Raw genomic sequence first — 56,414 nt, 5'->3', positions numbered from 1 at the left:
GAAGAAGTCGCGAAAGAATGGCTTGGCGGCTTGAAGGCCAATCTGGCGCGCAAACCGCAAGGCAATGACCGCGCACAGGTCAAGGCGATCTGGGCCGGCGAATGCGATATCGCCATCGGCAACACCTATTACATGGGCAAGATGCTGGCAGATCCCGAACAGGCGGAATGGGCCAACTCGGTCAACGTGCTGTTCCCGGAATTCGAAGACAGCGGCACCCATGTGAACATCTCGGGTGTGGCGCTGACGAAATCCGCGCCCAACAAGGAAAACGCCATCAAGATGATGGAATTCCTGACCTCGCCCAAGGCGCAGGAAATCTACGCCCACGCCAACTTTGAATATCCCATCGCCGAGGGCACAGAGGCCGATGAGGTGGTGCAAAGCTGGGGTGAGTTCACACCGGACGAAACCAACCTGATGGCGTTGGCCGCCCACCGCGCCGCCGCCTTGCGGATCATCGAAGAGGTCGATTTCGACGGCTGATCCTATTTACATCGAGCAGCCCAAGGCCCCGTCCATCAATGGCGGGGCCTTTTGGTTTTCTGGGCAAGGTCGGCTTCGAGCCCAATATCCTAAGTTGCAGCGCTCGTAAGTTCGCCTTATGTTCTCGCTGATCATTTATCGCAGAAGAAGCCGCAACCAGTATGAGAGCAATTTTAAGAAACAAGGCAGTCGCGGTCTGTAATGACAAGATCGCCAAAAAGGGAGAGACCGTAGGTCTTTCTTTCTATGCGTTTTTTGCCAACAGAAATAATGATCCAGCGTTGCTTATGGAAGCAGCCGAATGGTGGATCAAAACGCACGAACTGGATCACTTTGAGAAAGCAGTGAAAATTCGAGATATGATCATTTCCGGTGTTTGACCAACGGCAAATTTGTCCTGCATAGCTTCTGCTGCGCGCTCCTTGGGTCGCGCACTCCATCGTCGGCGATGTCCTGCTTTGATACAGCCATTTCGCTTGCGACGTTGGCAGGGCTCTGTCACATGCAAGAGCCATAAATGCCTCGCGTCACAGGCAGACAAACAGACAGTCAGGGAGAACGGCAATGACAGCACGCAAGATCATCATCGACACTGATCCCGGTCAGGACGATGCGGTGGCCATTCTGCTGGCGCTTGCCTCTCCCGAAGAGATCGAGGTGCTGGGCATCACAGCGGTGGCCGGAAACGTACCGCTGGCGCTGACCCAAAAGAACGCGCGCATCATTTGCGAATTGGCGAACCGCACCGATATTCCCGTTTTTGCGGGCTGCGATGCACCGCTGAAAAGACCGCTGGTCACGGCCGAGCATGTGCATGGCAAGACCGGGCTTGACGGGCCTACCCTTCCCGATCCGACAATGCCGCTGCAAGATGCCCATGCGGTCGATTTCATCATCGAAACCCTGCGCGCACATCCTGCCGGGACGGTCACGCTTTGCCCGCTGGGGCCGCTGACCAATATCGCCACCGCGCTGGAAAAGGCACCGGATATTGCCGCGCGCATTGCCGAGATCGTGCTGATGGGCGGTGCCTATTTCGAGGTGGGCAACATCACCCCCGCCGCAGAGTTCAACATCTATGTCGATCCGGAAGCCGCTGATATCGTGTTCAGATCCAGCGCACCGATTACGGTCATGCCGCTGGACGTGACGCATAAGGCACTGGTCACGAAGCCGCGCAACGATGCGTTCCGCGCCTTGGGCACGCCCGTGGGCGAGGCCGTGGCTCTGATGACCGACTTTTTCGAACGGTTCGACAAGGAGAAATACGGCAGCGCAGGCGCGCCACTGCACGACCCTTGCGTCACCGCTTATCTGATCCGGTCGGACCTGTTCACCGGCCGTCACATCAATGTCGAGATCGAAACGACCTCGGAACTGACATTGGGGATGACCGTCGCCGATTGGTGGGGCGTCACCGACCGCCCGGCCAATGCGACCTTCATGGGCGATCTGGACGCGGACGGCTTCTTTGCGCTGCTGACGGAAAGACTGGCCCGGCTATGAAGACCCTGCATCTGGCAGGCCCCGACGATCTGCCCCGGCTGTTGCCCTTGGTCGCCGCCTTTCACACGCATCAGGCGTTCGACACCGATACCGACCATCAGACAGCCGCGATCCTGCCCCTGCTGGAAGGCTCGCCGCATGGCGCGATCTGGCTGATCGGTCCGCGCAAGGCACCCGTGGGCTATGTCGTCGTCACCTTCGGCTGGTCGGTCGAATATGGCGGGTTGGACGGGATCGTTGACGAGTTGTATATCCGCCCCGCCGTGCGTGGCCGCGGCATGGGGTTCGAGGCGGTCAATTCGCTGGCTCACGCCCTGCGCGACAATGGCGTTCGGGCGCTGCATCTTGAGGCCGACCGCAGTGATGAAACGCTATCCCGGTTTTACAGGCGCAGCGGGTTTCGCCCGCGCGAAGGGTATCTGTTCATGTCGCGGGTGCTGTAGCGCCCTGACATTAACGCACTGGCATTCCCGGCCCGAATGCCTATTTGTGGGGTATGACCCTGCATATCCCCTTCGACAATTCCTACGCCGCCCTGCCCGATGGCTTCTACACCCGGCAAGTTCCGACACCGGTCCCGGCCCCGCAGTTGATCGTGTTCAACCACGCGCTTGCGGCGCAGATGGGCATGGAAGGCACGGATGACCCCCGTCTTGCGTCGATCTTCGCGGGCAATGAGGTGCCGCAGGGCGCGGCCCCCTTGGCGCAGCTTTATGCAGGCCACCAGTTTGGCCAGTTCAATCCGCAGCTTGGCGATGGTCGCGCAGTTCTACTGGGCGAGACCGTGGGCCGCGACGGGCGACGCCGCGACATCCAGCTCAAGGGCTCCGGTCCCACGCCATATTCCCGAAGCGGCGATGGTCGCGCTTGGCTGGGGCCAGTGCTGCGCGAATATCTTGTCTCCGAGGCAATGCATGCGCTTGGCGTGCCCACCACGCGCGCGCTGGCTGCCGTCCGCACCGGAGAGCTCGTCTACCGCGAGGCCGCCCTGCCCGGTGCCGTGCTAACCCGCGTGGCCGCCAGCCACATCCGTGTCGGCACGTTTCAGGTCTTTGCCGCACGCCGCGACACGAAGGCGCTTCGCGAATTGATGGACCATGCCATCGCGCGTCATTACCCGGACGCCGATGGCCCGCGCGGGTTCTTGCAGGCGATGATTGCCGCGCAGGCGAAGCTGGTGGCGCAATGGATGTCGGTCGGCTTTATCCACGGGGTGATGAACACGGACAATTGCGCAATCTCGGGCGAGACGATCGATTACGGCCCCTGTGCCTTCATGGATGTCTACAATCCCGATACGGTTTTTTCGTCCATCGACCGTCGTGGCCGTTACGCCTATGCCAATCAGGCCGATATCGTCATCTGGAACATAGCACAGTTGGCGACATCTCTGGTGCCGCTGATGCCCGATACGGATGAGGCCGTGAAGGGCTTTACCGATGATGTGCAAGGCATGGCCGAGCAGATCCGCGCACAGTGGTTGACGCGGTTCGCCGCGAAGATCGGCATCACGGAACCTCAGCCCGAAGATGCCGCGCTGATCGGCGACCTGCTGACCACGATGGATGAGAACCAGGCGGATTTCACCAACACGTTCCGCGCACTTGTCTCTGGCGATGCCCGCGACCAGTTCACCGATCCTGCGGCGTTTGAGCTTTGGGCCGAGGGTTGGAAGCAACGGTTGGACGGCGAGGCAGATCCGCAGGCGGTGATGACTTCTGCCAACCCCGCCTACATCCCGCGCAATCACCGCGTGGAGCAGATGATCGAGGCTGCGGTTGCAGGCGATGACGCGCCGTTCCACCGGATGCTGGACATTCTGTCTCGTCCTTACGAGAACCAACCGGGTGCCGAGGACCTGACCCGCCCGCCCCTGCCCGCCGAGGTTGTGCCCGCGACATTCTGCGGAACCTGACCGTCAAGCCAAGCGGCACTGGCGTCAATTCTTGTGCGCGGCATCCATGCGTGACGACGCAAAGCCAGCCAGGCGAAGCGGTCGTATGTCCTGAACGGGACCCCTGCGAACATGTTTCAGGTCGCGTCATGGCTGATCGTGCTGGCCGGGGCAGTTCGGTGCCGCGAATTTCGTGACACCGAACGACTTACCGGCTGGTCAATCGGCTGGGCCGCGACCCGGATCTGGTCTGAGCCGGACCACAGTTTTTCGGTTACAGAACGGTCCCGACGTGTCATGTTGGCGTTCAGGTTTAAGCAATTAACCAGGGAGATTAGCAAATGAGCCTCATGGGAACGCTGGCCAAGATCGCCATCGGATATGCCTCGGCGCGCGGCATCGACAAACTGACAAGTGGTCAGGGTATGGGCGGCGGCGCTCAGGTCAAAAGCACCGAAACTGGCGGGCTTGGCGATATGATGTCGCAGATGACCGGCGGCACCGAAGGGCAGACCAACCCATTGCAGGGGCTGATGGAACAGATGCAGAAAGGCGGGCTGGATCTGTCGGCATTGATGGGCGGCGGACAATCCGGCGAGAGCGGAGACAAGGGCGGATTGCTGTCCTCTGCGCCCGGCGGTGGCACCGGATTGGCGGGCATGCTTGCCGGTGTCGGTGCGATGGCTCAGGCGCAAGGCAAAGGACTTGGCGGGTTGATCGACCAGTTCAACACCGCCGAAACCGCACCGGATGCCGAGGCCGCCGCAGCGCTGATGCTGCGCGCGATGATCCAGGCGGCCAAGGCCGATGGCGGGATCGACGATGCCGAGAAGGCGAAGATCCTGGAAACCGTCGGCGATGATGCCAATGCCGAAGACATGGCCTTTATCAAGGACCAGCTTGCGGCGGATGTGGATATCAAGGGGCTGGCGGCTGACACGCCTGCCGCGCAAAAGATGCAGGTTTATTCTGCCTCCCTGACCACGATCCGTGTGGATACGCAGGCAGAAGCGCAGTATCTTCATCAACTGGCACAGGCATTGGGCATTCCCGAAGCCGGGGTCAATGCGATGCATGTACAACTGGGCCTGAGACCGCTTTACGCCTGAACCGCACCGCACAGACCCAAGTAAAAAAACGGCTGCGCACCCATCGGATCGCGCAGCCGTTTTGTTTCGAATGCCTTAAGTCGGTCAAGGCGGGGTGCAGCAGCCCTGCCGTTTGGCCAGCCGCTGCACCGAGCCGGCTCAGCCGTAAACCAGCCTTGGCAGCCATGTGATGATCTGCGGGAAGACCATGCAGAGCACCAGGCCGACAATCTGTAGGAACAGGAAGGGCAGCGCGGATTTGAAGATATCGGTCATCGGGATGTAATCAGGGGCGACGCCACGCAGGTAGAACAGCGCATAGCCAAAGGGCGGCGACAGAAAGCTCATCTGCATGTTCACCAGGTACAGCACACCGAACCACAGCACCAGATCGTCCGGACTGTCGAGGCCGAAGGCCTGCGCCCCCAGCACCTTGATGATCGGCACGAAGATCGGCACGCACAGCAACAAGATACCGACCCAGTCAAGGAACATCCCCAGAGCCACCAGCAGGATCTGCATCAGGATCAGGATGCCCCACGGGCCAAGCCCGGTCGCGGCAAGCGATTCCTGAACGAATTGCTGCCCGCCTTCCAGCACATACAGCCCGACAAAGATCGTCGCGCCGAACATGATCCAGATCACCATGGCCGACGCCTTAAGCGTGGTGGTGCAGGCTTCTCTGATCGTCGGCCAATCCAGTTTGCGGTGGATCGCCGCCACGATGAAGGCGCCGAATGTGCCGATGCCTGCGGCCTCCACCGGGGTGGCCACGCCCGTGAAGATGATCCCCAGCACGACAACAACGAGCGTGATCGGCGCAGCCATCTTGCCGACAAGCTGCACCTTTTCCGCATTGGACACCCGTTCCTCTACCGGGATGGCCGGGCCAAGCGCGGGATTGATATAGGACCGTATCACCACATAAGCGATATACATCCCCGACAGAAGCAGGCCCGGAATCACCGCGCCGATGAACAGCTCGCCCACCGATTGTTCAGCCACCACGGCGTAGATGATGGCAAGGATCGAGGGCGGGATCAGAATGCCCAACGTGCCCCCCGCCATGATCGAGCCCATGGCGATCTTCGGATCGTAGTGGCGCTTCAGCATCGCGGGCAAGGCAATGATGCCCATCGTCACCACCGCTGCCCCGATCACGCCGACCATCGCGGCCAGGATGGTAGAGGCGATGATCGTGGCCGCCGCCAGACCGCCTTTCAGCCCGCCCATGACCTTGTAGATCACGTCGAACATGTCGTTGATGATGCCTGCCCTTTCCAGCATCGCCGCCATGAAAATGAACAGCGGAATGGCCGAAAGCTGATAATTCGTCATCAGCGGGAAGATGCGGCTTGGCACGATGTTCAGCGCCCGAGCGTCACCCAGGATAAACAGGAACACGCAGGCCAGACCACCCGTCACGAAGGCCAGCGGCAAGCCGGCCATGAGAAGCGCCAGAAGGCTGCCGAACATGATCAGCGTCAGCCAGGCGATGTCGATTTCTATACCCATGCCTCAGTTCCCCCGCGCGATTTCACGGATGTCTTTGGACAGCTTGGAGACACCTTGCAGCACCAGCAGCAGGCCCCCGATCACCATCACCCATTTCATTGGCCAAAGTGGCACTTCCCATTCGTTGAAGCTGATCTCGCCCCAGCGGATGTTTGGGTCGCTCCACTGGTTCGCACCGAACCCGCTCAGCATCTCGCCAAAGCCGATCTGCCCACGCGCCCAGTCCGACAACACGGAATTGCCCGACGGCACAGCGATTGCGTCCATGGCAAAGATCCACGACGTCACCAACAACGTGCCTGCGAAGATAAAGAAGAAGATCGAGGTCAGCAGATCGACCCAGGCCTTTTTCGGGCGCGTGAGCGGTGCGTAGAAAATATCGACGCGCACATGGCTTTCGGTCAGCATCGCATATGACCCTGCAATCAGGTATTGCATGCCGAACATCAGGTACATTGCCTCATGCGCCCAGTTGGTGGGGCTGTTGAAAACGTAGCGGGCAATCACCTCGTAATAGTAGACAAAAACCGCGATCACCGCCCAGTAGGCGACAAATTCACCGCAGAACAGCGACAACCGGTCAATCCAGTTCTCGGCGTATTCGGCGTCTTTCTTCGGGGCCTCGGCAGCCTCTGCCGCAGCGAGGGCGGCTTCGGTTTCGCTCATCTCTTCATGCGCGGGCAGCTTGTCATTTGCGTTTCGCACCAAAGAGGGCATCAAAATCATGTCAATCAGCAACAACGCCAGGATCAGATACAGCGCGTAACCTCCCGCATCGTCCCAAAAAGCGCGCGTCCTTGCCGCCTCGTCCCGCTGGGGCGCTTTCTCTTCCAAGGTATTGCGAGCGGCTTCAAGCCGCGCTTCGCCCTTGGAAATCGTATCCTGCGCACGGGTCAGGCGACGCTCGGCAGATTTCTGCGTGAAAGACCCGGCTTCGGCAGCATCATAGGTGGCCTGAAGCTCTTCCAGATTGGCGCGCGCTTCATCGACGCGGGATTCTTCGCGATCCAATGTCCGTTCGGCCACACGCAATTCATTGGCAAAACCCGACAGGATGGTGCGGGCGTCCTGCGTCTGGCCATTGGCATACAGCACAAAAAGGAAGATCGGCAGATAGACCAACCCCCACATGTTCTTGAGATAAAACCGGTGCAGACCGATAATGCCGCCGGTGACGGCGATCATGTAGCCCAACGGCAATGTATAGCGTTTTTCTTGCGGCTGCGGTCGGCGCGACAAGATCATCGCGACAATGGGAAAGACGATAAGCCCGACCCAGTACAACCAATGCGGCAGCGTGAAGCTGAGCCCCGGCATTAAATTCTCCATGGCTGTCAGAGACAAAAAGTGCCGTCCGGAATGGTCCGGACGGCGACAAAGACATGTTCAAACGGTCAGAGCTTCAGCTCTAGCCCCTCGGTCAGCGCCGGATCCACATAGCCAAGCGATCCGGACTGCATGTACTTTAGCTGGATGTCGAATATCCGTGCCGCCTGCGGATCACGGTTGGCGTAGTCGAACCAGATTGGCACGGCGACTTCGGTCATCAACTCCACATCGTCCTGAGACAGGCGGGTCACTTCGGTACCATCGGCCTCGAATTTGGCCCATGCTTCCTGATCGGCAGCCTGGATGGCGGCGTGATGCATGTCTGAATAGACGTGGGTTTCCATTTCGACGAATTGCTTCATCTCTGGCGACAGCGCCTCCCACGCGGCCTGCCCCACGGTGATGTCCATGATGTCGACGGGCTGGTAGAGCGACATGAAACCGGGCGGTCCCATGACGATGTAATCGGTGACCTGGCTGAAGCCGAGCGCGTAGTTCACCGCGGGCCCCACATAATCGGCCACGTCGATCGTGCCTTTTTCCAGCGCCGGGAAAATCTCGGACCCCGGCAGAACCGTGGTCTCGGCGCCGATGGCGGTGAAGATCTCGGCGACCATGCCGCCCGGCAGGCGCATCTTGCGGCCCGCGAAATCGTCAATCGACCGGATCGGCACCTTGGAGTGGATGATGTTTGGGCCGTGATGCACGGGACCGACGAAATGCATGCCCTGCGCCGCGTAAAGTTCGCGCGCAATGTCGATGCCACCGAGGCCATAGTAAAACACATCAAATTCATGCGGGTTGCGCAGGCCCAGAGGGATGGAGGTCAGAAACGTCGCGGCCGGAATGATGCCTTGCGCGTAGATGGTGAAAGGATTCACCGCATCCAGAACACCGTTCTTGACCGCATCGAAAAGCTGAAAATCGCCGACCACGTCGTTTGCACCGAAGGGTTGAAACGCCAATTCGCCACCGGTCTTGTCGGCGATAGAGGCGCACCAGTCCTTGAATATCTGAAGACCAGCGCCACCGGGCCAGCTTGTCTGGATTTTCCAGGTCGTGCCATGAGACGCTGCCGTGGCAATATGCGGAGCGGCGAGCACCGTCGCACCTGCGCCCGCAAAAGCCCGCAACGCATTGCGCCGAGTGGTGATCTTGTTCATGTTTTTGTCCTCCCTTACATGCGCCGAGGGCCATTTTTTACAGATGGCTCATCCCGACATGCCCTAGGTTAGCGGCAACGGTCTAAATTGGTAAAGTTATTTCTCCACCTCATTGCAAGTTTATCCGCACCCGCATTCAAGAACATTCATCTTCCATTCTCTCGGCCACGACATGTCAGTGAGGGTCAAGCGTTTGACAAAAAATGTATTTTTAATCGATCATTTCCCGGTCGCCCGACACCGGGTAACTGACAGCGTCGATCTAGCAAACCGTCGGGCCAGCGCGCCTTGGCACTATTGCCGACACCGGACATATGAACTGAATCCTATCGCTGTCAAAGCAGGGAATGATCCTTCGGCAAATTACCGGCGTGCAAAAGAAATGCGCTGCCGGGAGTTCATCCCCGGCAGCGCAGCATTTTTAGGTCAGGCAGCCTACAGGTTCAGGCAGCGCGACGGCGTTGACGACCGCCACCATTGCCACCGTTCCCCCCACCGCCACCGCCGGAACGGCGACGACGCTGGTTGGAATTTGGCTTGGGTTTCTCACCGCGGACAGGCTCCCACGGGCGGCCAGACGCCACGGGAATTGTCAGCTTCATAATTTTCTGGATCGCCTTCAATTCGCCCATCTCGTCCGGGGCGCAGAAGGCCACCGCGCGGCCTGAGGCCCCGGCCCGCGCAGTCCGGCCAATACGGTGGACATAATTGTCGGGCACGTTCGGCAGATCGAAGTTGTAGACATGGCGCACAGCCGGAATATCCAAACCACGAGCCGCAACATCAGTGGCCACAAGCACCTTGATCTTGCCATCGCGGAACGATTGAAGCGCGCGATCGCGCTGTCCCTGGCTTTTGTTGCCGTGGATCGCAGCCGCCGAATAGCCTGCCTTGTCCAGCGTCTTCAGCAGCCGGTCGGCACCGTGTTTGGTGCGGGTAAAGACCAGCGCCAGTTCTTCGCGGTGGACATCCAACTGTTCCACAAGGAAAGACGGCTTTTCGGCCTTTGCAACGAAGTGAATGCACTGTTCGATCTTGTCAGCAGCCTTGCCCGGAGGCGAAACCTGCACCTTGACCGGATTGGTCAGGTAGCCCGCTGACAGCTCTTCCATCTGTTTCGGCATCGTGGCCGAAAACAACATGGATTGACGCTGTTTGGACAGGTGGGGCGTAATCCGGCGCAAAGCATGGATAAAGCCCATGTCCAGCATCTGGTCAGCCTCGTCCAGCACCAGAAAACGTGCCTTGGACAGATCCAACGCGCGGCGGTCCAAAAGGTCGATCAGGCGGCCCGGCGTGGCAATCAGCAGGTCGGTGCCGCGCGCCAGACGGTTGATCTGCGCGTTGATTGACGCACCACCGACAACGATGTTCACCTTGATGGGTGTACCATCTGTCAGGGTTTTCAGGGTGGCGGCGATCTGGTTGACCAGTTCGCGGGTCGGGGCCAACACCAGTCCGCGCACGGTTTTGGGTGCAGGCTTGCCCGGCTCTGCCAACATTGCGGTGACCAGCGGCAGGCCGAAAGCGGCGGTCTTGCCGGTGCCTGTCTGGGCAAGGCCCATCACGTCGCGGCCTTTCAGCGCCTCGGGGATCGCGCCGGCCTGGATCGGCGTAGGCGTATCCAGCCCAAGATCGGAAAGTCGTTTCAGCAGTTGGGCCGGCAGGCCCATTGATTCAAAAGTCGTCAAGGAAAATCCTTCTCTGGCCACGCGACATGCGCAGCCGTGGTCGGGCACGCATTGGCACCCTCATGGTGGTCGGAGAAAAAACCGGCGGCCGGGCCGATTGCCCGCCTGCCCTTCAACTCCGCTGCCCCATGCGTGATCGTGGAAGCATTCCCGTTACTCCGATCAGGGGCACCAACAAGGGGCGCGGCCCGTCCTGCTCACGCGGCAGGGAGTAGCGTTGGCATGCATATGCGCTGGCAGGCCCCTAAAGTCAACCCGGCCTCCCACGTCACGTCCTGACCGTGACCTGCCTTCCACCCGGCCCGCCTTTACCCCGACAGGCCGACGAAAGGTCGCGCCGCAATGTCAAATTTAGGCTTGGCCCATGGCGGAGGTATTCGTTAAACGTCGAGGCCACGAAACCGGAGACCGCGGATGGCCGACACGATCATCGAACGCTGCGAGGCCAAGGGCCTGCGCATGACCGACCAGCGCAGGACCATTGCGCAGGTGCTGGAAGAAGCGACCGATCATCCGGACGTCGAGGAACTGTACGCGCGCGCCAGCGCACGCGACGCCGCAATCTCGATCGCGACGGTCTATCGCACGGTGAAGCTGTTCGAAGAGGCCGGCATTCTGGAGCGGCTGGAATTCGGCGATGGTCGCGCCCGGTACGAAGACGCAGAGCGCGAACACCATGACCATCTGATCGACATGCAGTCCGGCGAAGTGATCGAATTCGTCGACCCCGAGATCGAGGCGCTTCAGGAAAAGATCGCGGAAAAGCTGGGCTACCGGCTGAAAGGCCACCGGATGGAGCTTTATGGCGTGCCCATCACCCCGCGCCCCCGCCGCTGACCCTGTGCTCTGACGCAGGTTGGTCTGTGCGCTCAACAACACTGGTCATTCGCGGGACGCTGAATTAGGTCCAAACCAGCCGCACCCATAAACCAACAGGAAAAGAGCCCGCCATGCCTCTGCGCGCGATCATGCTGATGGTTCTGGGGATGGCCTTCCTAGCGCTCAGCGACATGTTCATCAAGCTGGCAGCCGCACGGATACCGGTGGGTCAGGTCATGGTGATGCTCAGCCTCGGCGGCACGACGGTCTTTTATATTGTCGCGCGCATACAACGCGTCCCGATCTTCACCAAAACAGCGCTGCAAAAGCTTGTTATGATGCGCAACGGAATGGAGATGATGGGCGGTCTGGGCATGGTGCTGGGTATTGCACTGGTGCCGCTTTCGCTGGTCGCGGTCATCATGCAGGCCACGCCTTTGCTGGTCACGTTGGGCGCGGCGCTGCTGCTGCATGAGCCGGTAGGCTGGCGGCGTTGGGCGGCCATTTTCGTGGGTCTGCTGGGCATGTTGCTGGTCGTGCGGCCGGGTTTTGAGGGCTTCGCGCCTGCGACGCTTTTCGTTGTTATGGGCGTCGTGGGACTGGCGATGCGCGATCTGGTAACGCGCATGGCACCTGTCCACATCCCCTCCATCGCGCTGTCCACATGGGGGTTCGGCGCGACCATTCCCGTGGGTGCCTTGCTGTTGCTGATCCAGGGCGATGTCCCGGTAATTGACGTCATGGCGCTGGCACAGGTTGGCGGTGCGGTGCTGGTCACGACCTCCGGATACTACGCCGTGACGGCGGCAATGCGTCTGGCACCTGCCTCGACCGTTGCGCCGTTCCGCTATTCGCGGCTGGTCTTCACCATGAGCGTCGGCATCCTGATTTTCGGCGATATGCCCGACACCCTGACCCTGATCGGGGCTGCGATCATCATTACATCGGGGCTTTACTCTTTCCTGCGCGAACGGCGGCTGGCCAGAGATGCCTTGATCGAGGCGCGGATAACCTCGCAAATGCCCTGACTGCCTGTGAAGGCTGTTCCGGCACACATGCAAGCAAGAGGTTAGCGCTAACGGTCGCAGTTTACTTTCCCCAACGAGATGCTATGACTGCCCCGAAGTTCCATTCAGGCCGAGGACGCCCCAATGAGCACCATTATCGACATTCACGCCCGCGAAATCCTTGACAGCCGGGGCAATCCGACCGTCGAGGTCGACGTCATCCTTGAGGACGGCACACTTGGCCGCGCCGCCGTGCCATCAGGTGCCTCGACCGGCGTACACGAAGCGGTGGAGCGCCGTGACGGCGACAAGGCCCGCTACATGGGCAAAGGCGTGCTGGAGGCCGTGGCCGCCGTCAATGGCGAGATTGCCGATGCGCTGGTCGGCATTGACGCGACCGAGCAGGTTGCCATCGACTCCGCGATGATCGAGCTGGACGGCACCGATAACAAAGGTCGTCTGGGCGCGAATGCGATCCTCGGCGTCAGCCTCGCCGCAGCCCATGCCGCAGCCGATTTCACCGGCCAGCCGCTGTTCCGCTATATCGGCGGCACCTCGGCCCGCGTCCTGCCCGTTCCGATGATGAACATCATCAATGGCGGCGAACATGCCGACAACCCGATCGACATTCAGGAATTCATGATCATGCCGGTCTCGGCCAGCAACATCCGCGAAGCGGTGCGCATGGGGTCCGAAGTGTTCCACACTCTGAAAAAAGAGCTGTCCGCCGCTGGTCACAACACCGGGATCGGCGACGAGGGCGGCTTTGCGCCGGGCCTCAACTCCACCCGCGATGCGCTTGATTTCATTCTCAAAGCCATCGAGAAAGCGGGCTTCAAGGCGGGCGAGGACATGTATCTTGCCCTCGATTGCGCGGCGACCGAATATTACAAGGACGGCGCCTATCACATGAAGGGCGAAAACGCGGTTCTGTCATCCGATGAAAACGTCGCCTACCTTCAGGCGCTGGTCAACGACTACCCGATCATCTCGATCGAGGATGGCATGGCAGAGGATGACTGGGACGGCTGGCGCGCCCTGACAGAAGTGCTGGGCGAGAAAGTGCAATTGGTCGGCGACGATCTGTTCGTGACCAACCCTGCCCGGCTGGCCATGGGGATCGAGCAAGGCTGCGCCAACTCCATGCTGGTCAAGGTCAACCAGATCGGCACCCTGACAGAAACGCTGAAAGCCGTCGAAATGGCCCATCGCGCACGGTTTACCAACGTGATGAGCCACCGTTCCGGCGAGACCGAAGATGCCACCATCGCCGACCTCGCTGTCGCGACCAATTGCGGCCAGATCAAGACCGGCTCTCTTTCGCGTTCCGACCGTCTTGCGAAATACAACCAGCTGATCCGTATCGAGGAAATGCTGGGCGTAACCGCCGAATTTGCAGGCCGTTCTGTCCTGAAATAACCGGCGTTGCGTCGGCGCATGACAAAGGCCCCGTCCCGATCGGGGAGCCATTCCGAAGTTTAGAACACGGGCGACAGGAAACTGTCGCCCGCTTTCCGTTTCAGCCCGCCACGGGTCTTGACGTTTTGTCCATATCTGCGTGCCGTGAAACAGCCACAGTTGGTAGATCAGGCAGGTGAGGACGGTCGTCCCGCCGACGGTCTCGCTTCTTCCGGGTGGCTGTGTCGGGGGCATTCTCCCGTCCCGGCGATTGCTTCTTTTGCCCGTCATCGCCCGCTTGGGTCATGGGGGTCGGCATGGCACACTTGCACCGATGGCGATGGGCGTGTCGCCAAGCATATGCAGCGGCGATTTCGATTCCGTCCGCCTGCTGCAGGCCTTGCATGATTTTCGCAGCACCAACCTCACCGCTGTGGCAACGCAATACCGGATGACGCGTAATTCCGGCGAGGCCAGGAATTTCACCTACGTCTTTGACAAGACGCCCGTCACCGACGAGCCGATCTGCTCGGAAATCGCGACCTATGTTGATCAAGTTTTTGGCACCGAGATGCGTTTGATTTACGGCACGACGGAAATTGGCGTCACTATCGCCAACCGTCCCGGATTCTTGGGAAGAACGATCGCCAGACTCTACGCCGTCTTTGCCGCGCGATCACGCGCTCTCTGCCAGCGCCCGCGCCAGCCGGGTCTGCTGAGTGATGACGTCTTGCAGGTCAATCGTCACCACATGACCGTCCCGCACCACTTGTCGTCCTTCGACGAAGAGATCGCGCACCTGCATTGGACCCGCCAATAACAGCGCGGCCCTGTCCCAGCTTCCTGCGCTTTCGATGCCGCCAATATCCCAAAGTGCTAGGTCCGCACGCTTGCCCACGGCCACCTGACCGCAATCGTCTCGGCCCAGAACTTCGGCCCCGCCTCGGGTGGCAATATAGAGCGCCTCGCGCGCGCTCATTGCATCTGCGCCGCGCGACACCCGTTGGAGCAACATCACCTGTCGCGCCTCTGCCACAAGGTTCCCCGCATCATTGGAGGCGGATCCGTCCACGCCAAGCCCGACACGCACCCCGGCATCGCGCATCGCGCGCACGGGTGCGATGCCCGACCCCAATCGGCAATTGGAGCAAGGGCAGTGCGCAACACCGGTGCGGCTGCGCGCGAAGAGATCAATCTCTTGTGCGTCCAGCTTCACGCAATGGGCGTGCCACACATCCGCGCCGGTCCACCCCAGCTCTTCGGCATATTGCCCCGGTCGGCAGCCGAACTGCGCTTGCGAATAGGCAATGTCCTCGTCGTTCTCGGCCAGATGAGTGTGCAGCATCACCCCCTTGTCGCGGGCCAGAAGCGCCGCGTCGCGCATCAACTCACGGCTCACCGAGAAAGGCGAGCAAGGTGCCACGCCAACGCGGATCATCGCCCCTTCGGCCGGATCGTGGAACGCATCAATCACACGGACCGCGTCGCGCAGGATTTCGTCTTCGCGTTCCACCAGACTGTCGGGGGGAAGGCCGCCCGCGCTTTCGCCGATGCTCATCGCGCCGCGCGTCGGATGAAACCGCAGGCCGATTTCTCTGGCTGCATCAATCGTATCATCCAGCCGCGACCCGTTCGGATAGAGGTAAAGGTGGTCCGAGGTCATCGTGCAGCCCGACAAGGCCAGTTCCGCCAGCCCCGTCAGAGCCGAGACGCGCATATGGTCCGGCGTGAACCCTGCCCAGATCGGGTAGAGCGTCTTCAGCCACCCGAACAGCAGCGCATCTTGCGCACCGGGGACAGCACGGGTCAGCGTCTGGTAAAGATGGTGATGCGTGTTGACGAGACCGGGGGTGACCAGCGCACCGGTAGCGTCCACGATCTCGCCAGTCGTTTGCAAGCCCTGGCCAATGGCCGCGATTACCCCATCGCGCAGCAGGATGTCGCAGCCGCTCAATTCGCGGGCCTCGTCATCCATGGTCAGCACATGGGCACAATTGCGGATCAGTATTTCTGTCATCTGTTACAGTCCTCCTGAAGTGTCAGTCCCTTTCGGAGAACGCATTGGACCGACGACAGAAAGGGCAAGGACTCGACCGGTGCGCCTCAGCTTACCCCGGTCCAGCCGATGTGGGAAGGCCCCGCGACCTATCCGATCTCGATCACGACCTTTCCGGTGGAGCGCCTGTAGCGCAGCAGATCCATTCCCTCAGCCGCGCTGGAAAGTGGCAGCAAATGGCTGACATGCGGATGAATGCGCCCCTCCTCATACCAGCGCAGCAGTTCCGCCAGACTGTCGGTGATCACCTCGGGGCGGAATGCCATATACCCTCCCCAATAGAGCCCCATCACCGAAATATTCTTGACCAGCAGATGATTGGCCGGGATCTGGGGAACATCGCCGCTGGCAAAGCCGATGGGCAGGATCCGCGCCTCGGGGTTGCAGGCCCTGAAGGCGGCCTTGAACAGATCCCCGCCGACCGGATCATAGACCACATCCGCACCGCCAAGCGCCTTGACCTCGGCGCGCAGATCCGCCGTTTCGGTGTCGATCAGGTGATCAGTCCCCATATCGCGGGCGATCTGCAACTTGTCGGCTCCGCGCGCGCAGGCAATGACCTTGGCCCCCATCAGCTTGCCGATCTCAACCGCCGTCAGGCCAACGCCGCCGGCAGCGCCCAGCACCAGCAGTGTCTCCCCCGCTTGCAGACGCGCCCGGTGCGACAGCGCAACATGGCTTGTGCCATAGGCAATCTGAAAGGCCGCAGCTTCGGCAAATGGCATAGCGTCGGGCAAATTCACCGCACGGGCAGCCGGGAAGCAGCCGTATTCAGCCAGCCCGCCATGACCGCCAAATACCGCGACGCGGGTGCCCGGCTGGAACCCGTCCACCCCCGCGCCCACGGCATCCACCTCGCCCGCGACCTCCATTCCTGGCACGAAGGGCAGCGCGGGCGTGTCCTGATAAGTCCCCTTCTGCATCAGAAGGTCTGCAAAATTCAGCCCGCAAGCCGCAATCCTGACCCGAATCTCGCTCGGCCCCGGCTCTGGCAGGGGCAGATCTGCCATCTGGGCGGGCGTTTGATGTGATGTAACCTGATATCCAAGCATGCAAACTCCTTTGTTGGGGCAATTACGCGACAAAAATACTTAATTTGTCAAACTGTTGTGCTGCCTACATGAATCCAAAAGATGACTTTACGTCACGCAAGTCTAGATTGCGTAAGATTAACCTGTTATACCTGTGATGGATCAAAATGCCTTGCTACTTAACATTTTCGAAGATAAGTAATGACATGCTGTAGGGGTGCGCGGCTGTTGCAATAGAAAGAGCCGTTTCGCGGCTTCTCTCAATATGTTGTGACATTGGTAATAGTGACGAAGGAAAATCGTATGACGCACCCTGTAGATGTTCATGTTGGCAAGCGTATCCGACACCGCCGCTGGCTTGTCGGCATGACGCAGCAGCAGCTTGCCGAACGTGTGGGAATCAAATTCCAGCAAATCCAGAAATATGAAACCGGTGCCAACCGGGTCAGTGCCTCCCGGCTTTGGGACATCGCCGATGCGCTTGAGGTTCCAGTCAGCTTTTTCTTCGAAGGGCTGGAAACCACCGAAACCGAGTCGAACGAGTCCGCACCTGCCGACATCCTCGGCGACAAGGAGGCTTTGGATCTGGTACGCAGCTACTACGCGATCCCGGAAAACCAACGCCGTCGCTTGTTCGAGTTGGCGCGGGTTCTGTCCGACGTCGCTTGAGCCATCGACCGGGCTGAGGTAGCTAAAGGCGGATCACATCTGCCGGAGGGACCATGGCCGGATATTCCGACGAAGCGATACAAGAATTCAGACGGGTGGCTTTCGCGTTGGCGGATGCCGCCCGTTCCGCGATTCTGCCGCATTTCCGCAGCGCATCACTGAGCGCCGACAACAAACTTGCCGCAGGTTTCGACCCTGTGACCATCGCTGATCAGGCGGCCGAGGATGCAATGCGCGATGTGCTGTCCAAGATGCGGCCAGACGATGCCGTTCTGGGCGAAGAATTCGGCGAGATGCCCGGCACGTCCGGCCTGACATGGGTGCTAGATCCTATTGACGGCACACGCGGGTTTCTGTCGGGCACCCCCACCTGGGGCGTTCTGATCGCTCTGGCAGACGAAACCGGCCCGATCCTGGGCGTCATCGACCAGCCCTATATCGGCGAAAGGTTTCATGGCGGGTTCGGCGCGGCGGAATGCATCGGGCCACAGGGCACACGCCGTCTGGCCTGCCGCGCCGCCCGTGACCTGTCCGAAGCCATCGTTTTCACCACATTTCCCGAGATTGGCACTGATGCGGAACGCGGGGCGTTCCAGCGGGTGGCCTCCACCGCCCGGCTGACGCGCTACGGCATGGATTGCTATGCCTATGCGCTGGTCGCCGCCGGCCAGGTGGATCTGGTGATCGAGGCCGGGCTGAACCCCTATGACATTCAGGCACCGATCGCCGTGATCGAAGCCGCAGGCGGCATTGTCACCGACTGGCAAGGCAACCCTGCCCATAATGGCGGTTGCGCGCTGGCGGCCGCCAATCCGGAAATTCACGCCGCGGCACTGGCGCTGTTGGGTTAACCTCTTTGCTGACCGATATTGGGCAAAGCGTCTCATTGGCCTTGAAAAAAGTTGCTTCTGCTCCGATATTAACGGCAATGGCCGGAGAGTGTCTTCGGTCGCCCTGTTCTTCATTCGGAGGCTTCAATGGCTGAATACAACACAATCCGGACAGGTGCGGCAGGCGCTCGCACAGCCCAGATTGACGAGGGTCTTCGCGCCCATATGAACAAGGTCTACGGCACGATGTCCGTCGGCATGTTCATCACCTTCCTCGCCGCTTGGGCGATTGCAGGCCTTGCTGTGACCACGGATCCCAGCGTGACGGGCATCCAGATCGGCACGGACAAGTTTCTCACGGGTCTTGGGCAGGCAGTCTATGCATCCCCGCTGAAATGGGTGATCATGTTCGCCCCGCTGGCGTTTATTTTCTTCGGCATCGGTGCGGCGATGAAACGTCTCTCCGCAGCGGGCGTGCAGCTTGTCTTTTACGCATTCGCGGCGCTGATGGGTCTTTCGCTCAGCTCGATCTTCCTTGTGTTCACCGGCTACTCGATCATTCAGGTGTTCCTTGTGACCGCGATTTCCTTCGCGGGGCTTAGCCTTTGGGGCTACACCACCAAGAAGGACATCTCGGGCTGGGGGTCGTTCCTGATCATGGGCGTGATCGGCCTGATCGTCGCCTCGATCGTCAATATCTTTCTGGCATCCTCGGCAATCGCTTTCGCCGTATCGGTGCTGGGTGTGCTGATCTTCGCAGGCCTGACGGCTTACGACACGCAGAACATCAAGAACACCTATCTGGCGCATGCCCAGGGTGGTGACAGCGAGTGGCTTGGCAAGGCGGCCATCATGGGCGCACTGAGCCTATATCTCGACTTCATCAACATGTTCATGTTCCTGTTGCAGTTGATGGGCAATCGCGAATAACCCATCTCTTCAAGACTGACAGACATGACCCCGCCGGACCCATCGTCCGGCGGGGTTTTTCGTCCGATATGACAGCGTAAACCAGCACTCTCGCTAGATCGCAGTGCGATCTCTTGGACGTTGAGACGCATTCAAGCTCAGACAGGCCCAACGCCTACTCACCCTCGTCCGGAACGAAAAAACCGCGCCAGCCTTGGGGGCTGCGCGGTCTTGGCCGTAGCTGCCACCCGAACCGGGCAGCGGGTGCAAGATCTTACTTGATCTTGCCTTCCTTGTACTCGACATGCTTGCGCACAACCGGGTCGTACTTACGAACGGCCATTTTTTCGGTCATCGTACGCGCATTTTTCTTGGTCACATAGAAGTGGCCCGTGCCTGCGGTCGAGTTCAGGCGGATTTTGATTGTGGTAGGCTTCGCCATGGGTCGTCTCCTGCACCGGGCGCGGATGCGTCCCGTGAATATCCTAGAAGCCGCCTTTTACTGCGACACGCGCCCGAGTCAACCAGTTAGCCGGGTATCTCATCGAAAAAACCCTGTTTTCCTGTTAGTTGATCCAAAACTGCGCGCCACGCGACCAGTTTAGTTGTCCGACTTAGCGTTTGCGTCAGCCATTGGTTCGAAGGGAGCCGCTGAAAGGTCCGACCTGGCGAATGTTTCTGGACCTGCGCTTGTGCCCCTTGCTTGGCGGTTGGCATGAACGGAACCACGCGCACGGCACCTAAAACCATGCTATGATCTCGCTGGACGCGCTGGACGAAGATCGCACACGGCTTGTGCTACCCCACGAATGGCTGGAACCCGCCCTCGGCGCGGCTTGTCGGGTGCCGGTGGCACAGGCCCTGCAAAGCACCCATCCCGGCCCTCGGGCCTTTTACATAAAGGAAGGAAATTTCATGCCAAACTTCATCTTTGCATATCACGGTGGCAAAATGCCCGAGACGGAAGAAGAAGGTGCGGCCGCGATGGCCGCCTGGGAAGAGTGGTACAAGGACATGGGCGATGCGGTGGCCGATCCCGGAAATCCGGTGGGCATGTCCATGACAGTGTCCTCGGGCAGTGTTGACGACAATGGAGGGTCGAACCCGCTTTCGGGCTACACCATTGTCACGGCCGACAGCCCGGAGGCGGCCTGCGAGATGGCCAAGGGCTGCCCGATGCTGAAGGATGGCGGCACCGTCGAAGTGGCCCCCATCATCGAGATGTGATCCACACGGCCCATTCCTGTGGCCGGGGTGGCCATACGAGAACAGCGCGATTGGCCAGAACAAGGCGGCCCCAAGGCGGCCCTGTCACCGGCAAGAACGACACATGGCCTTGGGGCAGCGGTGGATGGTTTCGTGGTCAAATTTGCGCGGAGGGCCTGTAAGCCGGATTCTGTTCCCCCGGGGCCGAAACCCTGGGTTCGATGACCATTCCTCTACGGCGCCTGTTGCCAGACGCCTTTAGCTGCCAACCCGGACCTCTGGGCTGAAGCAGCCCTGCGGTGATGTCGGTTGCCCGATCACCCCGCCCGAGGTCCCTATTCGGCATTGCTCCCGGTGGGGCTTGCCATGCGGCGCGTGTTGCCACGCCCCCGGTGCGCTCTTACCGCACCGTTTCACCCTTACCCGTCATAATCTCCTTTGGCGTACCTCCGGTATGACAGGCGGTCTGTTTTCTGTGGCGCTTTCCGTCAGGTTGCCCTGCCCGGGCGTTACCCGGCACCGTTGCCTCAGGGAGTCCGGACTTTCCTCGGAACATTGCTGCCCCGCGGCCATCCGACCCTCCGCGCAAGCGATCTGTTAGGCGTTGCGTGGCACCGGGTCAACGGGATAGTCACGCGCGAGTTTCAAAGCCAGCGCGCTGTCGGCCCGCGACGCGGGCCCCGTGGCGGCAGGACGATAGCGCAGCCGAAACGCGGCCAGCTTCGTCGTCATATCCGCGTCGGACGTATAGCCGATTGCTTCAAGCGTCTTGCCCAGATCGTCAAGCTCGGCCGGGGTGTCGTCGCCCTCAGCATCCAAATCGCTATCCGGCCAAACTGCGAAGCCCCGCAGCGCCAGCCGCCGCCAGTCAAAGCGCGGACCGGGATCTATCTTGCGGCCGGGGGCAAGGTCGGAATGGCCGATGACGCGCTCTGGCGGCACCTGCCAGCGCGCCGTGATGCCACGCAGCAAATCCTCCAGCGCGGCCATCTGCGGCTCTGGGAAAGGCTCTGCGCCGGTATTGGCAAGCTCTATGCCGACAGAGCGGGAATTCACATCCGACACGCAGCCCCAGGCCCCTGCCCCGGCATGCCAGGCGCGCATCTCTTCATCCACCAGTTGCCAGACCGTGCCGCACCGCGAAATCACATAATGCGCAGAAACCTCGGCCTGCGGATTGCACAACCAGTCCCGCGCCTCTTGGGCGCTGGTCATCGCGGTATAGTGAATCACCACCATATCCGGCCGGGCACCATCGCGCCGCGGCCCGAAATTGGGCGAAGGATGCAACAGCGGGTTCAGTTGACCGCGCGCACCGTGCGGAACGGTGCGGGGTCCCAGGCGCAGGCATAGCCGTCGCCATCAGGGTCAAGTCCCTTGCGGTCCTTCTGCGGGCCGCCGTTGGCGAGGAAATCCTCTTGCGCCAGATCTGCCGAATCAAACCGCGCACAGTTGCGCTGGAACTTCGATTGGGCGTTAAAGCCAGACCGGCTGAAGATCGGCGTCCCCTTGGGGTTGGACGTCCGCAGCGCGTATTCGACAATATTGGGCCCGCTGGACCCGCTGCGCGTCGGCAGCGCGGTGGGCTGCACGACCTCGTATTGCGCGCGGTTGCGTGCGATGAGGGCTGCGTCACTTTCAATGCTGCGCTCGCCCGACACGGCATTGAAGTCGTTCTCGTCGGAAATGCCCGCCGCGTTCGACACAACCTGGGGCGCTGCGTTGGTGGGCGACGCGTTGATCGGCGCCACGCCGGAATTTTGTTCGGCATCATCGGACAGGGCCGCTCGGGCGGCGTCTATCGGATCTGGCGCGCCGTCGGTGATCGGCCCCTGACTGACGGCCGAGACCGGCGGGATGGAACTTCCCTCCAAGGCGACATCGCGTCGGGCGCGATCTTCGTAATTTTCAAAACCGGCTCCCGCGCCGCTATCTGGAATCCCAGGCTGGCAAGCGCCAAGCACAACCAGCGCCAGACCACTAAGTAAAAGCCGCATTTTGTATCCTGTCATCGGTTCACCGGGTTCCTGCGTCTACCACCATTTTCCGGGTTTTGCCATAAATCCTGCCGCAGCCTCCAGCGCGTAGGCGGTATTAAGCAGATCGCCCTCCTCCCACGGACGGCCAATCAGTTGCAGCCCCATCGGCAACCCCTGCTTGTCCTGCCCCGTCGGCACCGAGATCCCCGGCAGTCCGGCAAGGTTCACGGTCACGGTGAACACATCGTTAAGATACATCTGCACCGGATCGGCCTCGGCCATCTCACCCAGACCAAAGGCCGCGGACGGCGTGGCCGGCGTCAGGATCGCGTCGATCCCGGCGGCAAAGACATCCTCGAAATCCTTCTTGATCAGCGTACGGACCTTGCGGGCGCGGTTGTAATAGGCGTCGTAGAAGCCCGCCGACAGCACATAGGTGCCGACCATGACCCGGCGCTGCACCTCTGGGCCGAACCCTTCTGCACGCGTTTTCTCGTACATCTCGGTAATGCCGTCTCCCTGCGCCAGCGTCGCGCGGTGGCCGTAACGCACCCCGTCATACCGCGCGAGATTCGAGGATGCCTCGGCCGGGGCGATCACATAATAGGCGGGCAGCGCGTATTTCGTATGCGGCAGCGAAATATCAAGGATTTCCGCCCCCGCATCGCGCAGCATGTCAGCGCCATCGGCCCACAGCTTTTCAATCTCTGACGGCATGCCCTCCATCCGGTATTCCGCCGGAATGCCGATCTTCTTGCCCTTGATGTCACCGGTCAGCATCGCCTCGAAATCCGGCACTTGCAGATCGGCAGAGGTGCTGTCCTTGGGGTCGTGCCCAGCCATCGTGCCTAGTACAATCGCCGCATCACGCACCGATTTGGTCATCGGCCCCGCCTGATCCAGCGAGGACGCAAACGCCACGATCCCCCAGCGAGAGCAGCGCCCGTAGGTCGGCTTGATCCCGACAGTGCCGGTAAAGGCCGCTGGCTGACGGATCGAGCCGCCAGTATCCGTACCCGTCGCCGCCAGACACAGATCCGCCGCAACAGCGCTTGCAGAGCCGCCCGAAGAGCCGCCCGGCGTCAGCGCCGTGTCGTCATTGCCGCGCCGCCATGGGTTCACGGCATTGCCATAGCACGAGGTTTCGTTGCTGCTGCCCATGGCGAATTCGTCCATGTTCAGTTTGCCCAGCATGACCGCGCCCGCATCGAAGAGCTGGCCCGACACGGTAGATTCGTATTCCGGCTTGAAGCCTTCAAGGATGCGGCTGCCGGCCTGACTTGCCACGCCTTTTGTGCAGAAAAGATCCTTGATCCCCATCGGGATGCCGCACATATCGGGCGCATCCCCCGCCTTGATCCGTGCATCCGCCGCACCGGCCTGTTCCAGCGCCAGTTCGGGCGTTTTGTGCACAAACGCGCCAAGCGCATCGGCCCCCTCGATGGCCGTGATGCAGGCCTGGGTCAGTTCAACGCTGGTCACATCGCCTGCGCGCATCGCGTCGCGGGCCTCGGCAACCGTCAGTTTTGTCAGATCGTTCATTATTCCACCACCTTCGGCACCGCAAAGAAGCCTTCGCGCGCATCGGGCGCGTTTGCCAGAACCTTGTCCTGCTGGTTGCCATCGGTCACGCCATCCTGACGTCGCGCCAAACGCATCGGGGTGACGGAAACCATCGGCTCTACGCCGTCCACATCCACCTCGTTCAGCTGCTCGATGAAGCCGAGGATGGTGTTGAACTCGCCCGCCAGTGCGGGCAGCGCGTCGTCTTCCACTTTGATGCGCGCCAGTTTGGCCACACGCGCGGCGGTCTCAAGGTCAATCGACATGGAAAGCCTCCCGGTTACAGGTCAGGCCTGCATTTACCGCCCACATGGACGCCCTGCAAGCAGATGCCGCATATGTCCCATGCATTTAGTCATCCTGCCCGTCCGCGCCGCCTGTTCTTTCGGGACGTGCCTTGAAAAAATCAAGCGGTATACCGGACGGCTGGACCCCCGCACGAACCGTGTTAGGGTTCGGGAAACGCGGCAAAACTGGAGAGAACACATGAAGATCATATGGCTTGGGCACGGGTCTTTTCGCTTCGAGATCGGCGGGCTGACGCTGCTGCTGGATCCGTGGCTGACCGGCAATCCGATGCTGAGCGAGGATCAGCACGACGCGGCCACAGAAGGTGCCACGCATATTCTGCTGACCCACGGGCATTTCGATCACGTCACGGATGTCCTGCCCTTATCGCGCAAACTGGGCGTGCCGGTCGTGGGGCAATTTGATCTGATGAACCACTGGGCCGAAAAGGAAGGCGTCGAGACCGTCGGCTTCAACAAGGGCGGAACTGTCGATCTGGGCGGCGTGAAGGTGACGATGGTCCATGCCGTGCATTCCTCGACCTTTGGAACGGAGGATGGGCTGCGCGTGGCGGGCACCGAATGCGGTTTCATGATCGAAGGCGAGGGCCACACGATCTATGCCTCCGGTGACACGGATGTGATGGCGGATATGAAAATCTTCAACGACCTGCACCAGCCCGACATCGGCATTCTGTCAGCGGGCGGACATTTCACCATGGACATGAAGCGCGCCGCCTATGCGGCAAAGACGTTTTTCGACTTCAAGACAGTGATCCCCTGTCACTACCGCACCTTCCCCATATTGGAGCAAAGCGCCGAGGTGCTGGTAGAGGCGCTGCCCGATGCCAAGGTGATCGAGCCGCAAGTTCTGAAAGCGATCGAGATCTGACATCACTCGGACAACCCCGACCTGAATGATCTGAGCAAAATCCGTCCACGTTGCACCGCAGGGAATACACCCTATAGTGCCGGCAAAACCTAAAAAGCACAGAGCGAACGGACGCCCGAACATGGCCACGCGCGAGGGGCAGGATCAGACCGTCAATATTCTGATCGTCGGTCAATCCGGGCGGTTGCAATACGAGTCGCTGCTCTTTGCGGCTTCGCTGCTGGACGGCCCGAACACCCTGCCCCACAGGTTGATTGTCGCAGAGCCGCAGCCCGGCCCGCTTTGGCCGAATGATCCGAGGATCAAACAATCCGAAGTCCGCGATCTGCTGGAAGAGATGGGGGCAGAGATACGCCCTTTTGAGAGCCTGCATTTTGGCCGGGACTATCCTTACGGCAACAAGATCGAGGCGCTGTCGGTGCTGCCAGAAGGTGAGCCGTTTGTGTTTTTCGACACGGATACGCTGATCCACGGCGATCCGGGCTCCGTGCCATTCGATTTCGACCGTCCAGGCGCGTCTTTGCGCCGTGAAGGGACGTGGCCGAAGATAGAGCTGTACGGTCCGGGCTATACCGAGATCTGGCGCGCGCTTTACGACCGGTTCGGGTTGGATTTCGAAAGCTCTCTGGACCGCAGCCAGCCGGATGAATACTGGCGGCGCTACCTCTACTTCAACGCCGGTTTTTTCTATTATCGCTGCCCGCGTGTCTTCGGGCAGCGTTTTCTGGACTACGCGCTGGAGATCCGCGACGCGCCGCCCGCGCCACTGGTTTGCCAGTCCTTTGATCCGTGGCTGGATCAGATCGCGTTGCCGCTGGTCATTCATTCGCTGGGGGGCGGTCGCGACAGTCTGCCAGAGGGGTATCTGGATGGTGAGGTGTCCTGCCATTATCGCGTCCTGCCGCTGCTTTACGCCCGCGAATCCGACCGCGTGATCGAGGTGTTGGAGCGGATATGCGCCCCCAATCGCCTGAAAAAGGTTCTCAAGCAATACGAGCCCATCAAGCGCATCGTCTATCAAGGGCGCGGCCGGAAGGTTCGTGCGCTGTTTGACCAGAACAACCTGCCGGCCCGCGAACAAATGATCCGCAATCAGATCAAGCGCGAAGGTTTCTGGATGCGCTGACCCGCTGACCCGCTGACCCGGCCGGGCATTGCCCTGGTCGATCTACCATGCTGATCTGATGCGCCCAATGTGTCGGCGTTCATCACCAGATAGGAGCCGCAAGTTCGATTGTCAGACAGCCATATTTGTCCGCTCCCGACAGACCCGGCTGGGCGAAAGGGCATCTCCGGACGCCCTTTGAATTATTGTTACTTTTGACCGCTATGCAGCTTTTTCCAGCAACGTGTAGGTCGAGATCACCTCGCCCGCGATCTGGGCGCGAACGACCCGACCAGTCTCGGACTTCTTGCCTCGTGCGCCGACTGCCTTCTTGATGAGTCGCCCCAATTGCTGGTTCAGCGGCGCTTGCGCGCGGGCGGATTTGCCATCTGCATCTGCGCCAATGGCGATATTATAAAGCTCCGCATATGCAGCGTCCTGACTTGCCGAACGCATAACCGTCAGGATGAAGTGCTCGTCAAACTGGCCCGCTGCGTCGATCATGCGCGCCAATTCCACAGTATGGTCGATGACGGCGCGCTTCGCGCGCAACCGCTCTGCCAGTGCATTCCCCGGCTCTGCGTTCTCAAGCACATGGTTCTCCAAGACCTTTTGCATCAGATGGCCAAGATCCACGCCTTGTTTCTTGGCTTCATCGGCAAAAAGTTGACGCACCTCGGGTTCCAGGCTGAATGAAACTTTGGTGGCCTGAGCGATCCGCTTCAGCCGACGTTTGCGTTTGTTGGCAACGTCTGAACCGTCTGTTGGGGACGTAACCGCTTCTTCATTGATTTCCATGACAGGATCTCCGAATCAACATACAGAGACAGTATGTCTGGGGTCAGCAGCCCGTCAACGAAACAACCCCGAATCCAGCCGCAATGTCCGCGCAAGTTTAAACAAAACCATGGCAAGAATCTGACAGGTGCAGGTGTCGCCGGTCACACGCAATAGACCCCCGGGGTTCACCGCGCGTCCCGGAGCCGATCCAGGCAGTCGGCTCTTGGTGCTCACAGATATTGTGTGCGCTCGGTGGATACCTTAGGCATTTCGAGGACAATTCAACGAGGGAGAACAGCTCAATGACAGATGCCCCGAATTACGGCTTCGAAACTCTGCAAATTCATGCGGGTGCGCGGCCCGACCCGGCCACTGGTGCGCGGCAGGTGCCGATCTACCAGACCACGGCCTATGTGTTCCGTGACGCAGATCACGCGGCGGCGCTCTTCAACCTGCAGGAAGTGGGCTATATCTATTCCCGCCTGACCAACCCGACCGTCGCCGCGCTACAAGAGCGGGTCGCGACCCTGGAAGGCGGCGCAGGCGCGGTGTGCTGCTCCTCGGGTCATGCCGCACAGATCATGGCGTTGTTCCCGCTGATGGGACCGGGCCTGAATGTCGTGGTCTCCACGCGTCTTTACGGCGGTTCGATTACTCAGTTCAGCCAAACGATCAAGCGTTTCGGCTGGTCAGCAAAATTCGTGGATTTCGACGATCTTGATGCCGTCTCCGCAGCAATTGACGACGATACCCGTGCCATTTTCTGCGAATCCATTGCCAATCCCGGCGGCTACATCACCGATCTGGATGCCATCGCCAAGATCAGCAATGCGGCGGGTTTGCCACTGATCGTCGATAACACCTCGGCAACGCCCTACCTGTGCCGCCCGATCGAACACGGTGCCACTTTGGTCGTGCATTCGATGACAAAGTACCTGACCGGAAACGGCACCGTCACCGGCGGCTGCATCGTCGATTCGGGCAAGTTCGACTGGTCCGCATCGGGCAAATTTCCGTCGCTCTCCGATCCGGAACCAGCCTATCACGGCCTGAAATTCCACGAAACCTTCGGGCCGCTGGCGTTCACCTTCCACGGCATAGCCATCGGCCTGCGCGATCTGGGCATGACGCTTAACCCTCAGGCCGCGCATTACACGCTGATGGGGATCGAAACGCTGTCTCTGCGCATGGAGCGCCATGTCGAGAATGCCGAAAAGGTCGCCGGCTGGCTAGAGACTCAGGACAGCGTGGAAAGCGTTACCTATGCAGGTCTGAAATCCTCGCCCTATCACGACCGGGTGGAGCGGATCTGTCCCAAGGGTGCGGGCGGGTTGTTCACGATCCAGTTGAAGGGCGGTTATGACGCCTGCATCAAATTTGTCGACAGTCTGGAGATCTTCAGCCACGTCGCCAACCTGGGCGATACGCGAAGCCTGGTGATCCACGCTGCCTCGACGACCCATCGGCAACTGTCCGATGAGCAGCTGACGGCCGCAGGTGCCGGACTGGATGTGGTGCGTATCTCGATCGGCATCGAAGATGCGGACGACCTGATTGCGGATCTGTCGCAAGCCTTGGAAAAAGCGACGGCCTGAAACCGCGGGCGCGCGGGTTGGATACAGCCCGCGCGCCCGTTCGTTCAAAGGAAAAGTCGGAAATTCCCGTGCCGGGCTTGACCCGGCACCTCTTGTTCCGCGGCATCTTTTGTTCATCGACGCCGCAAGGGCCCCTGACATAGAACGGGACCCATGCATGTCCCCGCGAGTCAAAACATCGCGGAACCGCACAGGAGGAAGGTCGCTGATCTATTCCGCGATCTCATAGACAATCTGCACGTCGGCCGAGACGTCCAACTCTCCGGCGGCAACGGGCACAGACCCGCGCGCCATCGACATTTCCGCCATATACGGGCCCGGCGATCCTCCCCCGCGTTCAACAAGCGACTGTACCGCCCCAAGGGTGACACCCGCGGCCTTGGCATAGAGTTCCGCCTTTGCACGCGCATCGGCCACTGCAAGTTGCCGCGCCTCATCCATCAAAGGACGCGGCTCCTGCAAACCAAAGCTCAGCCCGTCCAACGTATTCGCCCCGTCCGATACGACGGCGTCCAGCACCTCGCCCAGCCGGTCGAGATCGCGCAACCTGACCGTCACGCCATTTGACGCCGCATAGCCTACGATGCCCGGAGTTTCCGCAGTCCCTTCGCGGTAGTTCTGCCGCAAGGGCGACAGCGACAACCCGGATGTCTGGATATCGCGCGCCTCGATTCCCGCCTCGCCCAACCGATCCAGAATGCGCTGCGTGATGTCAGAGGTTTGGCGCAGTGCTTCGCCGGCCTCTTTGGCCTCTGCCGCAGCACCAAGCCTTAGCGTCGCCATATCGGGAGCAGCCGCCACACGCCCTTCGCCCGTGACCGTGATCTGTCGTAGCGCAGTCTCCTGTGCCGTCGCCATGCTGCCCGCGAGCAGCACTGCCGTAGTCACCCATGCAAGAAATCGCATTCTCTTTACCTCTTCAGAATTGGTGTCTCGCGGCGGATATTCTATACGGCGCGCGCCCGCTGCAACCTCTGTCTTTCTTGTCTCGGCAAAGAGTTGCCCCCATATAGAAAAGGTCGGAGCAAAGACTCCCAAACCCACCCGAGCAGTGATAAAAACCCGCCATGAAGACAAACTATGCGCTGTTACTGTCATTTGAAGGAATCACCCTGGCCCGCCGGACGATGGCTGGCTGGCTGAGTGTTGGTAAAATCGCGCCCGATTCCGACGATCTTGATACGGCGCTGCAAACGCTCCGCCGTAAGGCCCAGGCGCTGTCTTCGGATGCCGAGCGTGTCAAACTGGTGATTCCGAATGAACAGATCCGGTATCTGACCCTGCCTGCGCGGCCACGCAGCACCGACGAGCTGAATGATGACATCCGCGCGGCTCTGGACGGCGAGACCCCCTACCCCGTTGACGATCTGGTGTTCGATTGGGCGGAGCTTTCGGATGGCTCGGTCCAGGTCGCCGCAGCGGCGCGCGAAACACTTGATGAGGCAGAACATTTCGCAACATCGCATCAGTTCATCCCGGTCAGCTTTGTCGCCGCCGCACCTGACGGGGCGTTTCACGGCGAGGTGTTTTTTGGCCCTGCAAGCGGCGGCACCAACGGCGCGACACCTGCCCGCGACGCGCAGCCTGTCCGTCTTGTCACCGCCCAGCCAACCGCGCCTCCGCCAGCGCCGAAATCCGAGGATACGCCCGAGGATCACGTCGCTGTCAGCACCACAACCGATGGTGCCGCCAATGTGGCAGGCGATCCCATGGATGAAGCCATCCTTGCCGCTGACCGCTTGGACCCATCCAGCCCAGGAACGCCCGCACCCGAAACCTTCGGCGTCGACGCGTCCCGAACCAAACCCGAAACGTCGGGCGGCCCTGCAAACCGGCCAGCAGACACGCCCCTAAAGCCACGGAACCGCCCGCGCAACTCTGGCGCAAGCCAAGCGGCTGCCCCCGCAACGCCGAACATCAAAGCCGCGCCTGCCCCGCAACTTCCCGAGATCGACACACCCGAACGCCCCGCGACACATAGCAATAGCGCCTCGATAGACGCGCCAAGGACAAAAGCGAACCGCCCTGCGCAAGACCCCCAAGCGGCTGCACCGGGCCCGCATGTGTCCGCGACCGACAATCGGCCATCCAGCCCCCCCCCCGGCACCGACAGCATCCGGGCCAGCAGACCTGCTCCGGATGCGCCCGTCCCGAAATTGTCTGGCACGCGATTCAGCCCCGCCGATGCAGGCCGCGCTGCGCCACGCATTGACCCAGTGGCGGACCCCACGTCGATGGCAAAGAAAGTCGCCGCGCGACGCGACACCCTTGCTGCGCATGTCCCCGATGACGCCACCGTCGCGCCGATTGCCAGCCTGACAAGACAGCCTGCCACTCCGACTGATCCTGCCTTGGTGGCCCCGGAAAAGCCCGCAGGGAAAGCCGGCTTTTTCAGCCGCAGGAATGCGCGCCAGAAACAGACCAGCACGTCATCCACGCCGCGCAAGACAAGCAGCGCCCAACCGCCATTGCACAGAAAGCCGGCGCAGATGACGCCGGTGCAGCGGCTCGCCCAAGCAGAGCCGACGGTCAAAATATCCAGATCCGCTTCGGAAGATCCGGTCACAGCGCCCACCCCGACGGAAGACGAAGCCGACCGCCTGACGATCTTTGGAGCCCGTAGAAATAACGAAAGGATCGGTGGCAAGCCCCGTTACCTTGGATTGATGCTGACGGCGGCGTTGATCCTGTTTCTTGCAGCAGTCGCAGCCTGGGCTGCGGTGTTCGTCGATGAAGGTCTTGCACGGTTTTTCCGGTCCTCGCCCGCACCTTCCGCAGTGGCGCAACTGCCGGACCTGCCGGCCATTGATTCTGTCGATCCATCCGAGACCGAACCTGAACCCGAGCTCGAAACCGCCTCGCTCGCGCCCGATCTGACCGGCGAGGCGGATCAACCTGGATTGCGGACCGATACGACGCCGGCGCTTGCGGCACCTATTCAGTCCGAGGCGCTGACCCCTGAAGAGGCCGAGACCACCTACGCCGACACCGGGATTTGGCAACGCACCCCGCCGGAACCCGGCCTGCCCACCGAAGTATCGTTGGACGATATCTACGTCGCTTCGATCGACACCAAAGTGCAGCAATTCGATGCCGTCGCGCTGCCCGCCGTTGACGACTACGGCACCGATTATGCCATGCTCAGCCCCGCCTCGCCTGCGGCAGCGGGAACGGAGTTCACTCTGGATGACCGTGGCCTTGTGATTGCCACGCCGCAAGGTGCGCTGAACCCCGACGGTATCTTGATCTATTCCGGGCGTCCGCCAATGGTGCCGCCCACCAGAAACGCCACGCCAGACACCGCCGCACAGTCGACGCCCGAAGAGGATGCGCAGCTTAAGGCTCTTTCTGACAAACGACCCCGCGCCCGGCCCGGCGATCTGATCGAGAAATCAGAGCGGGCAACGCTGGGTGGGCGCTCGTTGGCGGAATTGTCCGGCCTGCGTCCGAAGCAACGTCCCGAAACCGTTGTCGCCCAGCTCGAGGCAATTGCAACCCTGGAGCAAGAGCAAGCAAGCGCGCTGAACACCGCCACTGCCCAAGCGGTAGGCCGGTCTGTGGTCCCCGTTGGACGGCCTAGCAACTTTGCGGCAATCGTGAAGAACGCTCGGGCCACGCCACAACCCGAACCCGTGACAAGAACGGCTTCGGCAGCGACCGTCGCGCCGCGCACGGTCGCCCCCAGAATCCCCTCTTCGGCCAGCGTAGCGCGTGAGGCCACGGTCAAGAACCAGCTTAATCTGAACCGGGTCAACCTGATCGGTGTCTATGGAGCCCCGTCCAGTCGGCGGGCGTTGATCCGGCTATCGAACGGGCGTTACCAAAAGGTCAAGGTTGGCGACCGGATCGATGGCGGGCGTGTCGCTGCCATTGGTGACGCAGAGCTGCGCTATGTGAAAAGCGGCCGCAACGTGGTCCTGAAGATGCCGCGTAGCTAACTCTGCGTTTCACATGCGGGGATGAGAGCGGCTCCGTACCAACGCGAAACGGCTGACCCCACCATATTTTCGAACAAAAAGCGACCTGCCCTGATCGGCGGGTCTTGGTGTCTCGGCTCAATCTTGACGTCAGTCGACATGTCATGCGCGACCTCCTCAAATCAGCCTCCCGACAGGTACGGCCCACGCGGGTCGCATGGGCTGTCTGAAGATGCTATTCGGTTGTGTCCAATTCGCCCGCGTCGATCTGTTCTCGCTCGATCGACTCGAACAGCGCCTTGAAGTTGCCCTCGCCAAAGCCGTCGTCGCCTTTGCGCTGGATGAACTCGAAGAAGATCGGCCCGATCACGGTCTTGGAGAAGATTTGCAGAAGAATGCGGGTTTCGCCGCCATCCACCACGCCTTCGCCGTCGATCAGAATGCCATATTTCTTCATCCGCTCGACAGGCTCTTCATGGCCGGTCACGCGGTCAAAGCTCATGTCATAATAGGCATCCGGCGGGCCGGGCATGAATTTCAGCCCGTTATCGGCAATCCGGTCGGTGGCATCGTAAATGTCATAAGCACCCACCGCGATATGCTGGATGCCCTCGCCGTTGTATTTCTTCAGATAGGCGACAATCTGGCCTTTCTCGTCCCGGTCCTCGTTGATCGGAATGCGGATACGCCCACAAGGCGAGGTCAAAGCACGGCTGGTCAGGCCTGTGAATTTACCCTGAATATCGAAAAAGCGGATTTCGCGGAAATTGAACAGGTCGCCGTAGAATTTGAACCACTTGTCCATGTTTCCTTTGAAGACGTTGTGCGTCAGGTGATCGAGGTAGTAGAACCCGACGCCGCGCGGCTTTGATTGTTCCAGCCAGTCGAACTCCTCGTTGAAGGGCGAGGTTTCGTAATACTGATCGACAAAATAGATCAGGCTGCCACCGATCCCCTTGATCGCGGGTACATCCATTGTCTTGTCGCTGCCCGTGTAGGGCTCTGCCCCTTTCGAAACTGCGTGCTCGAAGGCGTGCTTTGCGTCCACGACCCGCCACCCCATCGACGACGCGCAGGGACCGTGGTCTTCGACAAAGCGCGCGGCAAAGCTGCCGGGTTCGGCATTCAGGATGTAGGTGATGTCGCCCTGCTGCCACAGCTCGACATTCTTGCTTTTGTGCCGGGCGACCAACGCATAGCCCATACGGGCAAAAAGCGTGCGCAACTCCTCTGGCTCGGGGTGGGCAAATTCGACGAATTCAAACCCATCCGTGCCAGCGGGGTTTTCTTCGGTGATCTTTGATTTCGGGGCGTCGTGCGGGAAAGGTCCCATTATCGCGTCTCCAGATTCAAATTCATGTTGGGGCTACTCTAACGCATGTGTGTCCGGCATTCTGCGCGAATAGAGGTGCATCTAACGGCCAATTCGCGTAGAATTCACAAAAACGGATACAAGGGTGCGGAAAACACGCAAATGCTTGACCTGACGGATAAACGGCTTCTTGCAGCCCTTCAGCGTAACGCCCATATGACCGCGCAGGACCTGGGCGAGCATCTCAACCTGTCGCCAAGTCAGGCGGGGCGCAGGCGACAACGGTTGGAGGCGGAAGGATACGTCACCGGCTACACCGCACGTCTGGACCCGATGAAGGCGGGTTTGACGGTGCAGGCGTTTGTGCAGGTACAACTGGCGACCCACGGCCCCGAACAGGCGCAAAACTTTGCCCGGCTTGTCGCCGCACGCCCCGAGGTGATCTCGGCCTGGACGCTGACCGGCGAGGCGGATTACCTGCTGCGGGTCTATTGCGCCGACCTGCGGGACCTGAACCGGCTGATTCACGAGGTGCTGCTGCCTCATGCCGTGGTGGCGCGGGTGCAAAGCCAGATTGTCATGGATCAGGTCAAACCGGATGCGCCGCTCCCAACGTGACGCGGCGATTGCCACCCAAAGGGCCATCGCCGCTTGTTCCTTACCCGGCGCTTCTGCAAAGTGACCCGGCATAACAACGGACACATTCATGGACTCTTTCCTCTATCAGGCGTCGATCTACCTGGCGGCGGCCGTGATCGCGGTGCCGATCGCCGCGCGGCTGGGCCTTGGATCAGTGCTGGGCTATCTGCTGGCTGGTATCTTCATCGGGCCGGTGCTGGGAATTGTCGGAGCGGAAACAGAGGATTTGCAGCATTTTGCCGAATTCGGCGTCGTGATGATGCTGTTCATCATCGGGCTGGAGCTGGAGCCGAGAACGCTTTGGGACATGCGCCATAGGTTGATCGGGTTGGGCGGACTACAGGTCGTACTGACCACCGCGGCGACGATGGTCGTGGTTATGGCGATGGGTCAAGCCTGGCAGCCCTCATTGGCCATCGGGATGATCTTCGCCTTGTCGTCGACGGCGATCGTTCTGCAAACGCTGTCCGAAAAAGGCCTGATCCAGACCGGCGGGGGCCGGTCCGCGTTTTCGGTCCTGTTGACGCAGGATATTGCCGTAATCCCGATGCTGATCGTGTTGCCGCTTCTGGCAAGCGGCCCCTTGGTCGGGATTGGACAGGAGGAGGCCGTCACGCAGGCAAGCCAGGTGGACAAGTCTGCATATGTGGCGATGTCGCTGGTCGACGGCTTGCCGGGCTGGGGCGTTGCACTGGTGACGCTTGCCGCCGTCGCGTCGATCATCCTTGGCGGCGTCTATCTGATCCGCCCGATCTTCACCTTCATCCACTCTGCCAAACTGCGCGAGATGTATACCGCGCTGGCGCTGTTGATCGTGGTCGGCATCGCCTTTGTGATGACATTGGTCGGCCTGTCACCGGCGCTTGGCACGTTTCTTGCGGGCGTGGTGCTGGCCACCAGCGAATTCCGCCATGAACTGGAATCCGACATCGAGCCATTCAAGGGCCTGTTGCTGGGCCTCTTCTTTATCACGGTCGGCGCGGGCATCGACTTTGCGACACTGTTGCGCGAACCACTGCTGATCCTCGGTCTGACCACGACGCTGATCCTTGGAAAAGGCGTGATCCTGTACGCGCTGGGGCGGTTGTTCGGCCTGCGGGGTCGCAATCAATGGCTGTTCACGCTGGGGCTGGCACAGGCCGGAGAGTTCGGCTTTGTGCTGGTGTCGTTTTCGCTGCAACAGGGCGTCTTGCCGGACTTTCTGGGCGGCACCATCCTGTTGGTCATTGCGCTTTCGATGCTGATCACACCGCTGTTGTTCATCCTTTACGAACGCATGTCGCTGCGGATGAAGGCCGATCACGCCGAACAATATGATGAGGACGAGATCGACGAACAAGGCCCGGTGATCATCGCCGGTATCGGTCGGTTCGGGCAGATCGTGAATCGGTTGGTGCAGTCTTCGGGCTTCAAGACCGTTGTGCTGGATCACGACATGCAGACCATCCAGTTGATGCGGCGCTTTGGCTTCAAGGGCTTTTTCGGCGACCCCACCCGCCCGGACATCCTGCATGCCGCCGGGCTGGAGGATGCGCGCGTGCTGGTCGTCGCACTGGACGATCCAAAAGCCACCACGACGCTGGTGACCTATGCCCGGAACATGCGCCCCAATCTGCACATCATTGCACGGGCGCGTGACCGGACGCATGTCTACCACCTGTACCGCGCCGGGGCGAATGACATCGTGCGGGAAACATTCGACAGCTCATTGCGGGCCGGGCGCTACGCGCTCGAAAATATCGGGCTGACCGGGTATGAGGCATCTCAGGTGGAAAAGACCTTTTACGCGCATGACCGTTACGCGGTGCAGGAACTGGCCAAGGTCTGGAACCCTGACACGCCCTCGGCGGAAAACGCAGCCTATATCAAGCGCACGAAAGAGTTGGAAAAAGAGCTTGAAGCAGCACTTCTGGAAGCCATGGAAAGCCGAAACACCGATGCCGCGTGACCCTGCACCCCGAGTGGTCACAAAAAAACCGCGCCCCGATGAGGGGACGCGGCTGAATTTCTTTTGACGAATGTGCCGGTTCAGGCGGCTGCGCGCGATACCAGAACGTCGTCTACCTGCTTGGCGGCGGCCAGTTCATCCTCGCCGCACACGGCAGCAACCTCGCGGGTCAGCCGCTCCAGCGCCGCTTCGTAAAGCTGACGTTCGGAATAGCTTTGCTCGCGCTGGTCGTCGCCACGATGCAGGTCACGAACGACCTCTGCAATCGCGATCAGATCGCCCGAGTTGATCTTCTGCTCATATTCCTGCGCGCGACGCGACCACATTGCGCGCTTGACCTTCGCCTTGCCACGCAACGTCTTCATTGCCTGACTGATCACATCAGGCGAGCTGAGCGAGCGCATCCCGATTTCGGTCGCCTTATGGGTCGGTACCCGCAGCGTCATCTTGTCCTTCTCGAAGGAGATCACGAAAAGCTCCAGCGAGATACCAGCGATTTCCTGCTCTTCGATCGACACAATCTGACCCACGCCATGGGCCGGATAAACCACATATTCATTGGGACGAAACTCGGATTTCTTGCTTTTTGTCATTCAGTTCTTCCTCACAGGTTCGCCCTGCCATGGGCGCAAGAAAACGGGTGGGGAACAGCAACCATTCCCTTGACCCGTTTCGAATTGATCGTGCTAGATCACCGGATGCAGACCCGTCCGGCGATTGGTGCTTGTTTGTTTCATTGGAACCAACATAGCATAAAAATGCCGCCTATCAAAGCGGGCACCCGCGCAGGGCATGCCGAATTCAATCAGATCAATGCCTTAAGTGACAAAAATCTGATCAAATTACCGCAAAATCTGACCGGGCAGGCCGAATCAGCTTAACCGCCCTCGCCTGCCTCTTCCGAGAAATATTTCTCCAGCTTGCCTTCCTCGCCGTCGCGTTCCTCGGCCTCGGGCAGCTGGTCTTTCTTGGTGATGATGACCGGCCAAGCTTCGGAGTATTTGCGGTTGAACTCAACCCATTTCTCCATTTCCGGCTCGGTATCCGGGCGGATCGCATCTGCCGGGCATTCAGGTTCGCACACGCCGCAGTCGATGCATTCGTCAGGATGGATGACGAGCATGTTCTCGCCCTCGTAGAAACAATCCACCGGGCAGACCTCGACGCAATCGGTATATTTGCAGGCAATGCAGTTATCGGTCACCACATAGGTCATGGAAAGCCCCTGTTTCAGCGAATTCTCTGTCTAGCTAGAACAGCCGGACGGATCATTCAAGCGCATCCCGCCGCGATTGATCCATCTTGCGACGGTCCCTTTTCGTGGGCCGCCCGCCACCGTCGAAACGCGGCACGGACGGTTTTTCCATCCGTGGCGGCGGCGGCGGACTAAGGTCCTCGTAAAGCGCCTGTGCCTCGGACGCCGGTCCGCGCCGGGTGCCGATTTCCAGAACACGCACCACGCAAACCCGATCACCCTTGGCGAAGGTCAGCACGTCCCCCGGCCCCACCACAACCGCCGATTTGGCGATACGTGTGCCGTTCAGTCGCACCGCCCCGGCAGTCACGATCTTCGCGGCAAGGCTGCGCGTCTTGAAGAATCGCGCATGCCAAAGCCACTTGTCGACGCGCAGCTTTTGCGCCGGATCGCTCACGTCAGGTTTTGTCCTTCAACCCCATCAGCGCCGCCGCAAACGGGTTGTCGGGGTCGATGCGATCTTTCTTCTCGGGACGGGCCTGATAGGTTTTCGTGCCGTCGTCGCGGCGCGGTTTGCCCTTGGGGCCACCCTTGCCGCGCGGTTTGCCCTGCTGGCCACGTCCGCCGCCACCGTCCGCCGATTTGGGCTTGGCATTGCGGCCTCCGCCCTCACGGCGCGGATTCTGACTGCGGGGGTTCTCGCGCTTGCGACCCCAGGTGAAGGTGTAGAACACCTCTGTCTCCGGCGCGTTCACCGCCGCGTCGGGGGCGGTGCCAGTGGGCACTTCCTCGGCAGCGACTTCCGGCACAACCGGCGTTTCCTCGGGCGTGCCCGCGGGATCAATCGGGGCCTCGGCCACGGGGGCCACGCCATCGTCTTCGACCGCATCGACCTGCGGCACAATATCGGCAGCGGCCGGTTCCTGCGGCGCGTCGATGACCGCACCGGGTGCCGCCTCTTGCGCCACATCCATGATCGGCGTGTCGGCGGCAGGTGTCTCCGCTGCTTCGGCACCCGGCACAACGGCATCGGCCGGTTTCACCTTCTGTCGTTCGCCTTTGACGGCGTTATAGCCCAGCCCCTGCATGAGGTCGGCGAACTGTTCCAGCGTCATCCCGGTGATCGAGAGCATGTCGGCCTTGGCCTCGAACCCGCCGCGGCTGTCCTCGGCGCGTAGCATGTCGGCCAGACGTTCCAGCATATCGATACGGATCGCCCGTGCGCCCGCCGCGCGGTAGCCCGAGATCGTATGATGCACCGCAGGCGTCCCTGCCGTGTTGGGCACCGTCACCAGACCCGGCGGCGGTGCTTCGGGAAACTCGTCCATCCCGTTGGCAAGGCTCCATAATACCAGACGCAGGCGAGTCGGCGCGGGCTTCAGCAACAAAGGCATGAAGATGGTGAACTGACCAAAACGCAGGCCATGCTTGCGCAGTGCGCCGCGCGCATCCTGATCCAGCGACTTGACCTCGTCGGCAACTTCGGCGCGGGGCAACACGCCCAAAGCCTCGACCATGCGGAAGGCAAAGCCGCGCGCAAGCCCGGTCAGCGCCTCATCGTTCTTGAGGTTCATCAGCGGCTCGAACAGCGCGGCAACCTTGCGGTCGATGAAATGTTGCAGGCGGCGCTCCACCTTCTGCGCGACATCCGGCCCGGCCTCGTCATCGACAAAGACCACAACGCGCGGCTTGAGCGGATCGTCGGACGCGGCAAGTTTGCCGACGGCCTGATCGCCCCACATCAACCCGCCCTGTTCGGTAAAGTCGATCTCTGTATCGGGCGCGTTGTAGAAACGGTCCGCGCGCAGATGGAAATGCGGTGCCAACGCCTGAAGCCCGGCGGTCTTCAGCATCTTTGCTTCCTGCCCGCTGGCATCCTTGTCTTGCCGGAAGCGAAACCCTTCCAGCCGCCCTACGAATTCACCCTCGACGGTCACTTCGCCCTTGTCGTTCACTTCGGCCAAAAGGGCCTCCTTCTGCTTCAACCGGCGCAACAGGATAGATGTCCGCCGATCAACAAATCTTTGTGTCAGACGCTCGTGCAGAGCGTCAGATAGCCTGTCTTCTACAGCCCGCGTGCGCTCGCGCCAATGGCTATTGTCACCAACCCAACCGCTGCGCTGCGCGACATATGTCCATGTGCGGATATATGCCAATCGTTTCGACAAGGTGTCGATGTCACCATCGGTCCGGTCGATGCGCTTTACCTGCCGGGCCATCCAGTCATCCGGCACCGACCCACGCTGATGCAGGTATCCGAAGATAACTTCCAACAGGCTCGCATGTTCCGCATGACTTATGCCACGGAAATCGGGAATGCGGCAAACATCCCATAGCAGCCGGACCGAGGCCGGATCGGACGCGCGCGCCGCAACCTCGGCGCTTTGCACCAATGTCTTGAGCGCGCCAAGATCATCGGCCTCGCGCGCCCTGACCAGCCGATCATCGGTCGGCGCGACTTCCAGCGACGTAATCAGCGTGTCGAGCGTGCCGAACCGCAGGTCCGAATTGCGCCATGTCAGCTTGCGCAGGGGCGTGAAGCGGTGATTGCAGATCGATTCGACGACCTCATCGGGCAACGGACCGGCCTCGCCTGTCACCCCGAACGATCCATGGCTCATGCCGCGCCCGGCCCGACCGGCGATCTGGGCCAGCTCATTGGGCGCAAGGGGGCGCATCCGGCGGCCATCGAATTTTGACAGGGCGGAAAACGCGACATGGTTGATGTCCAGGTTCAGCCCCATGCCAATCGCATCGGTCGCCACCAGGTAATCCACGTCCCCATTCTGATACAGTTCGACCTGCGCGTTGCGGGTTCGCGGCGACAGCGCGCCCATGACTACTGCAGCGCCGCCTTTCTGACGACGGATCAATTCCGCAATGGCATAGACGTTTTCGACGGAGAACCCGACGATCGCGCTGCGCGCCTGCAACCGACTGATCTTCTTGGAACCGGCATAGGACAGTTGGCTCAGCCGTTCGCGGCGCACGAATTGCACGCCGGGCACCAATTCAGCGATCGCGCCGCGCATCGTATCGGACCCCAGAAACAGGGTCTCGTGCAGGCCGCGCATCCGCAGCAACCGGTCGGTGAAGACATGGCCGCGCTCTGGATCGGCGCAAAGCTGGATTTCGTCTATCGCTGCAAAGTCGACTCCCATACCTTCGGGCATCGCCTCGACCGTGCAGACCCAGTATTTCGCCCGAGGCGGCACGATGCGCTCTTCGCCGGTCACCAGTGCCACCACTGATGGGCCACGGATACCCACGATGCGGTCATAGACCTCGCGCGCAAGCAGCCGCAACGGCAGGCCGATCACGCCCGTCCGATGCCCAAGCATGCGTTCGATGGCGTAATGCGTCTTGCCGGTATTGGTCGGACCCAGCACGGCCACGGTGCGGGATGGCTCGGCCATGCGTCTTCCTTCAGAAACTCTCGGATAATCGGTTCAGATGTCCTGGCCGGTGACCTGGATTTCAAGCCGTTCGACCGCTTCCAGAACTTCGGGATCATGCGGGTGAATGTCCAGCAGCTTTCTGTAGGCCGCAACCGCCTTTGCCGGTTCGTCCAACTGCTCGAACACTGCGCCAAGCCCCTTGATCGCGCCGAAGTGCTGCGGATTCAGCGCAAGCGTGCGTTCCAGCGCATCGACACTGGGGCCCAGCAGCTCTGCCTGATAATAGGCCAGCGCCAGGTTGCTCCATCCTTCGGCGAAATCCGGCGCATGATCGGTCAGCGCCGTCAGATGTTCGATGGCCAGCGTGAATTTCCCCGCCGCAAGCGCATCGCGACCGCGTTTGAGCAGAAGATCCATCGCGGCCGAACCGGATTTGGACCATTCCAGCCGAATCTCCCGGACGATGCCTGCGGCCTCCTGCGCAGAGGACGTCGCCAGATCGGACAAAAGGTCATCAACCCGCGCGGTTTCCGCCCCGGCAGGTATGGAAAACATGACTGTGACGAGAAGTGTCGCCACGGTATGTTTGAGTCTTGAGAAAATGCTGCTCATAACACTCCTGAGTGTAGCGTATGCGCGAGAATTTACCACCCGCGCGATCATCAATTGGAGGAGAGTGAAAATGAGCGATGTAACCGAAGCTGCGGTGGCGGCATTGAACAAACGGCTGGGCGACGAAGGCTTTGACGGCTCGGCGCGTTTCGACATTGAAGGCGAAGGTTCGATCATGATCGACGGCAATGGCGCACGCGCCGCCGAGGAAGAGGCCGAGGTCACGCTGACGGCCGATGCCGAAACCTTTCAGCAGATCCTCGAAGGGGATCTGAACCCCACGGCTGCCTTCATGTCCGGCAAACTCGCTGTCGATGGCGATATGGGTCAGGCAATGAAGCTGGGGGCGGTTCTGTCCTGATGGAAATGCAAGCAGCCCCTTATTTTGCTGCAATAGCCGAAGGCCCGGAGGACGCGCGCGTTTTCTGGGTCACGGCTGCTGACGGGCTGCGCATCCGGCTGGCGCATTGGCCAGCCATCGGTGAGTCGACGGGCACGATCCTGCTTCTGCCGGGTCGCACCGAATATATCGAGAAATATGGCCGCACCGCTTGCGATCTGGTTGAACGCGGCTTTGACGTGCTGTGCATCGACTGGCGTGGACAGGGGCTGGCTGACCGGTTGCTGGACGATCCGCGCCGCGGGCATGTCCTGACCTTCGACGACTATCAGGCCGATCTGGATGCGATGGTCGCCGCCGCCAAGTCGCTGGACCTGCCGCACCCCCTGCATATGCTCGCGCATTCCATGGGCGGCTGCATCGGGCTGCGTGGCTTGCTGCGCGGCCTGCCATTTACCTCTGTCGGCTTTTCCGGACCGATGTGGGGGATCCGCATGAAGGCCTATACGCGGCCCGCGGCATGGGCGCTTGGCTGGGGCAGTGGAATTTTTGGCCTTGGTGATTCCTACGCGCCCGGCACCGGCGCGGGCAGCTATATCGCCACCGAACCGTTCGAGGGCAATCTTCTGACCCGCGATCCCGAAATGTTCGAATATATGCGGTGCCAGGTCACCGCCCATCCGGAATTGCAACTGGGCGGCCCCAGCCTGAACTGGCTGCATGAGGCTTTGCGCGAAACGCTGGCGCTGTCCCGCCTGCCCTCGCCGCCGCAGCCCTGCCTGACCTTCGTGGGCAGCAACGAACGCATCGTCGACATGCCACGCATCCATCAGCGCATGGCCCGCTGGCCGAACGGCACGCTGCGCGTGATCGAAGATGGCGAACATGAAATGATGATGGACACCCCCTGTATGCGCATCATGATCGCCGACGAGCTAACGGCGCATTTCAGCAACGCGTCAGCGCGCGACAAATCCCGCCTGACCGCCTGACAGAATCAGCGGCTCTGGCGCTTTGGTCCGCGCGCCCTATCATCGCGATATGGCTGACAAAGTGCTTTGCTTCACTGATCGCGGCATCTACTGCCCCGCAGGCGATTTCCACATCGACCCCTGGCGCCCGGTGGACCGGGCGCTGATCACCCATGGCCATGCCGACCATGCGCGCCCCGGTCACGCCCGCTATCTGGCGACGCAGGCCGCCGCCCCGGTATTGCGTCACCGGCTGGGCGCGATCACGTTGGACACGATATGTTTCGGCGAGCAGCGCAAGATCGGCGGGGCAACCGTTTCGTTTCATCCCGCAGGCCATGTGCCCGGCTCTGCGCAAATCCGGGTGGAGGTCGGCGGCGAGGTCTGGGTCGCGTCGGGCGATTACAAACTGGAAAACGATGGGCTGTCGGAACCGTTCGAGCCGGTGCGCTGTCACAGTTTCATCACCGAATGCACCTTTGGCCTGCCGGTGTTCACATGGGCACCGCAGGCACAGGTCTCGGCAGAGCTGAACGCATGGTGGCGCGACAGTGTCGCCGCGGACCGGACGCCGGTCCTGGGAGCCTATTCGCTGGGCAAGGCACAGCGGTTGCTGGCCATGCTGGACGCGGAAATTGGCCCGATCCTGACCCATGGTGCGGTGGAAACCACGACACAGGTTCTGCGCGATCAGGGATTGCACCTTCCTCGGACGCATCATGTGACGCCCGACCTTGATCTCAAGGATTTCCCCGGCGCGCTGGTTTTGGCACCGCCTGCCGCGCTCGGCTCTGACTGGATGCGGCGTTTTGGGGCGGTCTCCACCGGGTTCGCCTCGGGGTGGATGCGGATGCGCGGGGTCCGCAGACGGCGTGCCGCTGACCGGGGCTTTGTCGTCTCGGACCATGCCGACTGGCCTGCACTGAACAGGACTATTGCCGAAACAGGCGCAGAAAACATATATGCCACGCATGGTTACACGGACATCTTCGCGCGATGGCTGAGGGACCAAGGATATAACGCAAGCGTCGTTCCCACCGAATTTGGCAGCGATGACGCCGAGGATGGCTCGGCATGAAATCCTTCGCCGCGCTGTTCAACGCCATCGACCGCACCACCCGGACCAAGGAGAAGACCGCCGCGCTGACCGCCTATCTGCGCGAGGTGCCCGATACCGAAAAGCTGTGGACCGTGGCGCTGTTCACGGGTCGTCGCCCACGCCGCGCCGTGACCACCACTCAACTGCGCGAATGGGCGGCCGAGCGTGCGGGCCTGCCACTGTGGCTGCTGGAAGAAAGCTATCCCATCGTCGGTGATCTGGCAGAGACCATCGCTCTGATCCTGCCTCCGCCCGGTCGCGCGACGGACTTGCCGCTGTCGCATTGGATTGCGCAACTCCAGCGCCTGCACGATCTGCCCCCGGAGGCACGCAAGGACCAGATCCTCGACGCGTGGGACCAGTTGGATGCGACCGAACGGCTGCTGTTCAACAAGCTGATCACCGGCGGATTTCGCATCGGTGTCAGCCAGAAGCTGATGACACGGGCAATCGCCGCTGCTTTGGGCCGTGACGAGGCAGAGATTGCGCTGCGGCTGATGGGAAAATGGCGCGCCGACACGACCACCTGGCACGCGCTGATCGAGGCCGAGGATGCAGAGGCCGACGCCTCGCGCCCCTATCCGTTCTACCTCGCCTATCAGTTAGACACGGTGCCCGAGGATCTGGGCGCGCCGGGTGACTGGCAGGCCGAATGGAAGTGGGACGGCATCCGCGGCCAACTGGTCCTGCGCGGCGGCACGCATCACCTGTGGTCGCGCGGCGAAGAGTTGATGACAGAGCGTTTCCCCGAATTTTCCCGCGCTTTGGATTTCCTGCCCGACGGCACCGTGCTGGATGGCGAGGTGCTGGCCTGGGATAACGGCCCCCTGCCCTTTGGCACGCTGCAAAAACGGATCGGGCGCAAGACCGTGCCCAAGAAACTGCTGGCCGAGGTCCCGGTCGTTCTGGTGGCCTATGATCTGCTGGAACATGAAGGCCGCGACATGCGCGCGGAACCCTTGTCCACCCGCCGCGCGGCGCTGGACGATCTGCTGGACCAGACCCCGGCCGAGGCACCGCTGCGCCTGTCGCGCCCCATCGCCTTCGATACCTGGCAGGCCCTGGCAGAGATACGCGCCACGGCGCGCGACGAACGCGCAGAGGGCGTGATGCTGAAACGTCTGGACAGCCCCTATCTGTCTGGTCGCAAGAAGGGCGATTGGTGGAAATGGAAGCTGGACCCCCTGACGGTGGACGCGGTGATGATCTACGCCCAGCAAGGTCATGGCCGCCGCGCCAACCTTTTCACCGATTTCACCTTCGCCGTCTGGAGCGGCAATCAACTTGTTCCCTTCACCAAGGCCTATTCCGGCCTCACGGACGAGGAATTTCGCCAGATCACCGCGTGGGTGCGCAAGAATACCCAGCAACGCTTTGGCCCCGTCCGGCAGGTCAAACCGCATCATGTGTTCGAGATCGCCTTTGAAGGCATTCATGCCAGCCCGCGCCACAAATCCGGGATCGCCCTGCGGTTTCCACGCATGTCCCGCTGGCGACGCGACAAACCACTGGCAGAGGCCAATACGCTGGATGACCTCAAGGCGCTTCTGGCCAGTTATGGATGACACCGTCATTTGTGCGAATCTGCGAAATCAGGCAGACTTTGCGGCATTGCTTCAAGCCGTAGCCGGGACAGGATTTTCATGACGCGCATTCTCATCGCTGCAATCTTCGCCATTATCGCATCTGCCAGCATGGCCTCGGCGCAAAGCTGCCCCGAAATCCGCTTTGCCAAAGGCGCTTATTCCGGTGGCGTCGGCGGCGTGGTCTCTGACGGCGCGCCGCAATGCTATACCTTCGGCACAGGCAACGGCCAGACGGCGCGATTACAGCTTTCGGGCAGCAACAATGCCTGCTTCAGCGTTGTGGGCCTTGCCGATTGCCAAACCGACTTCAGCTTTGTCACCAGCCGTCAGACATACCGGGTTTTTGTCGTCCAGCTTTTCCCGTCGCCTGCCGCAGAGCCGTTCGGTCTGACGCTTTCGATCTACTGACCCCCTTTCGCCCGCGCCCCCTTGCACCTATGTGACAAGTCGCCTTACCTGCCAGTCAGCATAGTCCAAGGAGACCAACATGACCGTCCGCCCCGTTTTCGACGCCAATGCAACCAATGGCAGCAAGGACCTTGGAAACCTGCCGGAATGGGATCTGACGGATCTGTACTCTGCCCCCGACGCGCCCGAAATCAAGCGCGATCTGGATTGGCTGGAACAGGCCTGCGCCAGTTTCGCCGCCGATTACGAAGGCAAGCTGGCCACGCTGGACGCGGCAGGTTTCCTTGATTGCGTGCTGCGGAACGAGAAGATCGACACCACCGCCGGGCGGCTGATGTCCTATGCGGGCCTGCGCTACTACCAACTGACCACGGATGCCGAACGCGCCAAATTCCTGTCCGACCTTCAGGAAAAGGTGGTCAACTACTCGACCCCGCTGGTATTTTTCACGCTGGAACTGAACCGTTTGGACGATGGCCATCTGGACACGCTGTTCGCGGAGAACGACAACTTGGCCCGGTACAAGCCGGTCTTTGACCGCATCCGCTCGATGAAACCCTTCCAACTGTCCGACGAGCTTGAGAAATTCCTGCACGATCTTGGCGTCGTCGGCGATGCATGGGAACGGCTGTTCGACGAAACCATCGCCAGCCTTGAGTTCGAGATCGACGGCGACGCGCTGAATATCGAATCCACGCTGAACCTGCTGACCGAACAGGACCGCAGCAAACGCGAGGCCGCGTCGCGCGAATTGGCCCGTGTCTTTTCCGAGAATATCAAGATCTTCGCACGCGTCCACAACACGCAGGCCAAGGAGAAAGAGATCCTCGATCGCTGGCGCGGCATGCCTACACCGCAGACCGGTCGGCACCTGTCCAACCATGTCGAGCCTGAGGTGGTCGAGGCGCTGCGCAACGCAGTGGTCGCCGCCTACCCGCGCCTGTCGCACCGCTATTATGAACTCAAGCGCAAGTGGCTGGGGCTGGACGTCATGCAGGTCTGGGACCGCAACGCGCCCCTGCCGATGGAAGAAACACGCACTGTGGGCTGGGACGATGCCCGCGACACGGTGATGAACGCCTATGCCGGGTTTGATCCGCGCATGGCCGAGATCGCGCAGCCCTTCTTTGACAAGGGCTGGATCGACGCGGGCGTGAAGCCGGGCAAGGCACCGGGCGCGTTCGCGCATCCCACCGTGACGGATGTGCACCCCTATGTGATGCTCAACTACCTCGGCAAACCGCGTGACGTGATGACCCTGGCGCATGAGCTGGGCCACGGCGTGCATCAGGTACTGGCCGCCGGACAGGGCGAGATGCTGTCCTCTACCCCCCTGACGCTGGCCGAAACCGCAAGTGTGTTCGGCGAAATGCTGACCTTCCGCCGGATGTTGGACAATGCCAAGACCGATCAGGAGCGCAAGATCCTGCTGGCCGGCAAGGTCGAGGACATGATCAACACGGTCGTCCGCCAGATCGCCTTCTACGATTTCGAATGCAAGCTGCACGAGGCGCGGCGCGGCGGCGAACTGACCCCAGATGACATCAACGCATTGTGGATGTCGGTACAGGCCGAAAGCCTTGGCGAAGGGTTCGAGTTCATGGAGGGATACGAGACGTTCTGGGCCTATATCCCCCATTTCGTGCATTCGCCTTTCTACGTCTACGCCTATGCGTTTGGCGACGGGTTGGTGAATGCCCTTTATGCGGTCTATGAAGAAAACCCCGAGGGCTTTCAGGAAAAATATTTCGACATGCTGAAAGCGGGCGGTTCCAAGCACCATAAGGAACTTCTGGAACCCTTCGGCCTTGACGCGTCCGACCCCGCCTTCTGGGACAAGGGCCTGAGCATGATCGAAGGGTTCATCGACGAATTGGAGGCTATGGAGGGATAGCCCCCTCGAAGACCAATTCTGAGACACCGCACCATGTAACAGCGGCAATCGCACCGGCACCAAGATCAGAGCGCCCCGCGCGGTTGCTGCAACAGGACGACGACTTTATGTAGGGCAAACGACTTTGCTGCACGGATCTCAGCTCACGTCAGAGTCTGGTGCCGTCCACGCCGGCCTTTTCGGCATGGTTTTTCGCTCAACGAAGAAAGAGTGATCCTGGCGCGAGGATCCTCCCATGCTTTTTACGGGTGACGTTGGCGAAAAATGGTTTCGCCCCAAGCGAATGAAGCCTTCATTGCATAAACTCATCCCGAGAGGATCATCGCCGATCATGAGCTCAAAAATCTATAATGGATAGGGCTTTCTGTTCGATCTTGGCGCGCGTTCGCATGGTCGACATGATTTGCGAGGTGCACCGAAATGGATGATGAGCCATTCGAAATGGGCCCCCTACAACACCCACCACATGAACACGACGCAAGGATAGGCAAGCTACGCGACCGGCACGGTGAGGTGCTGTTCATCGACGCCCGCAAGATGGGCGCGTTGGTGGTAGAGTAGCGCAAGCAAAGGGAACTGTTGCAGAAAGAGGTGCGCGCATCGCAAACCGCTATCACGCATGGTGCGAACCCGCCGGCCATGCGCGCAGCTGCGCTGTTCGCCACCGCATCGGCTTTTTCCGGAACGGGATCGGGTCTGGGAACTCGGATCCGGCTTTGAAACGCCACGCCGCCTTCCGGATCTTGCAGACTCTCCGGGCACCTCGGCCACATCGGCCGCAGTACTATGCGGAAGCTTTAAATCTTCCCATCTGTTGCGCCGCGGTGGGGCCAAGCCCTCAGTTGCCCAGATGGAATACCAGGGAAATCTACCTTTGATACGCTGTAGGCCGAGTGCCCCTGCAAGTTCACGAGTGGCCCTGACAGATGACATTCTCCAATATTCGGCCAGATCTTCTGTGCTTGCTGAACCCGGATCGTTCTTGACGCTTTTCATGACCAAGCCTCCATACAAAAAGGAGATCGGTTCGAGTGAGCGTTAACGGAAACGCCTTTCGATCGGTTGCTCTCGCGCTTGGCGATTGCCATCGCAAATTTGTCTTGACGCAGCTCAAGGCGCTTTCCCTGTAAGGGAAATTGACCAAATGTTTCCCAAATCCGGTGCCATTTTGAGGGATTTTTTGCCCAAGTAAGAAAATTTCAGAACTGGAGGTTTTCGCCTTGTAACCCTTATGTTTTGTTGGCTATACGCGTCGGTGGAGACGTGGCCGAGTGGTCGAAGGCGCTCCCCTGCTAAGGGAGTAGGCGGGAAACCGTCTCGAGGGTTCGAATCCCTTCGTCTCCGCCATACGGCCTTGATTTCATTGAGTAAATATAAGTATTTCTATACTTACCCCACATCCTACCCCACATAAGTAAAACGCTTAGAATTGCAGTGAATCGTTCGCGACTTTTCTTCTTTCAGCTGCCCGCGCGTAAATTTGGCTATCCCCGGCGGTCCAACTTTCCGGCGTTGTGAAGTTTGAGCCTGCCCCCCTCCCGCTGTCACACCGCATCGGACTTCTCGGTCTCACCGGATTTGAGAACCTGCATGGCGTCTGCGGGGTAGGGTCGAAGCAGTTCATGCGCTTCGGATGCCGTGCCGTTCATCCACTGTGCATAATCCTTCGGCGCTAGCATGGCGGGCATTCGGTCTGGATGTATGGGCTTAACAAGTTCGTTGGATCTCGTGGTAATCATTGTGTAGCAAGCGCACTCTTCTTTGCCGTCCGGTCCTTCGAAGTGTGAGACGGTCCACAACCCCGCAAAGGCGAATGCTGGGCGCGGTTCATCGCCTGTCAGGCCGAACCAATGGTAGGTGGCCGGATTGCGGCCCTTGGCTTCACAGAAAGACGTGGCGGGGATTAAGCACCTACGTTCCTGAAAGCTGCCTTTCCACAAGCCCGAGGTCAGCAGCTTGTCATCCCGAGCGTTGTTCCAAGCGGAGGGCTGCAAAGTCTTGCCAGTTTTCTTGCTGGTGTTGGTCGTCCTGAACCCCCAGGACAGGCTGACCAATTCGTTGACACCGTCCGGGTTCAACCTGACCACATGGCCCTGATACTTGGGCCAGATAGCAGTCAGCGGTTCTGCATTGCCCAAGAGGTCATTGCCGGGCGCGACTTTGAACAGTTGCCGCATGGCCTCTTGCGCAGTTGTATTCGAATAGAGATTGCACATCTGTCACGCCTTTACGTCTCTCCATAGCCACTTAACAATCTGGCGGACGGGGCGACGAACCGTCAACCCATCCAATTCGGCGCTGTTAGGAACGGTCCATTTCACGTCAACTTCCGAGGTCTTGCAGCGTGAACACGGAAAGGGCGGAACGTGCAGTTCGTGATCAGGACCTAGCACTTGGATCAAATCCGCTGCCCAGTAATTTACAGACCGGCGGCAAAGCGAACACCTGGCAGTGATCAGCATACCCATGCTGGCGGCATGGCAAAGGCGCTGATTCTTGAATTTGTTAGACGATGGGCGGGCAACTGGCATCTTCGGAACGTAACGAGAACGATTGCTAGCGAAAAGCACAAATTGCATTTAGCTTTGCCGGGCGGTCGGTCTACGCGTAACTCACAAATGTTCCTCAAAATACATCCTCAAATCTTCGGTGCTAAGAAGATACTGAAACTTCAAAATAAACTCGTGGTCGGCCTCGCGCTCGCACCATTCGATTTCGAAGCAGCGCTGGGCATAGGTCCGGTTCCACATGCCTTTGGGCTTGAAGGCTATGAGGTTTGCCGTGCCGGGTGCGCCGCCCAGCGCAACGCGCAGTTTGTTGGCGCGCCTCAACATGCGGTCGTAACGCGCCTCTGACTGGCTGGTATAGGCAACATCGTAGCAGTGGCGGCAAAGAAAGTAGCGACCCCCTGCAAACAGCTTCCCAACGCGACGGTTGCAGGATCGGCCAGAGACAACACCGGGGCAGAGAAAGTAGGGGCGTTGCCCGCCGAAATGGCAATCTGCGCGGATGATGCGGATGGATTCGGTTATCGGTTCCCATGCGCCGCCGTACTGGCTGATCCGGTAATCTAGGACCAACTGGCCTTGCTCTGCGCGATAGGCAATGCGGGCAACTTCTTCGCCGTCCTGTGACCAGATCCAATTGCCTTGCCTGCCGGGTTGCAAGCAGCCGTCGCGGTGCATCCTGTTCACATCCAGTGACCGGCAATGCTCTGCCTTTTGCTTGTGGCTTGGTCGGCCTGATCCATACCCGCCCATCAGACCGCGCCCGGATTTTTTCCGAAATCATTAGGCAACTTCAACTTTATCGGTGCATACCTGCGATGCGCAGCCGGATTTCTAGCCGAGATCATGTCGGGGCTTCTCCATCCTTGATTTTGCGATGATGTAGCCCAGCGCACCGAAAGACAGGTCGGCCATGCTATCAGCCATTACCGGCCAAGTGCTGCCGCCGTTCGGAATATCGCCCAGCAGTTCCTTGACGGCCCAGACGGCGAACACGATGCCCACCAGCGGCGCAGGCGAGCGGAATAGGGCAAGGCTTGCGCCGACAAGCATATGGGCCATCTGCACCGACAGCATTGCGTGCCAGTCGGGCGCAGGAACGGGGCCAAGGTCAGAGCGGGCAAACTCTGCCAAGGCTTCCCGCAGGGCGTTTATGAAATCTGCCGTCATGTTTCGCCGTCCGATTTGTAGGTCTGAAATCGCGCGTCATAAGTAATCTTAGCCCCTTCCCCTGCCTTCTTCCGCACCACTCTAGAGCGAAGTAGTGGGATATCAGCGTCGGCTAGGTTCGGGCGCATCCGGGTCAAGACAAAGGTTTGTGGCCGTGATCCTGCCCGATGGTTGCCCGCCAGCCGCAATAGTCCGGCGTCCTCCAAGCTGCGCCGCGCTGCCCGCAGGCGGGGCTTTGACAGGTTCAACAGGCCAGCCGTCCGCATTGCGTCAAAGTCCAGCGGAAAGCGTTTGCCGGGACTATGCCCGTGCTGATCCGTCAGCAGCGCCAGCAGGGCGATAGCATCCGCACCATTCGGTAGACCGCGCAAAGCATCCAAGGCCAGCCGCTGCATGGGAAAGGCGCTGTCACGGCCCCGATAGACGCGGTTTTCCAGCCGACATTTCCAAGCCCATCCGGCAATGTCGTGCAACTCGCTATCGGGCATGGTCACAGGATCTTCGCACCAGTCGTCACGGATGCCCGCCAGATTGCCTTGCAGTTCTTCGGCGCTGTCCACCAGTTCAACCATGCGCATGGCCTCTTTCACCATTTCAACGTGCCTGTGACCGGTCGGGATAGGCGCAGGCTTGGCCCGTGCAGTGCCACGGATCGACGGCAGTGCATCTTTCCCCAGCAAACCCCTGACCGCGCCATACAGCCCGCCGTCCGGGCGGCGCGACAACGGTCCAACAACGTAGCTGCGCGGGCCTGTCTTGATATCGACGGGCAGTCCTTCGCCACGCAGGTTCGGCATGATCCCTGCGGCCCGGTAATAGAGATGCCGCCCGCGCGGGGTCCTGACATGGACCGGGCTGCACCCAAACCGCGCCTCCATCTGCGCGACAAGGTCCGGGTCGTCATCATCGCAGTCGATCACTGCCAGCCCATCCAGACGTATACCGTAGACCTGCGAACCTGTCCGGTGCATCGGGGCCAGGATCTGCGACAGGGGCAATCCGGGGCCAGCCCATGCTCGCAACAGTGGCGCTTTGCCATCCGCGCCGCCCAATGGCAGCAGGGGGAAGCCCGCCCCTTTCAGGCGGGCAACCTCACTGCGGATCACATCGGGCAAAGCGTTTACCCGAAGGGCTGTCATTGCTTACCCTCCCCATAGGCGAGGTTGGCAATGCACTGCGCCACGGCCCTAGATACCCCTAGTTTACGGCGAATATGGGCGATGCGTAGGGCCATCATGTGCGACCCTCCACCGGGTCAACACGTTCAACACAACCATTGAGAAAATAGACGCCGAATCTTGCACGGTCCGTCGCGGCGTCGTTTTTATACATTTCCTTGAGGATCGGCACGCAATACTCATGGCGCAGGATACAGACACGGTCTGAAATCCGCACCGGGCTTGCGCAAAATAGGGGTTGCGCAATCAATGCATCAAGAATGATCCTGTTGCCTTTTGACAGCGTGATCAGGCGCGTGTCACCAGCTTCGTCGGTGATCCTGTAATGCGCTGGCGTAGCGTCTCGCGGCAAGTCGCGCCACGCTTCAACCCGTAGGGCGTTTGCAGGGGGTTTAGCGCCAAAATTTGTGGTCTTATTCATCGTTCGGTTTCCTTTCTTGAAACCAGAACGGGGCGGGGATATCATCGCACTTGCTACAGTCGAGGAAAGCCGCTGCCCGTTCATTGGGTGGCGGTTTTTCGTTATGCAGCGACTGCTTTGGCAGCTTCCCAAGCCTCGATATCCGACAGCCGCCAGCGTATGCAGCCGGGTGACAGGCGGAACGGTTTGGGAAATGTCGGGTCAGTCTTAAGCCAGCGGCGCGGGGTCAGGTGATGGACTCCATAGCGCGCACCAATCTGGCGGTCTGTGAGATAGGTTGCAGGCATGTGATGCACTCCAATTCGTTGCGATTGAAGACATCATGGCGCGCAAAATATGGGGCGGAATAGCTAGGCAGGTTACGAAAACCCACCTAGCCAAACCTGCCGAACCTACCCACCCAGCATTTAACGACTAGGTGAAATTAACCTCCTGCAACCAGACACATGGGGTGGAACGCCATGGAAATAGGGGGCTATGGGGGGTGGGTTGGTTTTTGAGTGAGATGGGTGGGTTAACCGCCTGTCTTAGGTGCGCCGCCGCCCTTGTTCCAGTTTACTAGCGTTGCAATTCTATCTTTAGCGGCTCCTGAAATGGGTTCATCACCTTGCCAAGATTCGGAGTTTGCATTGATCCATGCCTCAATGGCCGATTTGACGCCGCCAGTGAATTTGCGTTCAGGGAGTAGTGCTTGCCAAACCGTGACTGCGAAATCTAGCTCTGCCGAGAAATGTTCATGTGCGGGGTTACGGAAGGCCTCGCTGTCCTCCTCAGTATCAGGGAAGAAAAACCATGGCCTACGACCTCGTCGTTGCATCCAGTCCTTGAAATCATCAACCTTAATAGTGCTCAGTCGCCAGTCGGGTTCCTTAACAAAATAAAGACTGGGCAGTGGCTGGCCTTTTGTCATTTTGAAGTTTGCGGAAACCGGTACACCAGCTTGGATCATTGTGTCATATTCGATTTTATCTTCACTGAAGTCTGGACGAACATCAAATTCCCAGTCGCCGAATTTCTTGGTAGGTATGCCGCGCGCGTTATGGACAAAATTGCAAGCCAGTGTTCCGCGCATTGCAGCATCCGAAATTGCGCGAAAAACAGGCACAAATTGGGGCGAGTGCAGGTAATTTTGACTGTCGTTGGATGAGCCTACTCTATGAAACTCTCCTTCGTTAAGTCGCCCTAATGAAACTGGCTCAAAGTTGCTGGGATTTAGTCCGACCGCCAGCATTGATGCCTCTATGACTGAAAGATGTTCGCACCATCTCCAATGCTCCATCTCAAAGTGATAGTTATCCGAATCTTCGTAACTCATCCAATCCTCACAACATTTCCCGACCGCTCGATGCTAACCAGATACCCCGCCCAATCACCCATCATCTTGCGGCGCTTTTCGATCATGTCACCACGCCGATATGACGCCTCGACCGCATTGCTGATCCGATGGGCAAGGGCGACTTCGGCCATATCGCCGGGATAGGTGGTGCGCTCTGCCACCCAATCGCGAAACGTGCTGCGCAGCCCGTGCGGCACAGCGGGGCGCTTGTTTTCTCGGTCGGTAAAACCCGCGCCGCCTGCTTCGATATCCGCCTTGTGCATCCGCTTCATTGCCGCTGAAAGCGTCATGTCCGACAGTTGTCCACCTCGTGCCGCCGGGAACACAAGCGGGTTGCCATCCATTCGTGGTAGGGCTTGCAGCATCGTCACAGCCTCGACAGACAGCGGAACGCGGTGTTCGCGGTCCATTTTCATCCGCGCCGCCGGAATGATCCACAGCGCCTTGTCCAAGTCGATTTCATCCCAAAGCGCGCCCCGTACCTCTTGTGACCGGGTTGCCGTCAGAGCAAGAAACTCCAACGCCCGCGCGCCGAAGCCCTCACGCGCCCGCAGGGCAGTAAACCAGCGCGGCGCATCGTCGATCATCAGTGCAGGCTGATTGCTCTCCTTTGCGACCTTAGACGGCGCGGGCAATAGTTCTTTCAGATTGCCCGCCCATCGCGCCGGATTGTCGCCCGTGCGATGCCCCGCGACGGTCGCCCACGACAGCACGGCCTCAATCCGACCCCGAACGCGTGACGCGGTTTCTGTCTTGTCCCGCCATATTGGTTCCAGCACTCGCAGCACGTCTTGCACGGCGATATCCTGCACCAGCATCTTGCCCAATTCAGGCTTCGCATATGTTGCCAAGGTATTCTGCCATTGCTGCCGGTGCTTGGCGTTCTTGAAAGCGTCCAGCTTGGCCGCAAGGTATTTGTCAGTCGCATCCGCGAAGGTCAGGCCACGGCTTTGCGCCGCCGCAAGCGCGGCCTTGGCAGCTTTGCGTTCTTCGACAGGATCAACGCCCCGGCTGATCTTGTCGCGCGCTTCACGGGCCTTTTCGCGGGCCTGTGCCAATGTCACAGCAGGGTAGCCGCCAAGGCCAATGTCCCGCCGGTCCTTGCCTATCTTCGCGCGCAGCACCCACGAGCGGCCCTTTTTCGGTGTCAGTTGCAAGTGTAGGCCAGGGACGCCACCGACAGCCCTCATGATGTTTCGATTCCCGCCGGGATGGACAAGGCGCTTCACATCCAGAGCGGTCAACTCGGTCGAGACTTTCGGCATTCAGCTTCCCCACATCTCACCCCACATAAATAATGTAATTGGATGCATGGGATTGCGCAAGATAGCATAGCGTGTAAGGGCAGGTCGCTAGTATTATCGTTATTATTCAATAGCGTAAGCGTCTATTTGCGTTTGATTGCTAAGCCTTCATGGCGGGCTTCGTCTCCGCCAGTACGCCAAAATAGCGCCAAGCTATTGATTTCAAATGACCATGAGGCGACGAATCCTGCTCTTGCCACATATATTCACCACACATGTTAGCCTCTTAGGTTTGACCACAATCCAGTGCTAGGGCCATCGAACTGACTTTTCCGAAATAGCCCCAGCGAGTGACGATTAAATCCTAGTCACCCGAATCTAAAGTTCGCCACATAGGGTTTGCTGTGTTCTTTGGCAGAACCGCTTGACGGAGGCGAGGAT

At 60.2% G+C, this 56,414-nt stretch carries 54 protein-coding genes, 1 tRNA gene and 1 other RNA gene (1 of these 56 running past the window's edge); 28 read left to right on the top strand and 28 right to left on the bottom strand.

Going from position 1 to position 56,414, the window contains the following annotated elements; translation table 11 throughout:
- The 6 genes from ACN0WV_RS14490 to ACN0WV_RS14465 form a co-directional block, all read left to right on the top strand.
- Positions 1–486, top strand: partial view of a Fe(3+) ABC transporter substrate-binding protein gene (locus tag ACN0WV_RS14490; RefSeq protein WP_417606737.1) — the final stretch only. The gene continues 522 nt to the left of window position 1, outside the view; only the last 486 of its 1,008 coding nucleotides appear in the window; its start codon lies beyond the left edge, outside the window; its stop codon occupies positions 484–486.
- A gap of 161 nt (positions 487–647) precedes the next feature.
- On the top strand, positions 648–866 hold the full coding sequence (locus ACN0WV_RS14485; protein WP_417606735.1) for a DUF6500 family protein: 219 nt from the start codon (positions 648–650) through the stop codon (positions 864–866).
- A 184-nt stretch (positions 867–1,050) separates the two neighbouring features.
- Positions 1,051–1,992 carry a nucleoside hydrolase gene (locus ACN0WV_RS14480; protein WP_417606733.1) on the top strand — a complete coding sequence of 314 codons (942 nt, stop codon included), beginning with the start codon at positions 1,051–1,053 and terminating at the stop codon, positions 1,990–1,992.
- The gene (locus tag ACN0WV_RS14475; RefSeq protein ID WP_417606731.1) at positions 1,989–2,435 is read left to right on the top strand and encodes a GNAT family N-acetyltransferase; all 447 of its coding nucleotides are present in this window, start codon (positions 1,989–1,991) and stop codon (positions 2,433–2,435) included. The genes ACN0WV_RS14480 and ACN0WV_RS14475 overlap by 4 nt, the downstream gene beginning before the upstream one ends.
- A 53-nt stretch (positions 2,436–2,488) precedes the next feature.
- Complete coding sequence (locus ACN0WV_RS14470; RefSeq protein WP_417606729.1) at positions 2,489–3,907, top strand: protein adenylyltransferase SelO; 1,419 nt, start codon at positions 2,489–2,491, stop codon at positions 3,905–3,907.
- A gap of 320 nt (positions 3,908–4,227) precedes the next feature.
- Positions 4,228–4,995 (top strand): DUF533 domain-containing protein, encoded by a 768-nt coding sequence (locus ACN0WV_RS14465; RefSeq protein ID WP_417606727.1) that lies wholly within the window; start codon positions 4,228–4,230, stop codon positions 4,993–4,995.
- Positions 4,996–5,133: 138 nt separating this feature from the next.
- Here the strand turns inward: ACN0WV_RS14465 and ACN0WV_RS14460 are convergent, their stop codons facing one another.
- From ACN0WV_RS14460 to ACN0WV_RS14445, 4 genes are all read right to left on the bottom strand, one after another.
- Positions 5,134–6,489, bottom strand: coding sequence for a TRAP transporter large permease (locus ACN0WV_RS14460; protein ID WP_143514599.1), 1,356 nt, complete (start codon positions 6,487–6,489; stop codon positions 5,134–5,136).
- Positions 6,490–6,492: 3 nt separating this feature from the next.
- Positions 6,493–7,806, bottom strand: a complete 1,314-nt coding sequence (locus ACN0WV_RS14455; RefSeq protein ID WP_143514600.1) for a TRAP transporter small permease subunit — start codon at positions 7,804–7,806, stop codon at positions 6,493–6,495.
- Between the two features lie 77 nt (positions 7,807–7,883).
- A complete protein-coding gene (gene dctP, locus ACN0WV_RS14450) occupies positions 7,884–8,981 on the bottom strand; it encodes a TRAP transporter substrate-binding protein DctP (protein ID WP_084353537.1) in 1,098 nt (365 codons plus the stop codon).
- Positions 8,982–9,424: 443 nt separating this feature from the next.
- Entirely contained in the window at positions 9,425–10,672 is a 1,248-nt protein-coding gene (locus ACN0WV_RS14445) for a DEAD/DEAH box helicase (protein ID WP_417606726.1), read from the bottom strand.
- A gap of 414 nt (positions 10,673–11,086) precedes the next feature.
- Between ACN0WV_RS14445 and ACN0WV_RS14440 the strand changes: the two genes are divergently transcribed.
- The 3 genes from ACN0WV_RS14440 (at position 11,087) to eno (ending at position 13,917) form a co-directional block, all read left to right on the top strand.
- The gene (locus tag ACN0WV_RS14440; protein ID WP_417606725.1) at positions 11,087–11,509 is read left to right on the top strand and encodes a Fur family transcriptional regulator; all 423 of its coding nucleotides are present in this window, start codon (positions 11,087–11,089) and stop codon (positions 11,507–11,509) included.
- Positions 11,510–11,622: 113 nt separating this feature from the next.
- Positions 11,623–12,519: a DMT family transporter gene (locus ACN0WV_RS14435; RefSeq protein ID WP_417606724.1), complete on the top strand. Its 897-nt coding sequence runs from the start codon at positions 11,623–11,625 to the stop codon at positions 12,517–12,519.
- 123 nt (positions 12,520–12,642) lie between these two features.
- Positions 12,643–13,917: a phosphopyruvate hydratase gene (gene eno / locus ACN0WV_RS14430; protein WP_084353541.1), complete on the top strand. Its 1,275-nt coding sequence runs from the start codon at positions 12,643–12,645 to the stop codon at positions 13,915–13,917.
- Positions 13,918–14,572: 655 nt separating this feature from the next.
- Here the strand turns inward: eno and ACN0WV_RS14425 are convergent.
- Positions 14,573–15,913 carry an 8-oxoguanine deaminase gene (locus ACN0WV_RS14425; RefSeq protein WP_417606722.1) on the bottom strand — a complete coding sequence of 447 codons (1,341 nt, stop codon included), beginning with the start codon at positions 15,911–15,913 and terminating at the stop codon, positions 14,573–14,575.
- A gap of 128 nt (positions 15,914–16,041) precedes the next feature.
- A complete protein-coding gene (locus tag ACN0WV_RS14420; RefSeq protein ID WP_417606720.1) occupies positions 16,042–17,004 on the bottom strand; it encodes an NADPH:quinone oxidoreductase family protein in 963 nt (320 codons plus the stop codon).
- A 282-nt stretch (positions 17,005–17,286) separates the two neighbouring features.
- On the opposite strand from ACN0WV_RS14420, the gene ACN0WV_RS14415 reads away from it, so the two are divergent.
- From ACN0WV_RS14415 to ACN0WV_RS14405, 3 genes are all read left to right on the top strand, one after another.
- Positions 17,287–17,652, top strand: coding sequence for a helix-turn-helix domain-containing protein (locus ACN0WV_RS14415; protein WP_417606718.1), 366 nt, complete (start codon positions 17,287–17,289; stop codon positions 17,650–17,652).
- A 53-nt stretch (positions 17,653–17,705) separates the two neighbouring features.
- Positions 17,706–18,503, top strand: a complete 798-nt coding sequence (hisN, locus tag ACN0WV_RS14410; protein ID WP_417606716.1) for a histidinol-phosphatase — start codon at positions 17,706–17,708, stop codon at positions 18,501–18,503.
- 126 nt (positions 18,504–18,629) lie between these two features.
- On the top strand, positions 18,630–19,412 hold the full coding sequence (locus ACN0WV_RS14405) for a Bax inhibitor-1/YccA family protein (RefSeq protein WP_084353546.1): 783 nt from the start codon (positions 18,630–18,632) through the stop codon (positions 19,410–19,412).
- A 253-nt stretch (positions 19,413–19,665) separates the two neighbouring features.
- Here ACN0WV_RS14405 and rpmG read toward each other — a convergent pair whose 3' ends face one another.
- Positions 19,666–19,833, bottom strand: coding sequence for a 50S ribosomal protein L33 (rpmG, locus tag ACN0WV_RS14400; protein WP_084353547.1), 168 nt, complete (start codon positions 19,831–19,833; stop codon positions 19,666–19,668).
- Between the two features lie 473 nt (positions 19,834–20,306).
- Between rpmG and ACN0WV_RS14395 the strand changes: the two genes are divergently transcribed.
- On the top strand, positions 20,307–20,618 hold the full coding sequence (locus ACN0WV_RS14395; RefSeq protein WP_417606790.1) for a YciI family protein: 312 nt from the start codon (positions 20,307–20,309) through the stop codon (positions 20,616–20,618).
- Between the two features lie 142 nt (positions 20,619–20,760).
- Here the strand turns inward: ACN0WV_RS14395 and rnpB are convergent.
- The 5 genes from rnpB to gatC all read right to left on the bottom strand — a co-directional run bounded on the left by rnpB (position 20,761) and on the right by gatC (position 24,405).
- Positions 20,761–21,182: RNase P RNA component class A (rnpB, locus tag ACN0WV_RS14390), an RNA gene on the bottom strand.
- Positions 21,183–21,194: 12 nt separating this feature from the next.
- On the bottom strand, positions 21,195–21,938 hold the full coding sequence (locus tag ACN0WV_RS14385) for an N-acetylmuramoyl-L-alanine amidase (protein ID WP_471869401.1): 744 nt from the start codon (positions 21,936–21,938) through the stop codon (positions 21,195–21,197).
- The gene (locus ACN0WV_RS14380) at positions 21,896–22,594 is read right to left on the bottom strand and encodes a hypothetical protein (protein ID WP_417606712.1); all 699 of its coding nucleotides are present in this window, start codon (positions 22,592–22,594) and stop codon (positions 21,896–21,898) included. Before ACN0WV_RS14380 ends, ACN0WV_RS14385 begins: the two co-directional genes overlap by 43 nt.
- A 36-nt stretch (positions 22,595–22,630) precedes the next feature.
- Complete coding sequence (gene gatA, locus ACN0WV_RS14375; RefSeq protein ID WP_417606710.1) at positions 22,631–24,118, bottom strand: Asp-tRNA(Asn)/Glu-tRNA(Gln) amidotransferase subunit GatA; 1,488 nt, start codon at positions 24,116–24,118, stop codon at positions 22,631–22,633.
- Positions 24,118–24,405, bottom strand: coding sequence for an Asp-tRNA(Asn)/Glu-tRNA(Gln) amidotransferase subunit GatC (gene gatC, locus ACN0WV_RS14370; protein ID WP_417606708.1), 288 nt, complete (start codon positions 24,403–24,405; stop codon positions 24,118–24,120). The genes gatA and gatC overlap by 1 nt, the downstream gene beginning before the upstream one ends.
- Before the next feature lie 220 nt (positions 24,406–24,625).
- Here gatC and ACN0WV_RS14365 point away from each other — a divergent pair, with 220 nt between their 5' ends.
- Complete coding sequence (locus ACN0WV_RS14365) at positions 24,626–25,318, top strand: metal-dependent hydrolase (RefSeq protein ID WP_417606706.1); 693 nt, start codon at positions 24,626–24,628, stop codon at positions 25,316–25,318.
- Between the two features lie 121 nt (positions 25,319–25,439).
- The gene (locus ACN0WV_RS14360) at positions 25,440–26,444 is read left to right on the top strand and encodes a hypothetical protein (RefSeq protein ID WP_417606704.1); all 1,005 of its coding nucleotides are present in this window, start codon (positions 25,440–25,442) and stop codon (positions 26,442–26,444) included.
- 201 nt (positions 26,445–26,645) lie between these two features.
- Here the strand turns inward: ACN0WV_RS14360 and ACN0WV_RS14355 are convergent, their stop codons facing one another.
- Entirely contained in the window at positions 26,646–27,221 is a 576-nt protein-coding gene (locus ACN0WV_RS14355) for a hypothetical protein (protein WP_417606702.1), read from the bottom strand.
- Between the two features lie 284 nt (positions 27,222–27,505).
- On the opposite strand from ACN0WV_RS14355, the gene ACN0WV_RS14350 reads away from it, so the two are divergent.
- Positions 27,506–28,798: an O-acetylhomoserine aminocarboxypropyltransferase/cysteine synthase family protein gene (locus tag ACN0WV_RS14350; protein ID WP_084353554.1), complete on the top strand. Its 1,293-nt coding sequence runs from the start codon at positions 27,506–27,508 to the stop codon at positions 28,796–28,798.
- Positions 28,799–29,008: 210 nt separating this feature from the next.
- On the opposite strand, the gene ACN0WV_RS14345 is transcribed toward ACN0WV_RS14350, so the two are convergent.
- Positions 29,009–29,686, bottom strand: coding sequence for an SIMPL domain-containing protein (locus ACN0WV_RS14345; RefSeq protein WP_417606700.1), 678 nt, complete (start codon positions 29,684–29,686; stop codon positions 29,009–29,011).
- A 239-nt stretch (positions 29,687–29,925) separates the two neighbouring features.
- On the opposite strand from ACN0WV_RS14345, the gene ACN0WV_RS14340 reads away from it, so the two are divergent.
- On the top strand, positions 29,926–32,736 hold the full coding sequence (locus ACN0WV_RS14340) for a hypothetical protein (RefSeq protein ID WP_417606698.1): 2,811 nt from the start codon (positions 29,926–29,928) through the stop codon (positions 32,734–32,736).
- Between the two features lie 214 nt (positions 32,737–32,950).
- Here ACN0WV_RS14340 and hppD read toward each other — a convergent pair whose 3' ends face one another.
- On the bottom strand, positions 32,951–34,048 hold the full coding sequence (hppD, locus tag ACN0WV_RS14335; protein WP_417606697.1) for a 4-hydroxyphenylpyruvate dioxygenase: 1,098 nt from the start codon (positions 34,046–34,048) through the stop codon (positions 32,951–32,953).
- A gap of 141 nt (positions 34,049–34,189) precedes the next feature.
- On the opposite strand from hppD, the gene ACN0WV_RS14330 reads away from it, so the two are divergent.
- Together ACN0WV_RS14330 and ACN0WV_RS14325 are read left to right on the top strand one after the other, a co-directional pair.
- Positions 34,190–34,645 carry an Lrp/AsnC family transcriptional regulator gene (locus ACN0WV_RS14330; protein ID WP_084353558.1) on the top strand — a complete coding sequence of 152 codons (456 nt, stop codon included), beginning with the start codon at positions 34,190–34,192 and terminating at the stop codon, positions 34,643–34,645.
- Positions 34,646–34,733: 88 nt separating this feature from the next.
- Positions 34,734–36,614: a monovalent cation:proton antiporter-2 (CPA2) family protein gene (locus ACN0WV_RS14325; RefSeq protein WP_417606695.1), complete on the top strand. Its 1,881-nt coding sequence runs from the start codon at positions 34,734–34,736 to the stop codon at positions 36,612–36,614.
- Between the two features lie 80 nt (positions 36,615–36,694).
- Here ACN0WV_RS14325 and ACN0WV_RS14320 read toward each other — a convergent pair whose 3' ends face one another.
- Positions 36,695–37,207, bottom strand: a complete 513-nt coding sequence (locus ACN0WV_RS14320) for a CarD family transcriptional regulator (protein ID WP_417606694.1) — start codon at positions 37,205–37,207, stop codon at positions 36,695–36,697.
- 69 nt (positions 37,208–37,276) lie between these two features.
- On the opposite strand from ACN0WV_RS14320, the gene ACN0WV_RS14315 reads away from it, so the two are divergent.
- On the top strand, positions 37,277–37,495 hold the full coding sequence (locus ACN0WV_RS14315) for a hypothetical protein (protein ID WP_417606692.1): 219 nt from the start codon (positions 37,277–37,279) through the stop codon (positions 37,493–37,495).
- Here ACN0WV_RS14315 and fdxA read toward each other — a convergent pair.
- The 4 genes from fdxA to ACN0WV_RS14295 are packed head-to-tail and all read right to left on the bottom strand — an operon-like array spanning position 37,492 to position 41,819.
- Positions 37,492–37,830: a ferredoxin FdxA gene (gene fdxA, locus ACN0WV_RS14310; protein WP_116597514.1), complete on the bottom strand. Its 339-nt coding sequence runs from the start codon at positions 37,828–37,830 to the stop codon at positions 37,492–37,494. The two genes, ACN0WV_RS14315 and fdxA, sit on opposite strands and share 4 nt — an antisense overlap.
- A gap of 52 nt (positions 37,831–37,882) precedes the next feature.
- A complete protein-coding gene (locus ACN0WV_RS14305) occupies positions 37,883–38,266 on the bottom strand; it encodes an RNA-binding S4 domain-containing protein (protein WP_084353562.1) in 384 nt (127 codons plus the stop codon).
- Position 38,267: 1 nt separating this feature from the next.
- Positions 38,268–41,225 carry a helicase-related protein gene (locus ACN0WV_RS14300; RefSeq protein ID WP_417606689.1) on the bottom strand — a complete coding sequence of 986 codons (2,958 nt, stop codon included), beginning with the start codon at positions 41,223–41,225 and terminating at the stop codon, positions 38,268–38,270.
- 33 nt (positions 41,226–41,258) lie between these two features.
- Positions 41,259–41,819: a tetratricopeptide repeat protein gene (locus tag ACN0WV_RS14295; protein WP_417606688.1), complete on the bottom strand. Its 561-nt coding sequence runs from the start codon at positions 41,817–41,819 to the stop codon at positions 41,259–41,261.
- Positions 41,820–41,889: 70 nt separating this feature from the next.
- On the opposite strand from ACN0WV_RS14295, the gene ACN0WV_RS14290 reads away from it, so the two are divergent.
- The 8 genes from ACN0WV_RS14290 to ACN0WV_RS14255 all read left to right on the top strand — a co-directional run bounded on the left by ACN0WV_RS14290 (position 41,890) and on the right by ACN0WV_RS14255 (position 49,464).
- A complete protein-coding gene (locus tag ACN0WV_RS14290; RefSeq protein ID WP_084353565.1) occupies positions 41,890–42,180 on the top strand; it encodes an SCP2 sterol-binding domain-containing protein in 291 nt (96 codons plus the stop codon).
- A complete protein-coding gene (locus tag ACN0WV_RS14285; protein WP_417606686.1) occupies positions 42,180–43,151 on the top strand; it encodes an alpha/beta fold hydrolase in 972 nt (323 codons plus the stop codon). The genes ACN0WV_RS14290 and ACN0WV_RS14285 overlap by 1 nt, the downstream gene beginning before the upstream one ends.
- Before the next feature lie 49 nt (positions 43,152–43,200).
- Positions 43,201–44,208 (top strand): ligase-associated DNA damage response exonuclease, encoded by a 1,008-nt coding sequence (locus ACN0WV_RS14280; protein WP_417606685.1) that lies wholly within the window; start codon positions 43,201–43,203, stop codon positions 44,206–44,208.
- Positions 44,205–45,794, top strand: coding sequence for an ATP-dependent DNA ligase (locus ACN0WV_RS14275; RefSeq protein WP_417606683.1), 1,590 nt, complete (start codon positions 44,205–44,207; stop codon positions 45,792–45,794). Before ACN0WV_RS14280 ends, ACN0WV_RS14275 begins: the two co-directional genes overlap by 4 nt.
- 78 nt (positions 45,795–45,872) lie before the next feature.
- Positions 45,873–46,223, top strand: coding sequence for a hypothetical protein (locus tag ACN0WV_RS14270; protein WP_417606681.1), 351 nt, complete (start codon positions 45,873–45,875; stop codon positions 46,221–46,223).
- Between the two features lie 79 nt (positions 46,224–46,302).
- Positions 46,303–48,117, top strand: coding sequence for a M3 family oligoendopeptidase (locus ACN0WV_RS14265; RefSeq protein ID WP_417606679.1), 1,815 nt, complete (start codon positions 46,303–46,305; stop codon positions 48,115–48,117).
- A gap of 420 nt (positions 48,118–48,537) precedes the next feature.
- Positions 48,538–48,678, top strand: a complete 141-nt coding sequence (locus tag ACN0WV_RS14260) for a hypothetical protein (protein WP_179141494.1) — start codon at positions 48,538–48,540, stop codon at positions 48,676–48,678.
- Between the two features lie 696 nt (positions 48,679–49,374).
- Positions 49,375–49,464 (top strand) — tRNA-Ser (locus tag ACN0WV_RS14255).
- 197 nt (positions 49,465–49,661) lie between these two features.
- Here the strand turns inward: ACN0WV_RS14255 and ACN0WV_RS14250 are convergent.
- The 8 genes from ACN0WV_RS14250 to ACN0WV_RS14215 form a co-directional block, all read right to left on the bottom strand.
- Complete coding sequence (locus tag ACN0WV_RS14250; protein WP_417606677.1) at positions 49,662–50,333, bottom strand: SOS response-associated peptidase; 672 nt, start codon at positions 50,331–50,333, stop codon at positions 49,662–49,664.
- A 396-nt stretch (positions 50,334–50,729) separates the two neighbouring features.
- Complete coding sequence (locus ACN0WV_RS14245) at positions 50,730–51,302, bottom strand: hypothetical protein (protein WP_417606675.1); 573 nt, start codon at positions 51,300–51,302, stop codon at positions 50,730–50,732.
- Positions 51,303–51,458: 156 nt separating this feature from the next.
- Positions 51,459–51,794, bottom strand: a complete 336-nt coding sequence (locus tag ACN0WV_RS14240; RefSeq protein ID WP_417606673.1) for a hypothetical protein — start codon at positions 51,792–51,794, stop codon at positions 51,459–51,461.
- Positions 51,791–52,933 (bottom strand): bifunctional DNA primase/polymerase, encoded by a 1,143-nt coding sequence (locus tag ACN0WV_RS14235; RefSeq protein ID WP_417606671.1) that lies wholly within the window; start codon positions 52,931–52,933, stop codon positions 51,791–51,793. Before ACN0WV_RS14235 ends, ACN0WV_RS14240 begins: the two co-directional genes overlap by 4 nt.
- Positions 52,934–53,027: 94 nt before the next feature.
- Positions 53,028–53,393 carry a hypothetical protein gene (locus ACN0WV_RS14230; RefSeq protein ID WP_417606669.1) on the bottom strand — a complete coding sequence of 122 codons (366 nt, stop codon included), beginning with the start codon at positions 53,391–53,393 and terminating at the stop codon, positions 53,028–53,030.
- Between the two features lie 101 nt (positions 53,394–53,494).
- Positions 53,495–53,680 carry a helix-turn-helix transcriptional regulator gene (locus tag ACN0WV_RS14225; RefSeq protein WP_417606667.1) on the bottom strand — a complete coding sequence of 62 codons (186 nt, stop codon included), beginning with the start codon at positions 53,678–53,680 and terminating at the stop codon, positions 53,495–53,497.
- Positions 53,681–53,907: 227 nt separating this feature from the next.
- Positions 53,908–54,708, bottom strand: coding sequence for a hypothetical protein (locus ACN0WV_RS14220; RefSeq protein WP_417606665.1), 801 nt, complete (start codon positions 54,706–54,708; stop codon positions 53,908–53,910).
- A complete protein-coding gene (locus tag ACN0WV_RS14215) occupies positions 54,705–55,994 on the bottom strand; it encodes a tyrosine-type recombinase/integrase (protein ID WP_417606664.1) in 1,290 nt (429 codons plus the stop codon). Before ACN0WV_RS14215 ends, ACN0WV_RS14220 begins: the two co-directional genes overlap by 4 nt.
- Between the last annotated feature and the right edge of the window lie 420 nt (positions 55,995–56,414).

The organism is Primorskyibacter flagellatus, from assembly GCF_048268605.1.
GTDB lineage: Bacteria > Pseudomonadota > Alphaproteobacteria > Rhodobacterales > Rhodobacteraceae > Primorskyibacter > Primorskyibacter flagellatus.
Note: the sequence above shows the minus strand (reverse complement) of the source record. Positions and strands in the feature narration are given on the sequence as shown.

What these genes read in the sequence shown, in the direction of transcription:
- ACN0WV_RS14485 (WP_417606735.1), top strand. Translation starts at nt 648, where the DNA reads ATGAGAGCAATTTTAAGAAACAAGGCAGTCGCGGTCTGTAATGACAAG.
- ACN0WV_RS14480 (WP_417606733.1), top strand. Translation starts at nt 1,051, where the DNA reads ATGACAGCACGCAAGATCATCATCGACACTGATCCCGGTCAGGACGAT.
- ACN0WV_RS14475 (WP_417606731.1), top strand. Translation starts at nt 1,989, where the DNA reads ATGAAGACCCTGCATCTGGCAGGCCCCGACGATCTGCCCCGGCTGTTG.
- ACN0WV_RS14470 (WP_417606729.1), top strand. Translation starts at nt 2,489, where the DNA reads ATGACCCTGCATATCCCCTTCGACAATTCCTACGCCGCCCTGCCCGAT.
- ACN0WV_RS14465 (WP_417606727.1), top strand. Translation starts at nt 4,228, where the DNA reads ATGAGCCTCATGGGAACGCTGGCCAAGATCGCCATCGGATATGCCTCG.
- ACN0WV_RS14460 (WP_143514599.1), bottom strand. Translation starts at nt 6,489, where the DNA reads ATGGGTATAGAAATCGACATCGCCTGGCTGACGCTGATCATGTTCGGC.
- ACN0WV_RS14455 (WP_143514600.1), bottom strand. Translation starts at nt 7,806, where the DNA reads ATGCCGGGGCTCAGCTTCACGCTGCCGCATTGGTTGTACTGGGTCGGG.
- dctP (WP_084353537.1), bottom strand. Translation starts at nt 8,981, where the DNA reads ATGAACAAGATCACCACTCGGCGCAATGCGTTGCGGGCTTTTGCGGGC.
- ACN0WV_RS14440 (WP_417606725.1), top strand. Translation starts at nt 11,087, where the DNA reads ATGGCCGACACGATCATCGAACGCTGCGAGGCCAAGGGCCTGCGCATG.
- ACN0WV_RS14435 (WP_417606724.1), top strand. Translation starts at nt 11,623, where the DNA reads ATGCCTCTGCGCGCGATCATGCTGATGGTTCTGGGGATGGCCTTCCTA.
- eno (WP_084353541.1), top strand. Translation starts at nt 12,643, where the DNA reads ATGAGCACCATTATCGACATTCACGCCCGCGAAATCCTTGACAGCCGG.
- ACN0WV_RS14425 (WP_417606722.1), bottom strand. Translation starts at nt 15,913, where the DNA reads ATGACAGAAATACTGATCCGCAATTGTGCCCATGTGCTGACCATGGAT.
- ACN0WV_RS14420 (WP_417606720.1), bottom strand. Translation starts at nt 17,004, where the DNA reads ATGCTTGGATATCAGGTTACATCACATCAAACGCCCGCCCAGATGGCA.
- ACN0WV_RS14415 (WP_417606718.1), top strand. Translation starts at nt 17,287, where the DNA reads ATGACGCACCCTGTAGATGTTCATGTTGGCAAGCGTATCCGACACCGC.
- hisN (WP_417606716.1), top strand. Translation starts at nt 17,706, where the DNA reads ATGGCCGGATATTCCGACGAAGCGATACAAGAATTCAGACGGGTGGCT.
- ACN0WV_RS14405 (WP_084353546.1), top strand. Translation starts at nt 18,630, where the DNA reads ATGGCTGAATACAACACAATCCGGACAGGTGCGGCAGGCGCTCGCACA.
- rpmG (WP_084353547.1), bottom strand. Translation starts at nt 19,833, where the DNA reads ATGGCGAAGCCTACCACAATCAAAATCCGCCTGAACTCGACCGCAGGC.
- ACN0WV_RS14395 (WP_417606790.1), top strand. Translation starts at nt 20,307, where the DNA reads ATGCCAAACTTCATCTTTGCATATCACGGTGGCAAAATGCCCGAGACG.
- ACN0WV_RS14380 (WP_417606712.1), bottom strand. Translation starts at nt 22,594, where the DNA reads ATGCGGCTTTTACTTAGTGGTCTGGCGCTGGTTGTGCTTGGCGCTTGC.
- gatA (WP_417606710.1), bottom strand. Translation starts at nt 24,118, where the DNA reads ATGAACGATCTGACAAAACTGACGGTTGCCGAGGCCCGCGACGCGATG.
- gatC (WP_417606708.1), bottom strand. Translation starts at nt 24,405, where the DNA reads ATGTCGATTGACCTTGAGACCGCCGCGCGTGTGGCCAAACTGGCGCGC.
- ACN0WV_RS14365 (WP_417606706.1), top strand. Translation starts at nt 24,626, where the DNA reads ATGAAGATCATATGGCTTGGGCACGGGTCTTTTCGCTTCGAGATCGGC.
- ACN0WV_RS14360 (WP_417606704.1), top strand. Translation starts at nt 25,440, where the DNA reads ATGGCCACGCGCGAGGGGCAGGATCAGACCGTCAATATTCTGATCGTC.
- ACN0WV_RS14355 (WP_417606702.1), bottom strand. Translation starts at nt 27,221, where the DNA reads ATGGAAATCAATGAAGAAGCGGTTACGTCCCCAACAGACGGTTCAGAC.
- ACN0WV_RS14350 (WP_084353554.1), top strand. Translation starts at nt 27,506, where the DNA reads ATGACAGATGCCCCGAATTACGGCTTCGAAACTCTGCAAATTCATGCG.
- ACN0WV_RS14340 (WP_417606698.1), top strand. Translation starts at nt 29,926, where the DNA reads ATGGCTGGCTGGCTGAGTGTTGGTAAAATCGCGCCCGATTCCGACGAT.
- hppD (WP_417606697.1), bottom strand. Translation starts at nt 34,048, where the DNA reads ATGGGACCTTTCCCGCACGACGCCCCGAAATCAAAGATCACCGAAGAA.
- ACN0WV_RS14330 (WP_084353558.1), top strand. Translation starts at nt 34,190, where the DNA reads ATGCTTGACCTGACGGATAAACGGCTTCTTGCAGCCCTTCAGCGTAAC.
- ACN0WV_RS14325 (WP_417606695.1), top strand. Translation starts at nt 34,734, where the DNA reads ATGGACTCTTTCCTCTATCAGGCGTCGATCTACCTGGCGGCGGCCGTG.
- ACN0WV_RS14320 (WP_417606694.1), bottom strand. Translation starts at nt 37,207, where the DNA reads ATGACAAAAAGCAAGAAATCCGAGTTTCGTCCCAATGAATATGTGGTT.
- fdxA (WP_116597514.1), bottom strand. Translation starts at nt 37,830, where the DNA reads ATGACCTATGTGGTGACCGATAACTGCATTGCCTGCAAATATACCGAT.
- ACN0WV_RS14300 (WP_417606689.1), bottom strand. Translation starts at nt 41,225, where the DNA reads ATGGCCGAGCCATCCCGCACCGTGGCCGTGCTGGGTCCGACCAATACC.
- ACN0WV_RS14295 (WP_417606688.1), bottom strand. Translation starts at nt 41,819, where the DNA reads ATGAGCAGCATTTTCTCAAGACTCAAACATACCGTGGCGACACTTCTC.
- ACN0WV_RS14290 (WP_084353565.1), top strand. Translation starts at nt 41,890, where the DNA reads ATGAGCGATGTAACCGAAGCTGCGGTGGCGGCATTGAACAAACGGCTG.
- ACN0WV_RS14285 (WP_417606686.1), top strand. Translation starts at nt 42,180, where the DNA reads ATGGAAATGCAAGCAGCCCCTTATTTTGCTGCAATAGCCGAAGGCCCG.
- ACN0WV_RS14280 (WP_417606685.1), top strand. Translation starts at nt 43,201, where the DNA reads ATGGCTGACAAAGTGCTTTGCTTCACTGATCGCGGCATCTACTGCCCC.
- ACN0WV_RS14275 (WP_417606683.1), top strand. Translation starts at nt 44,205, where the DNA reads ATGAAATCCTTCGCCGCGCTGTTCAACGCCATCGACCGCACCACCCGG.
- ACN0WV_RS14270 (WP_417606681.1), top strand. Translation starts at nt 45,873, where the DNA reads ATGACGCGCATTCTCATCGCTGCAATCTTCGCCATTATCGCATCTGCC.
- ACN0WV_RS14265 (WP_417606679.1), top strand. Translation starts at nt 46,303, where the DNA reads ATGACCGTCCGCCCCGTTTTCGACGCCAATGCAACCAATGGCAGCAAG.
- ACN0WV_RS14260 (WP_179141494.1), top strand. Translation starts at nt 48,538, where the DNA reads ATGGATGATGAGCCATTCGAAATGGGCCCCCTACAACACCCACCACAT.
- ACN0WV_RS14250 (WP_417606677.1), bottom strand. Translation starts at nt 50,333, where the DNA reads ATGTGCAATCTCTATTCGAATACAACTGCGCAAGAGGCCATGCGGCAA.
- ACN0WV_RS14245 (WP_417606675.1), bottom strand. Translation starts at nt 51,302, where the DNA reads ATGCACCGCGACGGCTGCTTGCAACCCGGCAGGCAAGGCAATTGGATC.
- ACN0WV_RS14240 (WP_417606673.1), bottom strand. Translation starts at nt 51,794, where the DNA reads ATGACGGCAGATTTCATAAACGCCCTGCGGGAAGCCTTGGCAGAGTTT.
- ACN0WV_RS14235 (WP_417606671.1), bottom strand. Translation starts at nt 52,933, where the DNA reads ATGACAGCCCTTCGGGTAAACGCTTTGCCCGATGTGATCCGCAGTGAG.
- ACN0WV_RS14230 (WP_417606669.1), bottom strand. Translation starts at nt 53,393, where the DNA reads ATGAATAAGACCACAAATTTTGGCGCTAAACCCCCTGCAAACGCCCTA.
- ACN0WV_RS14225 (WP_417606667.1), bottom strand. Translation starts at nt 53,680, where the DNA reads ATGCCTGCAACCTATCTCACAGACCGCCAGATTGGTGCGCGCTATGGA.
- ACN0WV_RS14220 (WP_417606665.1), bottom strand. Translation starts at nt 54,708, where the DNA reads ATGAGTTACGAAGATTCGGATAACTATCACTTTGAGATGGAGCATTGG.
- ACN0WV_RS14215 (WP_417606664.1), bottom strand. Translation starts at nt 55,994, where the DNA reads ATGCCGAAAGTCTCGACCGAGTTGACCGCTCTGGATGTGAAGCGCCTT.